This is a genomic window from Azospirillum sp. ST 5-10, assembly GCF_051225715.1.
Classification (GTDB): domain Bacteria; phylum Pseudomonadota; class Alphaproteobacteria; order Azospirillales; family Azospirillaceae; genus Azospirillum.
The window spans coordinates 1-52,850 of sequence record NZ_JBPJSP010000030.1 but is presented as its reverse complement, the minus strand read 5'-3'; the positions used below and the strand labels follow the sequence as shown (position 1 = coordinate 52,850).

Annotated in this window: 59 protein-coding genes, 1 tRNA gene and 1 pseudogene (1 of these 61 running past the window's edge); 34 read left to right on the top strand and 27 right to left on the bottom strand. The window is 71.4% G+C overall.

The window, feature by feature from the left end; all coding sequences use genetic code 11:
- The 4 genes from ACSBPG_RS25565 to ACSBPG_RS25550 all read right to left on the bottom strand — a co-directional run.
- Positions 1–279, bottom strand: the 5' portion of a protein-coding gene (locus ACSBPG_RS25565; protein ID WP_435540062.1) for a DUF4198 domain-containing protein. It extends 504 nt beyond the left edge of the window; 279 of the gene's 783 nt are visible here — the first part of the coding sequence; its start codon is at positions 277–279; its stop codon lies beyond the left edge, outside the window.
- Positions 280–396: 117 nt separating this feature from the next.
- Complete coding sequence (gene nikR, locus ACSBPG_RS25560) at positions 397–930, bottom strand: nickel-responsive transcriptional regulator NikR (protein ID WP_435540061.1); 534 nt, start codon at positions 928–930, stop codon at positions 397–399.
- A 103-nt stretch (positions 931–1,033) separates the two neighbouring features.
- The gene (locus ACSBPG_RS25555) at positions 1,034–1,621 is read right to left on the bottom strand and encodes a DUF2087 domain-containing protein (protein ID WP_435540060.1); all 588 of its coding nucleotides are present in this window, start codon (positions 1,619–1,621) and stop codon (positions 1,034–1,036) included.
- A gap of 226 nt (positions 1,622–1,847) precedes the next feature.
- Positions 1,848–2,744, bottom strand: a complete 897-nt coding sequence (locus ACSBPG_RS25550; RefSeq protein ID WP_435540059.1) for a LysR family transcriptional regulator — start codon at positions 2,742–2,744, stop codon at positions 1,848–1,850.
- Between the two features lie 100 nt (positions 2,745–2,844).
- On the opposite strand from ACSBPG_RS25550, the gene ACSBPG_RS25545 reads away from it, so the two are divergent.
- From ACSBPG_RS25545 to ACSBPG_RS25535, 3 genes are all read left to right on the top strand, one after another.
- Entirely contained in the window at positions 2,845–3,591 is a 747-nt protein-coding gene (locus tag ACSBPG_RS25545) for a sulfite exporter TauE/SafE family protein (RefSeq protein ID WP_435540058.1), read from the top strand.
- 122 nt (positions 3,592–3,713) lie between these two features.
- Positions 3,714–3,887, top strand: coding sequence for a hypothetical protein (locus tag ACSBPG_RS25540; RefSeq protein WP_435540057.1), 174 nt, complete (start codon positions 3,714–3,716; stop codon positions 3,885–3,887).
- Between the two features lie 101 nt (positions 3,888–3,988).
- Complete coding sequence (locus ACSBPG_RS25535) at positions 3,989–4,315, top strand: hypothetical protein (RefSeq protein ID WP_435540056.1); 327 nt, start codon at positions 3,989–3,991, stop codon at positions 4,313–4,315.
- A 1,083-nt stretch (positions 4,316–5,398) separates the two neighbouring features.
- On the opposite strand, the gene ACSBPG_RS25530 is transcribed toward ACSBPG_RS25535, so the two are convergent.
- Positions 5,399–5,490: transfer RNA gene (locus ACSBPG_RS25530), tRNA-Ser, on the bottom strand.
- A gap of 232 nt (positions 5,491–5,722) precedes the next feature.
- Here ACSBPG_RS25530 and ACSBPG_RS25525 point away from each other — a divergent pair.
- Positions 5,723–5,959 (top strand): hypothetical protein, encoded by a 237-nt coding sequence (locus ACSBPG_RS25525; protein WP_435540055.1) that lies wholly within the window; start codon positions 5,723–5,725, stop codon positions 5,957–5,959.
- A gap of 22 nt (positions 5,960–5,981) precedes the next feature.
- On the opposite strand, the gene ACSBPG_RS25520 is transcribed toward ACSBPG_RS25525, so the two are convergent.
- The 5 genes from ACSBPG_RS25520 to gatC form a co-directional block, all read right to left on the bottom strand.
- Complete coding sequence (locus ACSBPG_RS25520; protein ID WP_435540054.1) at positions 5,982–6,596, bottom strand: glutathione S-transferase family protein; 615 nt, start codon at positions 6,594–6,596, stop codon at positions 5,982–5,984.
- 32 nt (positions 6,597–6,628) lie between these two features.
- Positions 6,629–8,677 (bottom strand): PAS domain-containing sensor histidine kinase, encoded by a 2,049-nt coding sequence (locus ACSBPG_RS25515; protein ID WP_435540053.1) that lies wholly within the window; start codon positions 8,675–8,677, stop codon positions 6,629–6,631.
- Positions 8,678–8,788: 111 nt separating this feature from the next.
- Positions 8,789–10,240 (bottom strand): Asp-tRNA(Asn)/Glu-tRNA(Gln) amidotransferase subunit GatB, encoded by a 1,452-nt coding sequence (gene gatB / locus ACSBPG_RS25510; protein ID WP_435540052.1) that lies wholly within the window; start codon positions 10,238–10,240, stop codon positions 8,789–8,791.
- Between the two features lie 22 nt (positions 10,241–10,262).
- Positions 10,263–11,744: an Asp-tRNA(Asn)/Glu-tRNA(Gln) amidotransferase subunit GatA gene (gene gatA / locus ACSBPG_RS25505; RefSeq protein ID WP_435540051.1), complete on the bottom strand. Its 1,482-nt coding sequence runs from the start codon at positions 11,742–11,744 to the stop codon at positions 10,263–10,265.
- The gene (gene gatC, locus ACSBPG_RS25500; protein ID WP_435540050.1) at positions 11,744–12,031 is read right to left on the bottom strand and encodes an Asp-tRNA(Asn)/Glu-tRNA(Gln) amidotransferase subunit GatC; all 288 of its coding nucleotides are present in this window, start codon (positions 12,029–12,031) and stop codon (positions 11,744–11,746) included. Before gatC ends, gatA begins: the two co-directional genes overlap by 1 nt.
- A 123-nt stretch (positions 12,032–12,154) precedes the next feature.
- On the opposite strand from gatC, the gene ruvX reads away from it, so the two are divergent.
- The 3 genes from ruvX (at position 12,155) to ACSBPG_RS25485 (ending at position 14,939) form a co-directional block, all read left to right on the top strand.
- Entirely contained in the window at positions 12,155–12,682 is a 528-nt protein-coding gene (gene ruvX / locus ACSBPG_RS25495) for a Holliday junction resolvase RuvX (RefSeq protein WP_435540049.1), read from the top strand.
- 33 nt (positions 12,683–12,715) lie between these two features.
- Positions 12,716–13,633: an AEC family transporter gene (locus tag ACSBPG_RS25490; protein WP_435540048.1), complete on the top strand. Its 918-nt coding sequence runs from the start codon at positions 12,716–12,718 to the stop codon at positions 13,631–13,633.
- A gap of 121 nt (positions 13,634–13,754) precedes the next feature.
- Positions 13,755–14,939, top strand: a complete 1,185-nt coding sequence (locus ACSBPG_RS25485) for a PQQ-dependent sugar dehydrogenase (protein WP_435540047.1) — start codon at positions 13,755–13,757, stop codon at positions 14,937–14,939.
- A gap of 10 nt (positions 14,940–14,949) precedes the next feature.
- Here ACSBPG_RS25485 and ACSBPG_RS25480 read toward each other — a convergent pair whose 3' ends face one another.
- Both ACSBPG_RS25480 and ACSBPG_RS25475 read right to left on the bottom strand, forming a co-directional pair.
- Entirely contained in the window at positions 14,950–15,390 is a 441-nt protein-coding gene (locus ACSBPG_RS25480; protein ID WP_435540046.1) for a GFA family protein, read from the bottom strand.
- Positions 15,391–15,396: 6 nt separating this feature from the next.
- Positions 15,397–15,621: a DUF1127 domain-containing protein gene (locus ACSBPG_RS25475; protein WP_435540045.1), complete on the bottom strand. Its 225-nt coding sequence runs from the start codon at positions 15,619–15,621 to the stop codon at positions 15,397–15,399.
- Between the two features lie 151 nt (positions 15,622–15,772).
- Between ACSBPG_RS25475 and ACSBPG_RS25470 the strand changes: the two genes are divergently transcribed.
- From ACSBPG_RS25470 to plsY, 5 genes are all read left to right on the top strand, one after another.
- A complete protein-coding gene (locus ACSBPG_RS25470; RefSeq protein ID WP_435540044.1) occupies positions 15,773–16,687 on the top strand; it encodes a transcriptional regulator GcvA in 915 nt (304 codons plus the stop codon).
- A gap of 22 nt (positions 16,688–16,709) precedes the next feature.
- Positions 16,710–17,057: a DUF4326 domain-containing protein gene (locus ACSBPG_RS25465; RefSeq protein ID WP_435540043.1), complete on the top strand. Its 348-nt coding sequence runs from the start codon at positions 16,710–16,712 to the stop codon at positions 17,055–17,057.
- A gap of 64 nt (positions 17,058–17,121) precedes the next feature.
- Complete coding sequence (locus tag ACSBPG_RS25460) at positions 17,122–18,084, top strand: aspartate carbamoyltransferase catalytic subunit (protein ID WP_435540042.1); 963 nt, start codon at positions 17,122–17,124, stop codon at positions 18,082–18,084.
- Positions 18,085–18,111: 27 nt separating this feature from the next.
- Entirely contained in the window at positions 18,112–19,437 is a 1,326-nt protein-coding gene (gene pyrC / locus ACSBPG_RS25455) for a dihydroorotase (protein WP_435540041.1), read from the top strand.
- A 4-nt stretch (positions 19,438–19,441) separates the two neighbouring features.
- Positions 19,442–20,035 (top strand): glycerol-3-phosphate 1-O-acyltransferase PlsY, encoded by a 594-nt coding sequence (plsY, locus tag ACSBPG_RS25450; protein WP_435540040.1) that lies wholly within the window; start codon positions 19,442–19,444, stop codon positions 20,033–20,035.
- Here plsY and ACSBPG_RS25445 read toward each other — a convergent pair.
- A complete protein-coding gene (locus ACSBPG_RS25445; RefSeq protein WP_435540039.1) occupies positions 20,019–20,540 on the bottom strand; it encodes a GNAT family N-acetyltransferase in 522 nt (173 codons plus the stop codon). The genes plsY and ACSBPG_RS25445 overlap by 17 nt on opposite strands.
- Before the next feature lie 122 nt (positions 20,541–20,662).
- Here ACSBPG_RS25445 and cysQ point away from each other — a divergent pair, with 122 nt between their 5' ends.
- On the top strand, positions 20,663–21,445 hold the full coding sequence (cysQ, locus tag ACSBPG_RS25440) for a 3'(2'),5'-bisphosphate nucleotidase CysQ (RefSeq protein WP_435540038.1): 783 nt from the start codon (positions 20,663–20,665) through the stop codon (positions 21,443–21,445).
- Complete coding sequence (locus ACSBPG_RS25435) at positions 21,442–22,254, top strand: ferritin-like domain-containing protein (protein WP_435540037.1); 813 nt, start codon at positions 21,442–21,444, stop codon at positions 22,252–22,254. Before cysQ ends, ACSBPG_RS25435 begins: the two co-directional genes overlap by 4 nt.
- A gap of 20 nt (positions 22,255–22,274) precedes the next feature.
- On the opposite strand, the gene ACSBPG_RS25430 is transcribed toward ACSBPG_RS25435, so the two are convergent.
- From ACSBPG_RS25430 to ACSBPG_RS25420, 3 genes are all read right to left on the bottom strand, one after another.
- On the bottom strand, positions 22,275–22,886 hold the full coding sequence (locus tag ACSBPG_RS25430; protein WP_435540036.1) for a DNA-3-methyladenine glycosylase I: 612 nt from the start codon (positions 22,884–22,886) through the stop codon (positions 22,275–22,277).
- 26 nt (positions 22,887–22,912) lie between these two features.
- Positions 22,913–23,200 (bottom strand): YciI family protein, encoded by a 288-nt coding sequence (locus ACSBPG_RS25425; protein WP_435540035.1) that lies wholly within the window; start codon positions 23,198–23,200, stop codon positions 22,913–22,915.
- A 136-nt stretch (positions 23,201–23,336) separates the two neighbouring features.
- Complete coding sequence (locus ACSBPG_RS25420; protein ID WP_435540034.1) at positions 23,337–24,239, bottom strand: LysR family transcriptional regulator; 903 nt, start codon at positions 24,237–24,239, stop codon at positions 23,337–23,339.
- Between the two features lie 347 nt (positions 24,240–24,586).
- Between ACSBPG_RS25420 and ACSBPG_RS25415 the strand changes: the two genes are divergently transcribed.
- Positions 24,587–24,970, top strand: coding sequence for a hypothetical protein (locus tag ACSBPG_RS25415; protein WP_435540033.1), 384 nt, complete (start codon positions 24,587–24,589; stop codon positions 24,968–24,970).
- Positions 24,971–25,027: 57 nt separating this feature from the next.
- On the opposite strand, the gene ACSBPG_RS25410 is transcribed toward ACSBPG_RS25415, so the two are convergent.
- From ACSBPG_RS25410 to ACSBPG_RS25390, 5 genes are all read right to left on the bottom strand, one after another.
- A complete protein-coding gene (locus ACSBPG_RS25410; RefSeq protein WP_435540032.1) occupies positions 25,028–25,333 on the bottom strand; it encodes a peptidoglycan-binding domain-containing protein in 306 nt (101 codons plus the stop codon).
- A gap of 78 nt (positions 25,334–25,411) precedes the next feature.
- Positions 25,412–26,540 (bottom strand): peptide chain release factor 2 gene (gene prfB / locus ACSBPG_RS25405; protein ID WP_435540031.1). Its coding sequence is split into 2 segments (ribosomal slippage): positions 25,412–26,470 and positions 26,472–26,540, totalling 1,128 coding nucleotides; the frame shifts between segments, so codons are not numbered across the junction.
- Between the two features lie 87 nt (positions 26,541–26,627).
- Positions 26,628–29,171 (bottom strand): penicillin-binding protein 1A, encoded by a 2,544-nt coding sequence (locus tag ACSBPG_RS25400; RefSeq protein WP_435540030.1) that lies wholly within the window; start codon positions 29,169–29,171, stop codon positions 26,628–26,630.
- Positions 29,172–29,395: 224 nt separating this feature from the next.
- Positions 29,396–32,137, bottom strand: a complete 2,742-nt coding sequence (locus ACSBPG_RS25395; protein ID WP_435540029.1) for a M10 family metallopeptidase C-terminal domain-containing protein — start codon at positions 32,135–32,137, stop codon at positions 29,396–29,398.
- A 128-nt stretch (positions 32,138–32,265) separates the two neighbouring features.
- Positions 32,266–33,663, bottom strand: a complete 1,398-nt coding sequence (locus tag ACSBPG_RS25390) for an N-acetylmuramoyl-L-alanine amidase (RefSeq protein WP_435540028.1) — start codon at positions 33,661–33,663, stop codon at positions 32,266–32,268.
- A 293-nt stretch (positions 33,664–33,956) separates the two neighbouring features.
- On the opposite strand from ACSBPG_RS25390, the gene ACSBPG_RS25385 reads away from it, so the two are divergent.
- The 3 genes from ACSBPG_RS25385 to ACSBPG_RS25375 are packed head-to-tail and all read left to right on the top strand — an operon-like array spanning position 33,957 to position 36,364.
- Entirely contained in the window at positions 33,957–34,886 is a 930-nt protein-coding gene (locus ACSBPG_RS25385) for a class I fructose-bisphosphate aldolase (protein WP_435540027.1), read from the top strand.
- Positions 34,887–34,893: 7 nt separating this feature from the next.
- Positions 34,894–35,541 carry a thiamine phosphate synthase gene (thiE, locus tag ACSBPG_RS25380; RefSeq protein WP_435540026.1) on the top strand — a complete coding sequence of 216 codons (648 nt, stop codon included), beginning with the start codon at positions 34,894–34,896 and terminating at the stop codon, positions 35,539–35,541.
- A gap of 16 nt (positions 35,542–35,557) precedes the next feature.
- A complete protein-coding gene (locus ACSBPG_RS25375; protein WP_435540025.1) occupies positions 35,558–36,364 on the top strand; it encodes a TSUP family transporter in 807 nt (268 codons plus the stop codon).
- On the opposite strand, the gene ACSBPG_RS25370 is transcribed toward ACSBPG_RS25375, so the two are convergent.
- Positions 36,357–36,701 carry a hypothetical protein gene (locus ACSBPG_RS25370; RefSeq protein WP_435540024.1) on the bottom strand — a complete coding sequence of 115 codons (345 nt, stop codon included), beginning with the start codon at positions 36,699–36,701 and terminating at the stop codon, positions 36,357–36,359. The two genes, ACSBPG_RS25375 and ACSBPG_RS25370, sit on opposite strands and share 8 nt — an antisense overlap.
- 387 nt (positions 36,702–37,088) lie before the next feature.
- Here ACSBPG_RS25370 and ACSBPG_RS25365 point away from each other — a divergent pair, with 387 nt between their 5' ends.
- Together ACSBPG_RS25365 and ACSBPG_RS25360 are read left to right on the top strand one after the other, a co-directional pair.
- A complete protein-coding gene (locus ACSBPG_RS25365) occupies positions 37,089–38,084 on the top strand; it encodes an MDR family oxidoreductase (RefSeq protein WP_435540023.1) in 996 nt (331 codons plus the stop codon).
- On the top strand, positions 38,081–38,566 hold the full coding sequence (locus ACSBPG_RS25360; RefSeq protein ID WP_435540022.1) for a DUF2061 domain-containing protein: 486 nt from the start codon (positions 38,081–38,083) through the stop codon (positions 38,564–38,566). Before ACSBPG_RS25365 ends, ACSBPG_RS25360 begins: the two co-directional genes overlap by 4 nt.
- Here ACSBPG_RS25360 and epmA read toward each other — a convergent pair.
- Positions 38,526–39,608: an EF-P lysine aminoacylase EpmA gene (gene epmA / locus ACSBPG_RS25355; protein WP_435540021.1), complete on the bottom strand. Its 1,083-nt coding sequence runs from the start codon at positions 39,606–39,608 to the stop codon at positions 38,526–38,528. The genes ACSBPG_RS25360 and epmA overlap by 41 nt on opposite strands.
- A gap of 212 nt (positions 39,609–39,820) precedes the next feature.
- On the opposite strand from epmA, the gene efp reads away from it, so the two are divergent.
- From efp to ACSBPG_RS25325, 6 genes are all read left to right on the top strand, one after another.
- Positions 39,821–40,387: an elongation factor P gene (gene efp / locus ACSBPG_RS25350; protein WP_435540020.1), complete on the top strand. Its 567-nt coding sequence runs from the start codon at positions 39,821–39,823 to the stop codon at positions 40,385–40,387.
- 10 nt (positions 40,388–40,397) lie between these two features.
- A complete protein-coding gene (locus tag ACSBPG_RS25345; RefSeq protein ID WP_435540019.1) occupies positions 40,398–41,243 on the top strand; it encodes an inositol monophosphatase family protein in 846 nt (281 codons plus the stop codon).
- A gap of 148 nt (positions 41,244–41,391) precedes the next feature.
- Positions 41,392–42,204: an OmpA family protein gene (locus ACSBPG_RS25340; RefSeq protein WP_435540018.1), complete on the top strand. Its 813-nt coding sequence runs from the start codon at positions 41,392–41,394 to the stop codon at positions 42,202–42,204.
- 47 nt (positions 42,205–42,251) lie between these two features.
- On the top strand, positions 42,252–43,409 hold the full coding sequence (locus ACSBPG_RS25335; RefSeq protein WP_435540017.1) for a flagellar motor protein MotA: 1,158 nt from the start codon (positions 42,252–42,254) through the stop codon (positions 43,407–43,409).
- Positions 43,410–43,443: 34 nt separating this feature from the next.
- Positions 43,444–44,787, top strand: coding sequence for a peptidoglycan -binding protein (locus ACSBPG_RS25330; protein ID WP_435540016.1), 1,344 nt, complete (start codon positions 43,444–43,446; stop codon positions 44,785–44,787).
- Positions 44,788–44,921: 134 nt separating this feature from the next.
- A complete protein-coding gene (locus ACSBPG_RS25325; RefSeq protein WP_435540015.1) occupies positions 44,922–45,344 on the top strand; it encodes a hypothetical protein in 423 nt (140 codons plus the stop codon).
- A 12-nt stretch (positions 45,345–45,356) separates the two neighbouring features.
- Here ACSBPG_RS25325 and ACSBPG_RS25320 read toward each other — a convergent pair whose 3' ends face one another.
- Positions 45,357–45,710, bottom strand: coding sequence for a carboxymuconolactone decarboxylase family protein (locus tag ACSBPG_RS25320; RefSeq protein WP_435540014.1), 354 nt, complete (start codon positions 45,708–45,710; stop codon positions 45,357–45,359).
- Between the two features lie 137 nt (positions 45,711–45,847).
- Here ACSBPG_RS25320 and ACSBPG_RS25315 point away from each other — a divergent pair, with 137 nt between their 5' ends.
- On the top strand, positions 45,848–46,552 hold the full coding sequence (locus ACSBPG_RS25315) for an endonuclease III domain-containing protein (protein ID WP_435540013.1): 705 nt from the start codon (positions 45,848–45,850) through the stop codon (positions 46,550–46,552).
- A 92-nt stretch (positions 46,553–46,644) separates the two neighbouring features.
- Positions 46,645–46,884 (top strand): DUF1178 family protein, encoded by a 240-nt coding sequence (locus ACSBPG_RS25310; RefSeq protein WP_435540012.1) that lies wholly within the window; start codon positions 46,645–46,647, stop codon positions 46,882–46,884.
- Between the two features lie 4 nt (positions 46,885–46,888).
- On the opposite strand, the gene ACSBPG_RS25305 is transcribed toward ACSBPG_RS25310, so the two are convergent.
- Positions 46,889–47,737, bottom strand: coding sequence for a peptidoglycan-binding domain-containing protein (locus tag ACSBPG_RS25305; protein WP_435540011.1), 849 nt, complete (start codon positions 47,735–47,737; stop codon positions 46,889–46,891).
- A 285-nt stretch (positions 47,738–48,022) separates the two neighbouring features.
- Between ACSBPG_RS25305 and phnF the strand changes: the two genes are divergently transcribed.
- Both phnF and ACSBPG_RS25295 read left to right on the top strand, forming a co-directional pair.
- Positions 48,023–48,793: a phosphonate metabolism transcriptional regulator PhnF gene (gene phnF, locus ACSBPG_RS25300; RefSeq protein WP_435540010.1), complete on the top strand. Its 771-nt coding sequence runs from the start codon at positions 48,023–48,025 to the stop codon at positions 48,791–48,793.
- 63 nt (positions 48,794–48,856) lie between these two features.
- Entirely contained in the window at positions 48,857–49,117 is a 261-nt protein-coding gene (locus tag ACSBPG_RS25295; protein WP_435540009.1) for a hypothetical protein, read from the top strand.
- A 3-nt stretch (positions 49,118–49,120) separates the two neighbouring features.
- Here ACSBPG_RS25295 and ACSBPG_RS25290 read toward each other — a convergent pair whose 3' ends face one another.
- Positions 49,121–49,513: a hypothetical protein gene (locus ACSBPG_RS25290; RefSeq protein WP_435540008.1), complete on the bottom strand. Its 393-nt coding sequence runs from the start codon at positions 49,511–49,513 to the stop codon at positions 49,121–49,123.
- A gap of 98 nt (positions 49,514–49,611) precedes the next feature.
- Between ACSBPG_RS25290 and ACSBPG_RS25285 the strand changes: the two genes are divergently transcribed.
- Positions 49,612–50,247: an NAD(P)H-dependent oxidoreductase gene (locus tag ACSBPG_RS25285; RefSeq protein WP_435540007.1), complete on the top strand. Its 636-nt coding sequence runs from the start codon at positions 49,612–49,614 to the stop codon at positions 50,245–50,247.
- 56 nt (positions 50,248–50,303) lie between these two features.
- Here the strand turns inward: ACSBPG_RS25285 and ACSBPG_RS25280 are convergent, their stop codons facing one another.
- A complete protein-coding gene (locus ACSBPG_RS25280; protein ID WP_435540006.1) occupies positions 50,304–51,722 on the bottom strand; it encodes a GH1 family beta-glucosidase in 1,419 nt (472 codons plus the stop codon).
- A gap of 82 nt (positions 51,723–51,804) precedes the next feature.
- Between ACSBPG_RS25280 and ACSBPG_RS25275 the strand changes: the two genes are divergently transcribed.
- The 3 genes and pseudogenes from ACSBPG_RS25275 to ACSBPG_RS25265 all read left to right on the top strand — a co-directional run.
- Positions 51,805–51,984 carry a twin transmembrane helix small protein gene (locus ACSBPG_RS25275; RefSeq protein ID WP_435540005.1) on the top strand — a complete coding sequence of 60 codons (180 nt, stop codon included), beginning with the start codon at positions 51,805–51,807 and terminating at the stop codon, positions 51,982–51,984.
- A 22-nt stretch (positions 51,985–52,006) separates the two neighbouring features.
- Complete coding sequence (locus ACSBPG_RS25270) at positions 52,007–52,576, top strand: cob(I)yrinic acid a,c-diamide adenosyltransferase (protein WP_435540004.1); 570 nt, start codon at positions 52,007–52,009, stop codon at positions 52,574–52,576.
- Positions 52,577–52,719: 143 nt separating this feature from the next.
- Positions 52,720–52,850, top strand: a pseudogene (locus ACSBPG_RS25265) (electron transfer flavoprotein subunit beta/FixA family protein); the annotation flags it as partial.

Below are 52,850 nucleotides of genomic sequence, written 5' to 3'. Positions count from 1 at the left end.
GCCGTCGACGCTCCGCGGCGCCAGCGCGGCCCGCAGGTCGTGCTGGGTGCCGCCGCTGAGCACGCCGAAGCGGACCGGCGGCGCCAGGTCCATGGTCGGACCGCCTTCCATGGGGTGGGTGAAGACGAGGTCCAGGGTGACGGTGCGTTGCCCTTCCACGGGAACGATCTCGTCCGACGGCAGCAGCTCCAGGAAGTGCGCCTCGGCGGATGCCGCCGCCATCGTCAGGCAAGCGGCGGCGATTCCCGCCAGGGCGGCGGGTGCGGATGCGGTCCCCATGCGATCCCCCGATGGGCTCCGCCGCAGCGGCGGGGCCGGTGTGGTACGACGATTTTTTTATTCTTCATACACGGCCGGCGGCGTCAACCCTCGGCGGGCGTGGGGAATTGCCGCACGTCAGGACCGCCCGGGGGTGTGGGCGTGCGGCCGCACCGGGGCTTCGTCGCCGCCGGCCTCGTGGCCAGGGCCATGCCCATGATCGTGCCCGGCGCCGTGCCCATGCCCGTGCTGGTGCTGGTGCTGGGCGTCGGCGGACACGGGAACCAGGTTGACCTGGCCGTGCCGCACGCCGGTTTCCGACGAGATGGCGTCGGCGAGTTCCTTCACCGCCCCGGTCGGCCCCTCGAGCATGGTCACCTCCAGGCAGGTGTCGTGGTCGAGGTGGACGTGCATGGTGGAACGGACGAGGTCGTGGTGCCGGTGGTGGATCTCGGCGATGCGCCGCGCCAGCTCGCGTTCGTGGTGGTTGTAGACGTAGCTGAGGCTGGCGACGCAGAAGGGGGCGCGGTCCTCGGCGAGGCGGTCCTCCTGCAGCCGGTCGCGGAGCACGTCGCGCACCGCCTCCGAACGGTTCGTGTAGCCCTTGCGGCGGATGAAGTCGTCGAACTGCGCCAGCAGCGCGTCGTCGAGGGAAACCGTCACCCGTTCCATGGCCGGCCACACCGTTCTGAGGACTGCCCCCGGTCGTAGCACACCGGCCGGGCCGGCGCCGAGGCGAATCCGCCGCGGCCCGCCCCGGCGCCGGCCGATGGGCTCACGCGGTCGCCGCCGGACGCGGCGCCGGCCCGGCCCGGCCGCCGTCGCGCCGGCGCACGTGGTGGATCAGCGCGCGGGCATCGGCCGGCGGGCGGCGTTCGACGCGGCGGTACTCCCGGCCGTCGACGGTGCGGGCCACCATGCCGTAGTCGCAGAGCCACCGCCGCAGCAGGGCGTGGTCGCCGAAGCGGTGGCCGGCCTGCAGCAGGCGGTTGACCTGCGGCTCGTCGAGGACGCGGCCGGCCGGCAGCCGCGACCACAGCACCCACAGGCAGGCCTCCTGGTGGCTGGCCTTGGAGGGCCAGCGCTGGAGCTGGCCTTCGGCGTCGAAGTAGCGGGCCAGCCGCATCACCCGCACCGGGTCGGCGGGATCGGGCGGCGGCTCCGCGGGCGCCGCCTCGAGGCGCTCACGGGCGGCCGACTGGGCGCGGAAATGCTGGAAGTTCCGGCAGCCGACGGAGCGGGCGAGCATGTTGAGCAGTTCGACATGGCCGGGAGCGCCCTCGCACGCGGCGAGCTGGTCCTTCAGCGAGCGGGCGAGCGCGGACATGTCGTGGGCCGCGAACGGCAGGGCTGGTTTCGACATCGCTTATCCTCACGATGTGCCGATCCAGGTCTGGAGCGTCGGTGGTCGCCTCTTCCGACTCGGCACGGGATAAGGTGTCGGTCGATCGGTGGACATGGCAGGTTTAGCTTCCCCTCGCGGGGCGGCGACGCCTCGGTGAACTGCCGACCAGGCGCGACTGTACGCCGCCGCCGCTCGCCTTTGCAAGGACGGCGTCCGACGGAACGGCCCGCTCCGCCGACGGCGTCTACGGCGCCGCCGCACCGTCCGACGCGAGATGCGCGACGAGGTCCCGCGCCGGCGGTGCCAGGTCGTCCGCCGCGCGGACGCACACCGACAGCCGGCGCACCGCCCAGTCGTCGACGAGGCGGACCGGGGCGATCCCGGCCGCCCGGCTCCAGCGCCGCGCCGCCGTCGCCGGCAGGATGCCCAGGCCGACGCCGTCGGCCACCATGCGGCAGATGCCCTCGAAGGTGCGCAGCCGCACCCGCGTCTTCAGGCGGGCGCCGACCCTGGCCGCCTGCGCGTCGACGTGGTCCTGCAGCGCGCCGCCCGCCAGCCCGACGAAGGGCTGGTGCAGCACGTCGGCGAAGGCGACCCGCTTCGCCGCCGCCAGCGCGTGCCCGCGGGGAACCACCAGGACCAGCCGATCGACGGCGAAGGGACGCCGCTGCAGCCCGCCGGTGTCGACCGCGTCGGACAGGACGCCGATGTCCACCAGCCCGGCGGCGACGGCCCTGGCGACGTCGACGCTCTGGCGTTCCATCAGCTCGACGTCGATCCGCGGTCGGGCCGCCATCCAGGGCCCGAGCCGCTCCGGCAGGAACTCGGTGAGTGCCGCCGTGTTGGCGGCGAGCCGGACGGTCGCGCGCAGCCCGCCCGCATGTTCGCCGAGCTCGCCGTGCAGCCGCGCCATCTGGCGCTGGATCAGGCGGGCGTGATGCGCCAGCGCCTCGCCGGCCGGCGTCGGCCGGACGCCGCGGCGGCCGCGCTCCAGCAGCGTCACCTCGCCGGCGGCCTCCATGGCGCGCAGCCGTTCGCTGGCGGCCGGCAGGGACAGCCCGACCGCCGCCGCGCCGTGCGTGATGCTGCCGGCGTCGACGACGGCGAGGAACAGGCGCAGGTCGGTCAGGTCGAAGCGCATCCGGCAACGATAGCCGACCTCCAGCCTATGGGCCAGCCGAAGTCTGTCTGCGGATCATCCGCATTGTCCCCGCCGCGGATTCCGGTATGCCGAAGGCATGATGGAACATTCGACAGGCACGATCGCGGCGATCGCCGCGACCTTCTTCGCCGCCGGCGTCGTCAAGGGCGTCACCGGCATGGGACTGCCGACGTTCGCCATGGGCGTGCTCGGCGCGCTGCTCTCGCCGCTGGCGGCGGCCAGCCTGCTGATCGTCCCCTCCTTCGTGACCAACGTCTGGCAGCTCCTCGCCGGGCCGGGGATCGGCGCGCTGGTGCGCCGCCTCCGCGGGATGATGCTGACGATCATGGCGGGGACGGTGGCCGGCTCGTCGCTGCTGGCCGGCGGCGACGCACGGCTGACGACGGCGGCGCTCGGCGGTGCCCTCGTCCTCTACGCCGCCCACGCGCTCGTCGCGCGCCCGCTCCGCGTGCCGGCGCGGCTGGAACCGCGGCTGTCGGCCGCCGTCGGCGCGGCGACCGGCCTCGTCACGGGCGGCACCGGCGTCTTCGTCATCCCCGCCGTGCCCTACCTCCAGGCGCTGGGCCTCGGCAAGGAGGATCTGGTGCAGGCGCTCGGCCTGTCCTTCACCGTCTCCACCGTCGCGCTGGCGGCGGGGCTGGCGGGGCGGGGCGCCGTCCAGGCGGACCATCTCGCCCTGTCGGCCCTGGCGGTCGTGCCGGCCCTCGCCGGCATGGGAGCGGGGCAGATCGTGCGCCGCAGGATCAGCCCGACGGTTTTCCGCCGTTGCTTCCTGATCGCCCTGCTCGCCCTCGGCGTCGACATGCTCGCGCGGCCGTTCCTGTGACGGAGGCGGCCGGCGAGGCGCCTCGGCAGACGCTGCCGCGATTCCGTGGCACCTCCCGAAGCGCCCCTCCGTCGTGTCTTCCCGCAGACGTACACTGCGTCCGTCATGGAAAGGACCACGCGATGCCTGCCGACGAGACGATGATCAAGGTCGCCTGCATCAGAGCCGCAGCGCACCTGCTGGCCACCACCCCGATCGCGCCGAAGAACGCCGACGAGGCCGGCATGCTCGCCGGGCGCATCGCCTGGGCGATGTGGAAGGAGTGGGACCAGCGGGAAAGGGGTGTCGGCCCGTAGCCGTAGCCTTCCGGCCGCCCCCGGGGGGTGACCATGGACGCCTGGACACCACCGTCGTTTGACGTACGATCCGTCCGCCCTTTCACGGACAGGAGTGCGCAATGACGGGCATCGAACGCCTTCAGCACCTTCTCGCGACGAGACCCGACGTGGCCCTGCCCCTCCGCGAGGCCGAAGACATCGACCAGGCATACGCGATGCTCGCCCGCATCGCCGCCGAGCACAACATCGGGACGAGCGCCGCGGACATTCGCGCGCACGTCGACGCGGAATTGGCCGGCGCCCAAAGCGATGGGCCGCTGAGCGACGATCAGCTCGACGGCGTGGCCGGCGGCTTCGGCTTCCTGTCCACCGTCATGAACCCCTTGCCCGTCCTGATCAACGCCTTGTTCAACGTAGGGTTCGGCAACTACGGCAGACGCGCCTAGCGGCTGCGCCGCGGCTGTCCCCGCCGGAGGCGGCGAGTCCTGTGCTCCGCCCGTGCGATCTCGACGGGCGCGATCGTTGGAGGGATGTCGGCCAACGGGAGAATCAGATGGCCGGTCAACGTCCGCCGTCCCCGTCCTCCACTTTGGTCCCGAATCGGCAAACGATGATTCTGCACGACCACCTGCATGCGACGCCGCCCGATCCTCGTCCCTATGTCAGCAGCCGGTGGCAGATCCTCCTGCAGGTTCGAGTTGGCTGACGCAGGCAGTGGATTTGCCCGAGACACGCACACGTGCGCATCTCGCTTCTTGTTTCCCTTCAAATTAGACACGTTCCCTGTCATTTTCTCCGCTGCAGAGATAACACTGAGACGCGACCGACAGATGTAGGTTAGCCGAACTGGAGGGCCCGGATATGCGTTTATTATTGCTTGCGCCGGTAGCTATTGGCTTATCATCGTGCGCGCCAAGCGGACATATCAAATGGATAAGAGTATGGGGAGACACAACACTGCAAAAAGCCTCTGCGCAGTGTCGATATGAAGCAAATGCAGCTTCGCCTGCACTCTGCCGTGGCATTCTTGGATGCGCAGCAGAACAAAATCGTACGGAGAATCTATTCTATCAATGCATGGAGGCGGCAGGCTGGAGATCGCGATTCATTCCGGATCCGTCATCCAGCACAGCTTCAGAGGCAGGCGCGGTTGCCAAATGCACACGCCCCGACGGCAGCACGTTGATTACGTCCGCCCAAGGGTGCAGCAGTTTGGGCGGCACTCTTTCGAATCGATAGGGCACGTCATCTGGGGACAATGTAAGCTGCAGGCCTTCTCGCTGTACCTACTGTGTGGCCTGACGCAGTACCGCCTGTGGAAGGATTGCACCGTGACAGGCCACACCGTCGCCACTCGGAAAATCATCACCGCGTCCGCTCAGCGTTCGCGTCATAGCACCGCGGATTCGCGTGGTCGACGGTGCGCGGCACTGGCCAAACCGGCCGACCCGAGGCGCACGCCAGCCTTGGATCAAGCCCTTCACGGCTTGCTTGCTTGCGGTGGCCGACGGAAATGGAAAAAGCGGAGATGGCGGAGCGGGGGGGATTCGAACCCCCGGTACGGTTTAACCCGTACGACAGTTTAGCAAACTGCTGGTTTAAGCCACTCACCCACCGCTCCACCGGCAGACGCCCTGGGGCGCCGTGGCTGGAGAGGGTTCTAGCGGGCCGCAGGCGCCGTTGTCAACGCCTACAAAGCCCCGGCAAGGCCCCTTTGTCGCACCGCCCCACGCGCGAAGTGGAACAAATATGGGTAAAATTTTATCGACATTTTAGAATGATCGCCTATGATGGGTTGCATCAGCAGTCGATGCCGGGCGGACCGGCTCGTTCGTCGGAGAGGAGGGCAACCCATGACCATGTCGAAGCGCTGCGTCGAAACGCTGATCGACCTCGTCGAGAACAAGCTGAGCTGCCTGGAGATCACCGACCGCGAGGATCTGCGCGAGAAGGAGCTGCTGGAGCGCTGCATCCAGGAGCTGCGCGCCGAGGCGGAGGGCCGCGACGGCCGCAACGCCGCCTTCACCGCGCCCAAGCGGCGCGGCCGGCGTCCCAAGCACCTGCAGTACCACGAGCTGCACGCCGCCTGATCCGCCCGCCGCGCGCGGCGGCTCAGGGCACCGCCATCCCCTTCTGCACCGCCGGGCGGGCGCCCACGGCGTCCATCCAGCGCTTGACGTTGGGGAAGTCGGCAAGGTCGATGCCCTGCCACTCCCAGCGCTGCAGCCACGGATAGATGGCGATGTCGGCGATGCCGTAGTCGCCGGCGAACCAGTCCGCCCTCGCCAGGTGCTTGTCCATGACGCCGTACAGCCGCTTCGCCTCGTCGGAGTAGCGGCGGACGGCGTAGGGGATCTGCTCCGGGGCGAAGCGCCGGAAATGGTGCGCCTGGCCCAGCATCGGCCCCACCCCGCCCATCTGGAACATCAGCCACTGCAGCGCGACGATCCGGTCGCGCGGGTCGGTCGGCAGCAGCCTGCCGGTCTTCTCCGCGAGATAGATGAGGATGGCGCCCGACTCGAACAGCGCGAGCGGCTTGCCGCCCGGCCCGTCGGGGTCGACGATGGCGGGGATCTTGTTGTTGGGGCTGATCGCCAGGAAGGCCGGGTCGAACTGCTCGTCCTTGCCGATGTTGACGGGATGCACCGTGTAGGGCAGCCCGACCTCCTCCAGCATGATGGAGACCTTGCGCCCGTTGGGCGTGCCCCAGGTGTAGAGCTCGATCATCTGCGAAATCCCTCCTCGGACGTGTGCGGCCCTCAGGATGCCGACAGCGCCGGCGCGGGGTCCAGCGCCGCGGGGGCGGTGCATGGCAGGGTCAAGGTGAAGCGCGTGCCCTGCCCCACCGCCGAATCGACCTCCACCCGGCCGCCCAGCACGTCGCTCACCGTGTTGCGCACGATGTGCAGGCCGAGGCCGCTGCCCCCTTCGCCGCGCTTGGTGGTGAAGAACGGCTCGAAGATCTTGGCCAGGGTCGCCTGCTCGATGCCGGCACCGTCGTCGGCGAACTCCACCACCACCTCCGCGGCACCGGCCCGCCGCACGACGACCCGGATGCGCCCCGGCGACCCGTCGGGAAAGGCGTGGACCACCGCGTTGACCGTCAGGTTGGACAGCACCTGAGCCAGGGCCCCGGGATAGCTGTCCATGCGGATGCCCTCGGGGCAGTCCACCTCGACGACCACGCCGGAGCGCTTCAGGCGCGGGCGCAGGCTGAAGAGCACCTCGCCGATGTAGGTCTGCAGGTCGAACACCCGGCGTTCGCCGGAGCTCTGGTCGACCGCCACCTGCTTGAAGCTGTGCACCAGGTCGGCGGCGCGGTTGACGTTGGCCACCAGCAGGCGCGCCGCCTCCTCGACCGCGTCCAGGTAGTGGCCGAGGTCGGAGCGGCGCATGCCGCCGCCGGCGAAACGCTCGCGCAGGCTCCGCGTCTGCTCCAGCAGATGGGTGGCCGCGGTGAGGCCGATGCCGATGGGTGTGTTGATCTCGTGCGCCACCCCGGCGACGAGCTGACCCAGCGAGGCCATGGCCTCCGCCTGGATCAGGCTCTCCTGGGCGACGCGCAGGTCGGCCAGCGCCCCCTCCGCCGCCTCCTTGGCGGCCATGACCTCGGCCTCGCCGGCCTTGCGGTCGGTGATGTCGTAGAGCCAGGTCAGCAGCGCCCGCTCCCCCTCGAACTCGATCTCCCTCCACGACGACAGCACCCAGACGAGCGAGCCGTCGTCGCGCCGGAAGGCGACCTCGGCGTCGCGGAAGGCGCCCTCCCGGTCCAGGCGGTCCATCAGCCGGGTGCGGTCCTCGGGATTGGCGTAGAGCAGCGCCGGCGCGGTCTCCATCAGGTCCTGGCGCGACCGGCCGATCATCTGCGCCGACTGCGCGTTGCAGAACAGCCAGCGGCCGTCCCGCGTCGTGATGTTGCAGGCGATCGGGCTGACCTCGAGGATGCGCAGGAGCTGCTGTTCGCTGCGCCGCAGCGTCTCCTCCTGGCGGCGGCGTTCGGTGACGTCGGCCATGATGCCGACGTAGCGCACCGCCCGCCCGCTGCCGTCGCGCAGCACCCGGCCCTTGGCCTCGATCCAGATCCAGGTGCCGTCCTCGCGCCGCAGCCGGTAGGTGTAGTCGTAGCGGGTCGTCTCGCCGCCGAGATAGGCGGCGATGGTGGCGAGCACCCGCTGCCGGTCGTCGGGATGGAGGCGCCCCTCCCAGAAGTCGGCGGGCATCTCCGGCGGCGTCGTGAAGCCGAGCATGCGCGGGAAGGTGTCGGACCACCAGCACGTCCGCTGCACCAGGTCGGCGTCCCAGGCGGCGGCGTTGGTCGCCTCCAGGGCCATCTCCAGGCGCGCCGCCAGGTCGCGCCGCGCGGCGTCGGCCTCCCGCTGCGGAGTCAGGTCGTGCAGCCAGGTGATGTGCGCCGGCCGGCCGCCGTACTCCAGCACGGCCGAGGTCATGCTGCCGACGTAGGTCTCGCCGTCGCCCTTGCGGAACAGCACCTCCTCCTCGGTGAAGGCGCCGTCGCGGTAGAGGCGGTCGACGTAGCGGGCGCGGTCCTCGGGACGGGCGTACAGCGCCACCACGCCCCCCGTCTCGAACTCGGCGTCGCTGCGGCGGAAGAACGCCCGCGCCCGGGCGTTGCGGTACAGGTTGGCGCCGGCGCGGGTGTTGATGATGACGCCCACCGGTGCGGTGTCGAGGACGGCGCGCAGCCGCGCCTCGCCGTCGCCGGCCGGCCGCCGCCGGCCGATCAGGAAGCCGCCAAGCGCACCGGCCAGCAGCGCCACGCCGGCAACGATCAGGGTGAGTGCACTCATTCCGCCTCCCGCCGGTCCCACTGGACACAGGCAGTGCGGGATTTGCAACCGCCAATTCGCCGCGTCGCCCCGCCGGTCCGCTCGGTTCCGGCGGGGTCGCGCGGCGGCGCCTCAGCCCTTCAGCCTGCGGGTCAGGATCTCGTTGACCAGCGCCGGGTTGGCCTTGCCCTGGGTGGCCTTCATGGTCTGGCCGACGAAGAAGCCGAACAGCTTGTCCTTGCCGCCGCGGAACTCCTCCACCTTGTCGGCGTTGGCGGCCAGCACGGCGTCGATCGCCGCCTCGATGGCGCCGGTGTCGGTCACCTGGCGCAGCCCCTTCTCCTCGACGATGTCGCCGGGCTTGCCGCCGGTTTCGAACATGGTCTCGAAGACGTCCTTGGCGATGCGCCCGGAGATGGTGTTGTCGCTGATCAGGTCGAGCAGCGCGCCGAGGTCGGCGGCCGACACCGGGCTGTCCTCGATGTCCCTGCCGGCCCTGTTGAGGGCGCCGAACAGCTCCACCGTCACCCAGTTGGCCGCCATCTTGGGATCGCGCCCGGCGGCCACCGCCTCGAAGTAGTCGGCCTTGGCCTTCTCGTTCACCAGCACGTTGGCGTCGTAGGGCGACAGCTTGTAGGCGCTGATGAAGCGCGCCTTCTTCTCGTCCGGCAACTCCGGCAGGTCCCGCTTGATCGCCTCGACCCAGGCCGGGTCCAGTTCCAGCGGCAGGAGGTCGGGGTCGGGGAAGTAGCGGTAGTCGTGCGCCTCCTCCTTGGAGCGCATGGAGCGGGTGACGAGGCGGGTGGTGTCCCACAGCCGCGTCTCCTGGGAGATCGTGCCGCCCTCCTCCAGCACCTCGATCTGGCGGCGCGCCTCGAAGTCGATGGCCGCCTGGACGAAGCGGATGGAGTTGACGTTCTTGATCTCGCAGCGCGTGCCCAGCGGTCCGCCCGGCTTGCGCACCGACACGTTGCAGTCGCAGCGCATGGAGCCCTCCTCCATGTTGCCGTCGCAGGTGCCGAGATAGCGCAGGATCGACCGCAGCTTGCGCAGATAGGCGCCGGCCTCCTCGGCCGAGCGCAGGTCGGGCTCCGAGACGATCTCCATCAGCGCCACGCCGGACCGGTTGAGGTCGATGAAGGTCTTCGACGGGTGGAGGTCGTGGATCGACTTGCCGGCGTCCTGCTCCAGGTGCAGGCGGGTGATGCCGACCGTGCGCGACGAGCCGTCGGGCAGGTCGAGCACGAGCTGCCCCTTGCCCACCACCGGCTGGAGATACTGGCTGATCTGGTAGCCCTGCGGCAGGTCGGCGTAGAAGTAGTTCTTGCGGTCGAACACCGAGAACAGGTTGATCTCCGCCTTCAGGCCGAGGCCGGTGCGCACCGCCTGCTCGACGCAGAAGCCGTTGATCACCGGCAGCATGCCGGGGAACGCGGCGTCGACGAAGCTCACCTGGCTGTTGGCGGCCGACCCGAAGTCGGTCGCGGCGCCGGAGAACAGCTTCGCCTTCGAGACGATCTGGGCATGGACCTCCAGCCCGATCACCACTTCCCAATCGCCCGTTTCACCCTGGATGTAGGTCATCGCTTCACTCGTCTTCTCAGGCTCAGGCCGTGAACGGCGGGGTGGCGGTGAACTGCGCCGCCTCTTCCAGGACGCCGCCGACGCGGAACAGGGTCTCCTCGTCGAACGGCCGGCCGATGAGCTGCAGGCCGAGCGGCAGGCCGTCGGCGCCCAGTCCGGCGGGAAGGCTCATGCCGGGCAGGCCGGCGAGGTTGACCGGCACCGTGAAGACGTCGTTCAGGTACATCTGGATCGGGTCGTCCATCTTCTCGCCGACGGCGAAGGCGCCCGACGGCGCGGTCGGCGTGAGGATGACGTCGCAGCTCCGGAACGCCTCGTCGAAGTCCTGCTTGATGCGGCTGCGGACCTTCTGCGCCTTGAGATAGTAGGCGTCGTAGTAGCCGGCCGAGAGCACGTAGGTGCCGATGAGGATGCGCCGCCGCACCTCCTTGCCGAAACCGGCGCCCCGGGTGTTCTCGTACATCTCCTTGAGGTTGCCGCCCTCGACCCGCAGGCCGTAGCGCACGCCGTCGTAGCGCGCTAGGTTGGACGAGGCCTCGGCGGGGGCGACGATGTAATAGGTGGGCAGCGCGTACTTGGTGTGCGGCAGGCTGATCTCCACCGGCTCGGCGCCGGCCGCCTTCAGCCACTCCACGCCCTTCTGCCAGATCTGCTCGATCTCGGCCGGCATGCCGTCGACCCGGTACTCCTTGGGGATGCCGACCCGCAGCCCGCGGACGTCGCCGGTCAGCGCCGTCTCGAAATCGGGCACCGCCATGTCGACGCTGGTGGAATCCTTGGGGTCGAAGCCGGCCATGGAGCGCAGCATGATGGCGCCGTCGCGCACCGTGCGCGTCATCGGCCCGGCCTGGTCCAGCGACGAGGCGAAGGCGACGATGCCCCAGCGCGAGCAGCGCCCGTAGGTCGGCTTGACGCCGACGATGCCGACGAAGGCGGCGGGCTGGCGGATCGAGCCGCCGGTGTCGGTGCCGGTGGCGCCGAGCGCGCAGCGCGCCGCCACGGCCGCCGCCGAGCCGCCCGACGAGCCGCCGGGCACCAGGGTGCGCGTCCAGGCGCCGGGCTCGCCCGGGCTCCAGGGATTCACCACGTTGCCGTAGTAGGAGGTGATGTTGGCCGAGCCCATGGCGAACTCGTCCAGGTTCACCTTGCCCAGCATGACCGCGCCGTCGCGCCACAGGTTGGCGGTGACGGTCGATTCATAGGGCGGCTGGAAGCCGTCGAGGATGTGGCTGGCCGCGGTGGTCAGCACGTCCTTCGTGCAGAACAGGTCCTTCACCGCGATGGGCAGACCGTCCATCGGGCCGGCCTCGCCCTTGGCGCGGCGGGCGTCGGACTCCCGCGCCATCGCCAGCGCCTTGTCCGGCGTCTCGGTGATGAAGGCGTTGAGGGGACGCACCGTCTCCATGGCGCGGACGTGCGCCTCGGTCAGCTCGACCGCGGTGAACTCCTTGGCCGCCAGCCCCTTCAGGGCCTCGGCCATGGTCAGATGGGTCAGCCCGCTCATCACTCGACCACCTTCGGCACGCAGAAATGGCCCTCGGCCGTCTCCGGCCCGTTCTTGAGGATCGCGTCCGCCTGGCCGCCGTCGGTGACCTCGTCCTGGCGCCAGCGCAGCTTCTGCGCGGCGACGCTGGCCATCGGCGGCACGCCGTCCGTGTCCACCTCGCCGAGCTGCTCCACGAAATCCAGGATCCGGCTGAGCTCGCCGGCCAGATGGTCGAGTTCCTCGTCCGGCACCTTGATGCGGGCCAGATGCGCGATCCTGGCCACGGCGGCCTTGTCGAGCGACATCCCTAACTCTCTTCCGCGACGACTGGAGATAAAGCGGCTCGGAAGCTAGCACCCGCGGCGGAGCGCTGCAACGCCGTATGGCGGGCCTTGCCGGCGCCCCGGCGCCGGCCTATGAGTGGACCCATGATCCACGATCTCCGCGACCTCGCCGCCGCCCTGCCCAGGGGGGCCCGCCTGCTGGGCCTCGACGTCGGCACCAAGACCATCGGCATGGCCGTGTCCGATCCCGGCCTCGTCGTCGCCTCGCCCATCGGCACGGTGCGCCGCACCAGGTTCGCCGAGGACGCGCGCGAGCTGGCGCGGGCGATCCGCGACTACGGGATCGGCGGCCTGGTGGTCGGCCTGCCCCTCAACATGGACGGGTCGAGCGGGCCGCGCGCCCAGTCGACGCGGCAGTTCGCCCAGAACCTGCTGGGCCGCACCGACCTGCTCGGCTGGGAGCCGGAGATCGCCTTCTGGGACGAGCGGCTGTCGACCGCCGCGGTGCAGCGCTTCATGACCGGCGAGGCCGACATGACCCGCAAGCGGCGCGGCGAGGTCGTCGACAAGATGGCGGCCGCCTACATCCTGCAGGGCGCCCTGGATTCCCTGGCCCACCAGCGGCGGCTGGCGTCGGACGCCGGAGCCGGCGACGAGAACGACGACGCGTAACCACGCCCCCATCCCCCACCGCCGCGGTCGCGCATGGTCGCCGTCTTCGGGGCGCTCGCCCCCATCTTCCTGCTGATCCTGCTGGGCCACGCCCTGCGCCGCCGGGCCTTCGTGCCGCCGGCGGTGTGGGCGGGGGCCGACCGGCTGACCTACTTCGTCTTCTTCCCGGCGCTCATCGTCGACGAACTGGCGCGCGCCGACCTCGGCCGCGACGACATGGCGCCGATGGCCGCGGCGATGGCCGCCGGCATCCTGGCGGCGGCGGCGCTGATGACGGCCGCGCGCCGTCCGCTGGGCCTCGACGGTCCCGCCTTCGCCTCGGTCTTCCAGGGCTCGATGCGGATGAACACCTACGTCGGCCTGGCCGCCGCGCGCGCCCTCTTCGGCGACGCCGGCCTCACCCTGATCGCCGTCGGCATCGCCCTGATCATCCCGCTGGTCAACGTGCTGGCCGTGCTCGCCCATGCCCGCTGGGGACGCGACGCCCGGGGCGTCACGGCCGGGGCCATCCTGCGCGGGCTCGCCACCAACCCGATCATCCTGGCCGCCCTGTGCGGCGTCGCCCTCAACCTCACCGGCCTCGGCAAGCCGCCGGTGGCCGGCCCGGTCATCGAGATCCTGGCGCGCGCCGCCCTGCCCGTCGGCCTGCTGTCGGTGGGCGCCGGGCTCGACCTGGCGGCGGCGCGCGCCGCCGGGCTGGGGGTCGGCGTCGCCACCGCGACCAAGCTGCTGCTGGTGCCGGCGGCGACCGCGGCGGCCGGCTTCGCGCTCGGCGTCGACGGGCTGGCGCTGACCGTCGCCGTCCTGTTCAACGCCCTGCCCTGTTCGGCGAGCGCCTACGCCCTGGCCCGCCAGATGGGCGGCGACCACGCGCTGATCGCCGCCATCATCACCGTCCAGACCCTGCTGGCGGCGCTGTCCCTGCCGCTGATCCTCGCCGCGTTCGCGTAAGGCGGCGCCCGGGCCCGTCGTCCCGACGGCGATCCCCGGGGTCCGGGCGGATCAATGTCGGAACCGCGCCGGTGCACGCTCGTTGTCAGATCAAACCACCGTCCAGCCGGCCGGGTTGCCCATGGTCCGCCCACCCTCGCCGTCCCGCACGGCCCTGATCGCTCTGCTGCTCGCCACGCCGCCGGCGATCGTCCTGCCGGTCAGCGCCGACCCCATCCTCGGCGGACGCCCCCACAGCGTCGAGGACCGCTATCGCTCCGAGGCGCCCGAGTTCCGGGTCGAGCCCTGGGCCTCCGGACTGGACGTGCCGTGGAGCATCGCCTTCCTTCCCGACGGGCGGGCGCTGGTCAGCGAGCGCCCCGGCCGCATCCGCGTGGTGGCGCGCGACGGCGCGGTGCGGCGCGAACCCTACGCCACGCTGGACGTGCATTCCGGCGGCGAGGGCGGGCTGATGGGCATCGCCCTGCATCCCAACTTCCCGCGCCAGCCCTACGTCTACGCCATGCTCACCGCAACGGCCGGCGACGGCGCCGTCAACCGGGTCGTGCGGCTGGTCGACGAGGGGGGCGCGGCACGGTTCGAGCGGGTGGTGCTCGACGGCATCCCGGCGGCCCGCCACCACAACGGCGGCGGCATCGCCTTCGGCCCCGACGGCATGCTCTATGTCGGCACCGGCGACGCGACCCGGCCGCGGCAGGCCCAGGAGCGCACGTCGCTGGCCGGCAAGATCCTGCGCATCCGGCCCGACGGCGGCATCCCCGCCGACAATCCCTTCGCCGGCTCCCCCGTGTGGTCGCTGGGTCACCGCAACGTGCAGGGGCTGGCGTGGCACCCGCAGACCGGCGACCTCTTCGCCGGCGAGCACGGCCCGACGGGCGAGTTCGGGCTGAGCGCCCACGACGAGGTCAACGTGATCCGCAAGGGCGGCAACTACGGCTGGCCGCTGGTGGTCGGCGCCGCCGGCGTCGAGCCCTTCGTCGATCCGCTGACGGTGTGGCCGGACACCGCGGTGCCGCCGGCCGGCATCGCCTTCCTCGGCGGCGATCTCTACATCGCGACGCTGGAGTCGGAGGCGCTGGTACACCTGGACCTCGACCGCGACGGCGGCTACCGGGTGCGCGGCGTCGACCGGCTGTTCGCCACCGGCGCCACCTCCGGCCGGCACGGGCGCCTGCGCATCGCCGCCCACGGCCCGGACGGCGCGCTCTATGTCGGCACCAGCAACAGCGACGGCCGCGGCACCCCGGCCCGCGGCGACGACCGCATCCTACGCCTGGTGCCGGCCGCCCAGGCGGAACGGCCGTGACCGCCGGGGCTCAGCCCGCGGTGCCGGTCACCTCCGGATCGTCGCTGCGGTAGCGCGGCAGCCCGTCGTCGCCGATCGCATACCAATCGCCCTTGAATTCCACGTAGATGTGCCGGTCCGCCGCAAGCCCGGTCGGCTCGTCGAGGCTGCCGGCGGTGACGTCGATCCGGGATTCCTCCGTCGGATCCCAGAACAGGCCGGCGCCGCACCGGCCGCAGAAGCCCCGCCGGGCGCGCGCCGACGACTGGTACCAGACCAGAGCCCCCGCCGGATCCTCGACGCTCAGCGCGGCGCGGGGAAAGCTGGTGTAGGCGCCGGCGTGACTGTGCTGGCGCCGACACTGGCCGCAGTGGCAGAACGAGACGGCGCTCGGCCGCTCGGCGATGGTGTAGCGGACGGCGCCGCAGAGGCAGCCGCCCGTCCACACATTCCTGTCATCAGCCCCGCTCATGCACCGTCAACCCTGCCAGAACGGCTTGTCGGCTTCGTGTGCGACGTCGGCGCGCGACACGCCGATGTCGTGCAGCAGGTGATCGGGGAGCGACTGGAGGGCGGCGCGCTGGCGCCGGCGGTCGTTCCAGGTGGCCAGCGTGTCGGCCGCCGCGACGACCAGGTTCCCGAAGGTCCGGGCGAGGCCCGTCCTGGTGCGGGTGGTGGTGTCGGCGGTCATCGTGGTGCGCATGGTTTCCGTCTCCATCCCGAAGGGGCGGCCGGAGAGGCGGCCCGTCATCACTCTCGTTGCAAGAGGGAAGATGGACGACCCGCTTCTTGCGGACAAACGATGGTTTCTCATAGAATCGATTAGCGGAACTAATGCGAAGCCCGGCCCCGCCATGACCCGCCGCCTGCCGCCCCTGAACGCGCTGCGCACCTTCGAGGCGGCCGCCCGCCATCTCTCCTTCACCAAGGCGGCGGAGGAGCTGCACGTCACCCAGGCCGCCGTCAGCCACCAGATCAAGGCGCTGGAGGAGTGGCTGGGCATGCCGCTGTTCCGCCGCCTCAACCGGGCGCTGCTCCTGACCGAGGCCGGCCAGGCCTACCTGCCGCCGCTGCGCGACGCCTTCGACGCCATGGCCGACGCGACCGATCGGCTGCACCGCAACGACTCCACCGGGTCGCTCACCATCTCGACGATGCCGTCGTTCGCCGCGAAGTGGCTGGTCATGCGCCTCGGCCGCTTCCAGACGGCGCACCCGGACCTCGAGCTGCGCCTGCTCACGACGTCGCAGATGGTCGACTTCGCGCAGCAGGACGTCGACCTGGCGATCCGCTTCGGCCGCCCGCCCTGGCCCGACGTGCAGGCGGACTGGCTGATGAACGACCCGGTCTTCCCGGTCGGCGCCCCGTCCCTGCTGGCGGGTGGCCGCGCCGTCGCCCGGCCGGCCGACCTCCTGGCGCACACCCTGCTGCACGACGATTACGAGATCACCTGGGGCACGTGGTTCGCCGCGGCCGGCGTCGAAAGCGCCGACACCAAGCGCGGGCCCCGCTTCACCGATTCGGCGCTGCTGCTGCAGGCGGCCATCGAGGGGCAGGGCATCGCCCTGGCGCGCCAGGTGCTGGTCGCCGACGACCTCGCCGCCGGCCGCCTGGTCCGCCTGTTCGACACGGTGCTGCCGGGCACCCACGCCTACTACGTCGTCGCCCCGCCCCACTACTTCACGCGACCCAAGGTGAAGGCGTTCCGCGACTGGCTGTTCGCCGAAGCCGGACGGACGCCCGCCGGACGCCCGGCGGACGCCGCCTGACCGCGTCCGCAGGAGGTGCCCCATGCCCCAGCGAATCCAACTCTCCCGCGCCAAGGGCTGGCGCATGCCGCCCGGCGCCGTGAAGGTCGACCGCACGACGAAGTGGGGGAACCCCTTTCCCGCCGACGGCGATCAGGCCGCCGCCGTCGACCGCTACCGCCGCTGGCTGGCCGGCACCCTGCCGGACGAGGAGTTCGCCGCCCACGCCGGCCGTGTCCGCGTCCGCGCCGCGGCGGACCGCGAGGCCGTCCTCGCCGCCCTGCCCGAGCTCCGCGGGCGCGACCTCGCCTGCTGGTGCAAGCCGGGCACGCCGTGCCACGTCGACGTGCTCCTGGAGCTCGCCAACGCGCCGGCGACGGGCGGCTTCTGATCGGCGCGCCCGGCCCCGGAGCCGCGCTTGCGGCGCCCTGTCGCCGCTCCTATAGTCGCGCCTCATGACCGAGCCCCCGATCACGCCCCGCTTCCCGCACCGCCACCTCCTCGGCATCGAGGGGCTGACCGCCGGGGAGATCTCCCTCGTCCTCGACCTGGCCGACGGCTACGTCGAGCAGAGCCGCCGCCGTGAGCGCAAGTCGCAGGTGCTGAGCGGACGCACCGTCGTCAACCTGTTCTTCGAGAACTCGACCCGCACCCTGACGTCGTTCGAGCTGGCCGCCAAGCGGCTGGGCGCCGACGTCATCAACATGGCGGTGCAGTCCTCCTCGGTGAAGAAGGGCGAGACGCTCATCGACACGGCGGCCACCCTCAACGCCATGCACCTCGACGCGCTGGTCGTCCGCCATTCCGAGTCGGGGGCGGTCAAGCTGCTGTCGGACAAGGTCAACTGCGCCGTGCTCAACGCCGGCGACGGGCACCACGAGCATCCGACGCAGGCGCTGCTCGACGCGCTGGCCATCCGCCGCCGGCTCGGGCGGCTGGAGGGGCTGGTGGTGGCGATCTGCGGCGACATCCTGCACAGCCGGGTGGCGCGCTCCAACATCCACCTGCTGAACGCCATGGGGGCGCACGTGCGGGTCGTCGCCCCGCCGACCCTGCTGCCGTCGGCGGTCGAGCGCCTCGGCGTCGAGGTGCACCACACCATGAAGAGTGGGCTGAAGGACGCCGACATCGTCATGATGCTGCGCCTGCAGACCGAGCGCATGGCCGGCCAGTACGTGCCGTCGACGCGCGAGTACTTCTACTTCTTCGGCCTGGACTACGAGAAGCTGGCGGTGGCCAAGCCCAACGCGCTGATCATGCATCCCGGACCGATGAACCGGGGGGTGGAGATCGATTCGGAAGTGGCCGACGACTTCAAGCGGTCGATGATCCTCGACCAGGTGGAGCTGGGCGTGGCGGTGCGCATGGCCGTCCTCGACCTGCTGACCCGCCAGGCCCGCGAGGCCGATGCCGCCTAAGGCGTGATGGAGACGACACCTGTGCCCATGAACACCCCCATCCCGCCCGCGACACCGGCCGTGCCGGCCCGCGTCGCCTACGTCAACGCCCGCCTCCTCGACCCCGCGACCGGCCTCGACGCCCCGGGCGGCCTGCTGACCGAGGGCACGCGCATCGCCGACGTCGGCCCCGGCCTGTTCGCCGAGGGCGTGCCGGGCGACGCCACGGTGGTGGATGCCGCCGGGCTGTGGCTCGCCCCCGGCCTCGTCGACATCCGCGTCCAGGTCGGCGAACCGGGCGAAGAGCACAAGGAGACGATCAAGAGCGTCGCGCGCGCCGCCGCCGCCGGCGGGATCACGGCGATCGTCCTGCTGCCCAACACCGACCCGGTGATCGACGAGGTCGCCGGCCTGCAGTTCGTCGCCCGCCGCGGCCGCGAGGTCCGCCAGGTCAAGGTGTTCGCCTACGCCGCGGCGACCCGCGGCACCGCCGGCAGCGAGATCACCGAGATGGGCCTGCTGGCCAACGCCGGTGCCGTCGCCTTCACCGACGGCACCCGGGCGATCGCCGACCCGCTGACGATGCGCCGCGCGCTGAGCTACGCCCACGCCTTCGGCAAGCTGATCGTGCAGCACCCGCTGGAGCCGCGGCTCGCCACCGGCGTGATGAACGCCGGCGAGCTGGCGACCCGCCTCGGCCTGCCCGGCATCCCGCGCGAGGCCGAGATCATCATGATCGAACGCGACCTCCGCCTCGCCGAGCTGACCGGCGGCCACGTCCACTTCGCCCACATCTCCACCGGCGAATCCGTCGACGTCATCCGCCGCGCCAAGGCGCGTGGGCTGAAGATCACCTGCGACACCGCCCCCCACTACTTCGCCCTGACCGAGACGGACGTCGGCGAATACCGCACCTTCGCCAAGGTGTCGCCGCCGCTGCGCGGCGAGATGGACCGCCGCGCCATCGTCGAAGGACTGGCCGACGGCACCATCGACGTGATCGCCTCCGACCACTGGCCGCAGGACCAGGACCACAAGCGCCTGCCGTTCGCCCAGGCCGCCTGCGGGGTCGTCGGGCTGGAGACGCTGCTGCCCCTGGTCCTGGAGCTGGCCCACAAGCGCAAGCTCACCCTGCTCCAGGCCCTCGCCAAGGTGACCTGCAAGCCGGCGGCCCTGCTCGGCCTGCCGGGCGGCCGGCTGACGGCCGGCGGTCCGGCCGACCTCGTGCTGTTCGACGCCGACGTTCCCTGGACGGTCGACGTCCGCCGCTTCAAATCGAAGAGCAAGAACTCCGCCTTCGAGGACCGGCCGGTGCAGGGCCGGCCGCTGCGCACCGTGGTCGACGGCCGCACCGTCTGGCAAGCGACGGAGTGAGCCGGTGACGACGATCGCGATCGCCGCCCTGGTCGGCTATCTCCTGGGCTCCATCCCGTTCGGACTGGTGCTGACGCGTCTGGCCGGCTACGGCGACGTCCGCACCATCGGCTCCGGCAACATCGGCGCCACCAACGTGCTGCGCACCGGCAACAAGCCGCTGGCGGCGGCGACCCTCCTGCTGGACAGCGGCAAGGGGGCCATCGCCGCACTGCTCGCCCTGGCGGTGGCCGGGCCGGCGGCGGCGTTGTGGGCCGGCGGCGGCGCCATGCTCGGGCACACCTTCCCGGTGTGGCTGGGATTCAAAGGCGGCAAGGGCGTGGCGACGGCCCTGGGCGTGCTGCTGGCGGTCGCCTGGCCGGTCGGCGTGGTCGCCTGCCTGACCTGGCTGGCGGTGGCCTTCCTGTTCAAGATCTCGTCGCTGTCGGCGCTCACCGCGCTGGCCCTGGCGCCGGTCGTCGCCTGGTTCGTCGCCGGCCCCCCGGTCGCCGCGCTGGCCCTGTTCATCGCCGTGCTGGTCGCCGTCCGCCACGACGCCAACATCCGCCGCCTGCTCAAGGGCGAGGAGCCGCGCATCAACTTCAGGAAGTCGGCGTGAGCGGCACCGGCGCGACCAGGTAGGCCATGCCGTCACCGTAGGAGGCCAGCTTCGCCGCCAGCGCCGTGTCCGCCGCGGCGAACGGGCCGAAGCCGGCGCGCCGCCAGTAGCCGGCCGCGGCGGGCGTCGAGGTCAGGGCCAGCCAGGCGAGACGCCGCTCCCCGGCCAGTCGGCGGGCGTACGCCACCACCGCCTCGCCGAGGCCGAGCCCGCGGGCCGACGCCAGCAGGGCCACATCGTGCAGGTAGAGGCAGTCGGCGGAGTCGGGCAGGCGCCCCAACGGCGCGTCGAGGGCCGGTGGGCGGCCGAGCACGCCGGGATGCAGGACGGCGTAGCCCAGCACCGCCCCGGCAGTGTCGGCGGCGATGCGGCACCCTGCCGGAAACAGCCGCAATCTCTCGGCGAAGATCTCCGGGCGCTCCGGATAGTCCCGGTGGACTTCCCCGGCGACCGACAGAACCGCCGCGAGATCCGATTCGACCATTGCACGCCATGCCGCGTTCATGCTTCTTCCCTTCTCCCGCGCCGTCTATCCGGAAAGCGCTCCCCCGGCCGACCGCTGGAGGACTTCCGGGGAATCCTCCGGCGCGTTATCGTTTCATGACACCCCGCACCCGGAGGAGACCCATGACCGACATCACCGTGGCCAAGCTGCTGCCGACGGTCCGCACCATCGCGCACGAGGCCGGTCAGGTCATCCTGCGCTTTTACAACGACGGCACGACGGTGACCACCAAGGGTGACGGCAGCCCGGTCACCAACGCCGACCACGCCGCCGAAGCGGTCATCCTACCCGCCCTCCACCATCTCACGCCCGACATCCCGGTGGTGGCCGAGGAGGAGGTGGCGGCCGGCCGGGTGCCCGACGTCTCCGGCGGGCGGTTCTGGCTGGTCGACCCGCTGGACGGCACCAAGGAGTTCATCAACCGCAACGGCGAGTTCACCGTCAACATCGCGCTGATCGACCGGGGGGTTCCGGTGCTGGGCGTGGTCTACGCCCCCGCCGTCGGCGATCTCTACGCCGCCGCCGGCGCCGGCACCGCGATCCTGTGGGTGGAGGGCCGCGGCGAGCACGCCATCGCCGTGCGCCGCCATCCGCCGGAGGGGCTGACGGTGGTGGCCAGCCGGTCCCACGGCGACGCGGACGAGACCGACCGCTTCCTCGCCGGCTTTTCGGTGAAGGAGCGCATCTCCTGCGGCTCGTCGCTGAAATTCTGCGCGCTGGCCTGCGGCAAGGCCGACCTCTATCCCCGCTTCGGGCCGACCTGCGAGTGGGACACGGCGGCCGGCCACGCGGTGCTGCTGGCCGCCGGCGGGCGGGTCTGCGTGGCCGACGGCAGCGACGCGCTGCGCTACGGCAAGCGCGCCGACTTCAAGAACCCCTCCTTCGTCGCCTACGCCTGGCAGTGACCGCCGCTCTCCCCTCCACCCTCGCCGAGGCGGCGCGTGCGGTCCTCGAGACGCCGGCGCCGGACGGCAAGGTGCGCCTGACCCACGCCGTCGCCGCGGCGTGGCGGGACGGCCGCATCGCCGCGCCGGGCAGCACCACCCTGCCCGACCGCCCGGCCCGGCCGGACCGGCCGGAGCTGAAGCGGCCCCGCGACATGCCCAAGCGCGGCCGCGGCGGCAGCGACGCCAACCGGATCGCGCTCCTGCACGCGCTGGCCCACATCGAGCTGAACGCCGTCGACCTCGCCTGGGACCTCGTCGCCCGCTTCCCCGACGAGGGCATGCCCCGCGGCTTTCTCGACGACTGGGTCGGAGTCGCCGACGACGAGGCGCGCCACTTCGCGATGCTCGAGCGGCGGCTGAACGAACTGGGGTCGTCCTACGGCGCCCTCCCGGCGCATGACGGCCTGTGGCAGTCGGCACAGGAGACCGCCGGCGACATCGCCGCCCGGCTGGCGGTGGTGCCCATGGTGCTGGAGGCCCGCGGCATCGACGTGACACCCGAAACGGTGGCCCGGCTCGAAGGCTTCGGCGATGCCGAGAGCGCGTCGCTGTTGCGGACCATCTGCGACGACGAGATCGTCCACGTCGCCGCCGGCCGGCGGTGGTTCGGATACGTCTGCGACCGGCGCGGCGTCGATCCCGTCGCCACGTGGCAGGAGCTCGTGCGCCGGCATTTCCGCGGCGCGCTGAAGCGCCCCTTCAACACGGCCGGCCGCCTCGCCGCCGGATTCGGACCGGAGTTCTACGAGCCGGTGGCGGAGGGATAGGCGCCGGGCGGGAACGGGCGTCAGCGCCCCGGCGGGATGAAGCTCGCCCGCGCCCGCTCGACCTCGCCGCGGACGACGCACCCCTCGGCGTGATCGTTGACCAGCCCCATCGCCTGCATGAAGGCGTAGGCCGTCGTCGGGCCGACGAACGCCCAGCCCCGCTTCTTCAAGTCCTTGGAGAGCGCCACCGATTCCGGTGAGACCGACGCCGCCTGCGGCGCCTCCCGGCGGGCCGCATCCGCCTCGTAGCGCCACAGGAAGGCCGCAAGCGAGCCTTCCGTCTCGACCAGGTCCACCGCCCGGCGGGCGTTGTGGATGACCGCCTCGATCTTGCCGCGGTGGCGGACGATGCCGGCGTCCGCCAGAAGGCGCGCCACGTCGCCCTCGTCGAAACGGGCGATCCGCGCGAAGTCGAAGCCGCAGAAGGCGGCGCGGAAGTTCTCCCGCTTGGCGAGGATGGTGCGCCAGCTCAGGCCGGACTGGAACGCCTCCAGGCTCAGCTTCTCGAACAGCCGCCAGTCGTCGGCGACCGGGAAGCCCCACTCCGTGTCGTGGTAGTGGAAGAACTCCGGCGCCGCACCGCACCAACGGCAACGCGGCCTCCCGTCCGGCCCGGGGATCGTGGCGCTCATGGTTCCCTTCCTCCGTGATCGGGCCTTCAGGCGAGCAGGGCCTTGAGCCGCGGGTCGGTCATCGACGGGGTGATCGTCAGGATCTCCGGCTGCACGAGGCGCTCCACGACGAAGGGATCGGCGTTCACCCGCTCCGACAATTCGGCGAGGCTCAAGCCATGCGCCAGGATGGCGCCTCCGCGGCCGCCGGGCAAGCTGCCGGCCAGCAAAAACACGCCATCGTCAAACCCGCGCCGCAACCATTCCCTGTGCCCGTCCAGGAACGCCCCGGCCTTGGCGCGGTCGTCCGAAACGTTGAGCAGCACGATATGCATCGGGTCTCTCCCTGTGGATTGCCGGGACACCCTAACCGCTCCGCTCCGCCGCCCGACCGGCCGTTTGCGCACAGCGGGCTGAAAGAACTTTTCATCGCGTCGGCTCAGCCGGGCTGTGATCCTCCCCCACGTGGGGTCACGGCGTTTCGCCGGCCAGCAGCGGCGCCGCCGCCTTCAGTTTCCGGGCCAGAGCGTCGCGCGCCGCACGCATCCGAGGAACCTCGGCAATCTCCGGATGGACCAGAAGCCACAGGCTCACCGCCAGCGAGGGGATCGGCTCCCCCAGGCGCACGAGGTCCGGAAGACTGCCGCCGACGAAGCAGGGCAGCAGTCCGCAGCCGATGCCGGAGCCGATGGCGCGCGCCGCGCCCAACACCGTGTTGGCCCGGAAACGGACGCAAGCGTCCGGCACCCTGGCCGCGACCCACGCCGCCGGCCCGGTGCACGCCAGGGCGTCGTCGTAGCCGATCCAGGGGCGGTCACCGCCGTCCTCCGGCAGCCCCGCCGCCAACGACCGTGCGGCGTAGACGGCCATCGCCACCGTGCCGACCCGCCGCCCGAGCAGGGCGGGGTCCGGCGACTCGGTGACGCGCAGGGCCAGGTCGGCGCTGCGCTGCGCCAGTGAGAGGACCTGGTTGGACACTACCAGTTCGATGGTCAGTTCCGGCGCCTCCCGACAGAGATCGGCCAGCATGCCGGGAAGGAGATACTCAGACACGGCGTCAGGTGCCGTCAGGCGGACGGAGCCACGCAGGCTGCGGTCACGCCCGGCGATGCGCGCTTCCAGTGCGGCGATCTCGTCGCGCAGGCGGCGCGCCAGCGCCTTCATCTCCTCGCCCGCCGCCGTGACACGCCACGACGACGGCGTGCGCTCGAACAACCGCACACCCAGGCGCTGCTCGATTCGCCGAAGCCGGCGCGACAGCGTCGGATGGCTGACGCGCAACACCGTCGCCGCTGCCGAGAGGGTGCCGCTTTCCGCCACCGCCAGCACGATGCGCAGGTCGTCCCAGTCGAGCTGTGTGGTTTGCGATGCCATGCCGAGAATGGCCCATTGCTGATCGAGGCCCCGCCGGCAGACAGCCTATCGCACCGCCCGCCGCCGGCAAGCACCATTCCCGCCGGCGCCCTGTGCCTCGGCGTCGCCGATGGCGGCGAACCCCGACACTGGTGCCAGGTCGCGGAACGACCAGACAATATCGACCTTCTGGACTAAAGTCGTTACGGCACAGGATAAGAGTCGGTGTTCGTCCTTGCGCGGGACGGTGACGAGAGCTGGAGACATCGCACGTTGACCGACATCGATGCGGTTCTGGCAATCCCGCCCTTGTCGCTGTCCATTCCCTTGGAAGAGATCGATCATGGCGTGGCCTATGGAGGGGGGTTGTGAACCTTGCGCGGGGCCTGCGGCGGCTGGCGACGGCGGCCGCGCTTTTGTGGATCGTCGCGGTCGGCGCCATCCATTGGGATGCGTTGCGCGACGACCTCGCCGTCGTGCAGTCGCGCCTGGAGATGGAGTGGCGGTCCGACGACGGGGCGCCGACGTTGGACACGCCGCTCGGCCGGTTCACGCCGAGCGGCGAACTGGCGGAGTTCCTCCGGAGCGTACGCACGCTGACCCAGGCGGAGGCCGAGCGGCGGCTCGCCTTGCGCTACCAAGCGGCCGTCGCACGGCTGCGCGACACGGCGCTGCTGATGGTCGGACCACCGTTGGGCCTTGCCGTGCTGCTTCTGGCGGTCGGCTGGGTGGCCCGCGGCTTCAGGGCCTAGCGCAAGATCGCTTTCGGCCGATCCGGCCAAAAGCGATCCTGCTCTAAACATCCCGCTCTAGCGCCGGCCCGGCGCATAGACCTTGGGAACCGCGAACTGCAGGTGGTCGGCGAGCGCCTTGCTGACGCAGCCGTCGACCGGCAGGCCGGCCGCCTTCTGGTACGCGCGCACGGCCGCGCGGGTGCGCGGGCCGGCCTTGCCGTCCGCCGGGCCGGGACGGAAGCCGTGCTCGGCCAGCGCCTCCTGGACGCCCACCACATAGGCGGTGTGCATCTGCGGCGGCATGCCGTCGGCTTCGCAGGCGGCGAAGGCGGGAGCGGACAGGAGAGTCAGCACCACGGCGCTGACGGCGACACGGAACATGATCGGGCCTCGTGCCGATGGGGGAAGGGCGCCGTGCCGGGCCCGCCGGAGCGGGCGCGGCACGGCCTCCACAGTCTACTAGGCCGACATCGCCTCGTCGTCGCCCAGTCCCTTGATGCGGGCGGCCAGCGCCGCCTCGAGGAAGGCGTCGAGGTCGCCGTTGAGGACGGCGTCGGTCTGCGACGTCTCGACGCCGGTGCGCAGGTCCTTCACCATCTGGTAGGGGTGCAGGACGTAGCTGCGGATCTGGTGGCCCCAGCCGATGTCGGTCTTCTGGGCCTCCAGGGCGGCGGCGGCGTCCTCGCGCTTCTTCAGCTCCATCTCGTAGAGGCGGGCGCGCAGCATGTCCCACGCCTTGGCCCGGTTCTTGTGCTGCGAGCGCTCCTGCTGGCAGGCCACCACGATGCCGGTCGGCAGGTGGGTGATGCGCACCGCCGAGTCGGTCTTGTTGATGTGCTGGCCGCCGGCGCCCGACGCCCGGAAGGTGTCGATGCGGCAGTCCTTCTCGTTGACCTCGATGTCGATCTTGTCGTCGATCACCGGGGACACCGAGACGGCGGCGAAGCTGGTCTGGCGCCGCGCCTGGCTGTCGAACGGGCTGATGCGCACCAGCCGGTGCACGCCGGCTTCCGTCTTCAGCCAGCCATAGGCGTTGTGGCCCTTGACCTGGATGGTCGCCGACTTGATCCCCGCCTCTTCTCCGGGGCTCTCGTCCAGCCACTCGACCTTGAACTCGTGCTGCTCGGCCCAGCGCTGGTACATGCGCGCCAGCATCAGCGCCCAGTCCTGGGCCTCGGTGCCGCCGGCGCCCGCGTTCACTTCGAGGAAGCAGTCGTTGGCATCGGCCTCGCCCGACAGCAGACTCTCGAGCTGCAGCTTGGCCGCCCGGTCGCGCAACGCGTAGAGCTGGGACTCGGCGTCGGCGACCACCGTCGCGTCCTCCTCATCCTCGCCCATCTCGATCAGCTCCAGGCTGTCGGACAGGTCGCGCTCGAGGGAGCGGTAGCCGGTGACGGAGGTCTCCAGCTGGGTGCGCTCGCGCATGATCTTCTGCGCCTTGTCGGGATCGTCCCACAGCTTGGGGTCCTCCGACAGGGCGTTCAGTTCATCGAGACGACGGAGTGCGTTGTCCCAGTCAAAGATGCCTCCTCAGCAGCGCCAGCGATTCGCGAATCTCGCTGGCGGCCGCTTCGATCTCGGCTCGCATCGCGTGCCTCCTCGTCAGCCAGGGTTTCGGAAAAGTCGGGGCGTTATGTAGCGGTTCCCGGCGGCCGATGCGACCCTCTTGTCGCCGTCAGTAGAGACCGCCGGTGCCGAGCGTCGCCGCCGGCGGCGGCCCTCCCGGGCCGGACGGCGGCACCATGCCGGGCGCCGCCACCGTGCCGTAGGGGGCGCCCGGCGCCGGCGAGCCGTAGGAATCGCCGGGCACCCCGCCCTGCCAGGACCAGGCGCCGCCGCTCTGGCCGGACCCGTCGAGGACGGCGACGGGCTGGTCGAGCTGCGGTTCGGTGCCGGGCAGGAACGCCTCCCAGATGGCACGGCTGCCGGGTTCGGCGAGCCGGCCCGTGGCCGGGTCGACGCGCACCAGCCGCAGCCCGGGCGGCACGCGGAACGGCGTCGCCGGCTCGTCCTTCAGGGCCTCCTCCATGACCTCCTTGAAGATCGGCACGGCCGCGGAGCCGCCCGTCTCGCGCGATCCCAGCGAGCGCGGCTGGTCGAAGCCGATGTAGGTGCCGACCACCAGATCGGGCGAGAAGCCCATGAACCAGGCGTCCATGGAATCGTTGGTGGTGCCGGTCTTGCCGGCCAGCGGCCGGCCGAGCGCCGCCAGCTTGGCCGCCGTGCCGCGCTGCACCACGCCCTCCAGCATGGAGACGATCTGGTAGGCGGTGCGCGGGTCGGCCACCTGCTCGCGGGTGTCCGGCACCTTCGGCGCCTCCAGCCCCTCCTGCCAGCCGACGTTGCGGCAGACCTCGCAGGGCCGGTCGTCATGGCGGAAGATGGTGCGCCCTTGGCGGTCCTGGATGCGGTCGATGAAGGTCGGGACGATCTTCTTGCCGCCGTTGGCCAGCATCCCGTAAGCCGCCGTCATCCGCAGCACCGTGGTCTCGCCGGCGCCCAGCGCCATCGGCAGATAGGGCTGGAAGTTGTCGACGATCCCGAGCCGCTCCACCGTCGCCTTGACCTTGTCCATGCCGACGTGCTGCGCCAGGCGGACGGTCATCACGTTGCGCGACTTCTCGATGCCGACGCGCAGCGGGGTCGGCCCGTAGAATTCGTGGCTGTAGTTCTCCGGCCGCCAGATCGGCTGGCCATGGCCGGGGTCGTACTCGAAGGGCGCGTCCATCACCAGCGACGCCGGCGTGAAGCCGTTGTCGAGCGCGGTCAGGTAGACGAAGGGCTTGAACGAGGAGCCGGGCTGGCGGAACGCCTGGGTGGCGCGGTTGAACACGCTCATGTGCGGCGAGAAGCCGCCGACCATGGCGAGCACGCGCCCGGTGTGCGGATCGAGCGCCACCAGCCCGCCCTGCACCGCCGGGATCTGCCGCAGGCCGTAGGTGGCGGGCGGGTACGCCTTGCCCTTGTCGTCCTTCTCGACGGCCTCGACCAGCACCACGTCGCCCAGCGTGACGGCGTCCGCGGCCTTGCGGATCTCCGGCCCGAGCCGTTCGCCCTCCTTCCATGCGCGCGCCCAGCGCAGCTCGGCCAGCGGGATGCGCCCGCGCGAGCCGTCGGCCAGCCCGATGTCGACGGAGGCCGGGTCCTCGTCCTTCAGGACCACCGCCAGCCGCCACGCCTCGCCGCCCGGCGGCATCGCGATGCCGGCCAGGGTCTTCGCCCAGCCGTCGAAATTCTCGATGCGGGCGACCGGGCCGCGCCAGCCGTGGCGGCGGTCGTAGGCGATCAGCCCGTCGCGCAGCGCCCTGGTGGCGATGGTCTGGAGCTTGGGGTCGACCGAGGCGCGCACGGACAGGCCGCCCTCGTAGAGCGCCTGCTCGCCGTACAGCTTGACGATCTCGCGGCGCACCTCCTCGGCGAAGTACTCGGCCGTGAAGACCTCGGTGTCGTCGCGCCGCCGCACCACGAGCGGCTCGGCCTGGGCGGCGCTCGCCTCCTCCGGCGTGATGTTGCCGTCTTCCAGCATGCGGCCGATCACCCAGTTGCGGCGGGCGACGGCGGCGTCGTGGTTGCGCTCGGGATGGTAGTTGTTGGGCGCCTTCGGCAGCGCCGCGAGGTAGGCGGCCTCGGCGATGGTCAGGTCGTCCAGCGCCTTGTTGAAGTAGTTCATGGCCGCCGCCGCCACGCCGTAGGAGCGGAAGCCCAGGAAGATCTCGTTCAGGTACAGCTCGAGGATGCGGTCCTTGGTGAAGGTGCGCTCGATGCGGATCGCCAGGATGGCTTCCTTGATCTTGCGGGCGAACGAGACCTCGTTGGTCAGCAGCATGTTCTTGGCGACCTGCTGCGTGATCGTCGAGGCGCCGACCATGCGGCGGTCGGAGCCGAAATTCTCCAGGTTGGTGAGCACCGCGCGGATGATGCCGATGGGATCGATGCCCTTGTGCTCGTAGAAGTTCTTGTCCTCGGCCGCCAGGAAGGCGGCGATCACCGGCCGCGGAATCGACTCGAAGGGGACGAAGACGCGCTTCTCCGACGCGAACTCGGCCATCAGCCGGCCGTCGCCGGCGTAGACCCGCGTCGTCACCGGCGGTTCGTAGTTGGCGAGCTTGGTGTAGTCCGGCAGGTCGCGGTCGTAATAGTCGATGACGTACACCACGCCCCCGGCACCCGCCAGCACCAGCAGCACCAGACCCATCAGCAACGACAGAAGCACACGCATGTCCGAGCCCATCCCACACCGGAATCCGTCCCGCCGCACCGGCCGGCCGGCACCCCGGCGGGACCCGCGGAGCGGCGCATCCTACACCCGCCCGCGTCACATGCAACGCCGGCGCGCGCGGGCCGCCGCTTCGCCCGACGCTGGCGATTCTCGGGACAAATGTGACGCCGGGAAGGCGGGCGCAACCCGTGTCCGGCCGCCGGCCCGCAGGTGTGGTCTGCGGGTCACGAGGCGAGGACGGTGATGTCCCCGTGGCCGAGCGTGCGGACGTCCAGCGTCGCCACCGTCACGGCCGCGCCGCCCCCGCTGCCGTCGGCGTCGAACGACAGCGTCCCGGTGCGCGTGTCGAAGACGAACCAGTCGTCGCCGTCCGCCGGGCTGCCGAGCGCGAAATGCTGCGCCGCCAGAACACCCGTCGGGACCGTGCCGAAATTGGGCCCGACCACGGCGATGCGGTCGACACCCGCCTCGAAGTCGAGGACGACGTCGCCGGCCTCGGCCGGCGCGGCGATGCGGAACAGGTCGGCGCCGGCGCCGCCGTGCAGCGTGTCGCTCCCCTGCCCGCCGTCCAGCGTGTCGTCGCCGAGGTTGCCGTACAGCGCATCGCCGTCGCGGTTGCCGTAGACCAGGTCCCCGCCCTGGCCGCCGAACAGCACGTCCGTGCCCTGGCCGCCGAACAGGGTGTCGTCGGCGATCTGGCCGTACACCACATCGTCGGCGATCTGGCCGTAGAGCGCGTCGCCGTCCTGGCCGCCGAACAGCATGTCGGCGCCCTGCCCGCCGAACAGCGAGTCGGACCCGAGATTGCCGTAGAGCTGGTCGTCGTCGGTGTTGCCGTACAGAGCATCGTCGCCGACGCCGCCGGTCAGCGTGTCGTTGCCGGCGTCGCCGTACAGCACGTCGTTTCCTTCCCGCGAGCCGACGAAGTCGTCGCCGCCGCCGCCGCGCAGGGTGTCGTCATCGGCGCCCAGCACCATGATCTGGGCCGCGTCGTCGCCGACCGCCACCTGGGAGCCGGCGCCGCCGGAGATCCGGGCGTTGCCGACCACGGCGACGAAGCCGACATCGTCCACCTGGATCTCGGTCCCCGCCGGCAGCCCGCGGGCGTCGAGCACCAGCGCCTCGCCGGCGCCGCCACCGGTGACGACGATCGGGCCGGCGGGGGCGGTGCCCTCCGTGACGGCCGGGGTCAGGGTGCGAAGGGTGACGCTGGCCGTCGCCGCGAGGCCGGCGACGAAGGTGTCGATGGCGGCGGCCAGGCTCGTCCCCGAGGTTCCGCCGAGGCTTTCGACCGCCCCGTCGAGCGCCGCGCCGGCCTGCGTGGCCGTGAGCCCCGCGGTCTCGCCGGCGGCCGTGACGGTGACGCCGCCGGGCAGTTGGACCGTCACGCCGCCAACCACCGTCGTCGTCGTCGGTGCCGCCGGAGCGCTGCCCCCGGCCGGCGCGCCCGTGCCGGAGCCGCCCCCGGAAGAGGAGCCGCCGCCGGAAGACCCTCCCCCGGAGGAGCCGCCGGAGGAACCGCCACCCGAAGAGCCGCCGCCGCCGACGGGCGCGGTGTAGGACACCTGGAGGGCCCCGCCGGATTCCTGCGTGGAGAAACCGGAACTCGCGTAGCCCGTCCCCTGCAGCGAGAACGTCAGCGACGTGGTGCCTTCGCTCAGGGTCAGCGCCGTGTTCGCCCCGGACGCGCCGATGGACAGCACCGTCGCCGCCGTGAAGGCACCGGCGACGAGGAGGTCGCCGCTCGCGAAGTCCGTGACGAGATCGCCGCTGCCGACGAGGAACCGGTCGTTGCCGGTGCCGCCCGTCAGGGTGTCGGCTCCGCCGCCGCCGTCGAGCGTGTCATCGCCGGCGCCGCCCGCCAGCACGTCGGTGCCGCCGCCCCCGCTCAGCCGGTTGGCCGCGTCGTTCCCGGTCAGGGTGTCGGCACCGTTGCCCGCGGAAGCGTTCTCCACGGTGACGCCGTTGGCGATGGTGAAGCCGCCGTAGACGCCGGCGACCTTGCTGATGTAGCCGCCGGCGTTGGCGCCGGTCAGCGGCGCCGCGCGGAGGTCTATGGTGACGTCGCCGGTGCCGGCGTAGGCGATGCTGTCGGTGCCCCCGGTGTCCCAGATGGACTGGTAGAAGGTTCCGGCGGTGTTCGCGTCGGGCAGGGTGTAGGTGTCGTCACCCCCGGCGGTGGTCGTGTTCGCGCCGTAGATGTACTGGACCGCGGCGATGTCGAACGCCATGGGGGTGCCCTGGTACCCGTACCCGAGAGCGTGGTCGGCGTCGGACGCCAGCCCTCTGTTGTAGGACATCGTCGAATAGACGCCCTGGTTCTGCCCGTTGGTGCCGAGCGACGACGAACTGCTGACGCCGGGAAACACCGTCGAATTGCCGCCGTCGTCGTGCGTGTGGGCCAGGCCAATGCCGTGTCCCAACTCGTGGATCAGGGTGACGAAGCCGTAGCCGCCCTGCACCAGGTCGCTGGTCGACCAGCCGCTGCCGTCGTGATTGAACCAAGCCTCGCCCTGGCTGTCGGAGCCATCCGGACCATAGTGGCGGCCGAGGGTGGTGCTGTTGCCGAAATAGGCGGTGTCGACGAGATTGAACGTCAGGTTGCCGTTCCCCGACGTGTCCTCGGTGAACACGATGTTGGCGACCGACGACCATGTGGCCAGGGCCGCCACCATCGCCGCCTTCTCGTCGGTCGACCAGCTGTAGGTGCTGTCGCCGCTGCCGGCGTCGAGGAAGCTGTAGGTGACCTCCACGGCGCCGCTGCCGCCGCCGCCCCACTTGTTCCCCCAGACCAGGGCGTCGACGTAGGCGTTGCCCGTCCGCGCGACCGTGCCGACTTGGCTGACGGCGTCGCTGCTCCCGCCGCCGCTCCCGAGTTCGACGGTGACCAGGCCGCTGCACTGCGCGCAGCCACACGTCCAACCCGCGGCAACCGCGTTTTCGCCGTTCGCAACAACGCCGCTCATACCTGCACTCCGCGTCGCCGCCCGCGGCGTGCGCAGACGGATGGATTACCCCGATCGTTAGGGCCGGGATATTGATCACGTCGAACGGAAAGAGGAAGCGACAAAAAACGACAAGTTGTCGGGCCAGTTCAGCGGACGCTGTCGAGCCACCTGAAATACCCGTCGATGGAGCGGGTCATCGCACGAGCGAATGCTTCCTGGTGCTTGGCCGACGTCAGCAGGTTCGCGTCCTGCGGGCTGGAGAGGAACCCCATCTCGACCAGGACAGACGGCACGTCGGGCGCCGTCAGGACGGCGAAGCCGGCTTGGCGGTGCGGCTTGGACGGCAGCAGCTTGACCTCCTTGCCCAGATGGTCCAGCGCCATTTTGGCGAAGCGCTTGGACTGGTTCATGGTGTCACGCTGCGCCAGGTCGATGAGGATGCTGACGACCAGATCGTTTTCGGCCGTCAGGTCGAGGCCGCCGATGGCGTCGGCCCGGTTCTCCTTGGCGGCGAGCATCTCCGCCTCGCGGTCGGAGGCCTTGTCGGACAGGGTGTAGACCGACAGGCCGCGGATAGCGTTGCTGCCGATGCTGTCGGCGTGGAGCGACACGAAGAGGTCGGCGCCGGCCTCGCGGCCGATCGCCACGCGCTCGCGCAGCCGCACGAAGACGTCCTTGTCGCGCGTCATGATCACCCGGTAGCGGCCGGTCGCCTCGAGCGCCTTCTTCAGGGCCCGCCCGGTCGCCAGGGTGATGTCCTTCTCGAAGACGCCGCCGACGCCGAGGGCGCCGGGATCGACCCCGCCGTGGCCGGGATCGATGACGATCGTCGGCCTCGCCGCCGGCGCCCGCTCCGGCTTCACCGCCGGGCGCGGCGGCATCGGCGGCGGCAGGGGGGCGGCCACCGTGATCGCCTGCACCGGCGGCTCGATCGCCACGGTGCCGACGGACACCACCTCCTGGACCACGGCAGCCTTGTCGCTCTTCCCGTCCTCGGACCTTCCGGCGGCCCCCGCCGCGACCTCCTTCCCCGCGTCCTCCTTCTGGAGCCGGGCGAAGGTCGCGGGGTCCACCCGCTCCAGGTCGAGCACGAGGCGGGTGAGATGGCCGTCGCGCGGCGGGATGAGGAAGGCGCTGGCGACCCGGACCGGGCCGCTGGTGTCGAAGACGACGCGCAGCGTGCCGGCGGCGAAGTGGCCGTAGCGGTAGCGCTCCACCAACCCCTTGCCGGGCAGCGTCTCGGCACCGCCGGGCCAGTGCAGTTCGGGCAGGTCCAGCACGACCCGGAAGGGGTCGGCCAGCGTTCCGACGGTGTACGGCACCGGCTCGCTCAATTCGAGCACGAACCGCGTCTTGTCGGGATGGACGCCGAGCCGCGCGTCGATCACCGAGGGCGGAGTCTCCGGGGGCGTCAGCAGGGCGGTCGTGGTCTTCGACGACGCGGCGAGCGCCGGCACGCCCGGCAGCCCGAGGGCCAGCACCGCCCCAAGAAACGTCGCCGCGGCCACCGCCAGCGCAGCGACCCGCGCGGGAATGCGAGGCATACCAACCACCCAGACCGGACCAGAACGAGCCAAGCCCTACCTGTAGCTTAGAAAAATCAATGCGTTCAACGAAAAAGACGAGACGTTACTTTATCCCGGCCGACTGTGGGAGATCGGCAACGATACCGACGCCCGGGGCCGCCGGCGGTCGCGTCGGCGCCGCAAACGGCGTCCCGGCGTGCGGAGCCGCGGTTCTATGCCCCGGTTATATCCCCTGCGGGCGTTGCAATGCCGACCCTGCTGGGCTATGAGGGCGCCACTTTGCCCAAGAATGCCCCACGGGAGTCGTGACCATGAAGATCACCCGCAAAGTCAAAGACATTCTCGCCAATTACGAGAGCGACAATCCCGGCGTCAAGGCCAACCTTGCCCGCATTCTCATGGAAGGCAAGCTCGGCGGCACCGGCAAGCTGGTGATCCTGCCCGTCGACCAGGGCTTCGAGCACGGCCCGGCGCGCAGCTTCGCGCCGAACCCGGCGGGCTACGATCCGCACTACCATTACCAGCTCGCCGTCGACGCCGGCTGCAACGCCTACGCAGCGCCGCTTGGCCCGCTGGAGGCCGGGGCCGACACCTTCGCCGGCGCCATCCCGACCATCCTCAAGATGAACAGCGCCAACAGCCTGTCGACCCAGAAGGAAGCGGCGGACCAGGCGGTCACCGCCTCGATCGACGACGCGCTGCGCCTGGGCTGCTCGGCCATCGGCTTCACGATCTATCCCGGCTCCGACGCCATGTACGACCAGTACGAGGAGATCCGCGAGCTGTCGGCCGAGGCCAAGTCGGTCGGCATCGCCACGGTGATCTGGTCCTACCCGCGCGGCGGCACGATCTCCAAGTCGGGCGAGCTGGCGGTCGACATCATCGGCTACGCGGCCCACATGGCGGCCCTGCTCGGCGCCCACGTCATCAAGGTCAAGCTGCCGACCGCCGACCTCGAGAACGCCGAGGCGAAGAAGGTGTACCAGTCGACGGGCATCGCCATCGACAGCCAGGCCGACCGGGTGCGCCACATCATGCAGTGCGCCTTCAACGGGCGCCGCATCGTCGTGTTCTCCGGCGGCGCCACCAAGGGCGAGGACGCGGTGTACGACGACGCCCGGGCCATCCGCGACGGCGGCGGCAACGGCTCGATCATCGGCCGCAACGCCTTCCAGCGGCCGCGCGAGGAGGCGCTCGCCCTGCTCGACCGCATCATGAAGATCTACCAGAACAAGGAGTGAGCCCTCGTTGGCTGACTGCCGCCTCTACCTGGTGACGCCGCCGGCCCTGGAGCCGGCGGCGTTCGCCGTCCGGCTGGCCGAGGCGCTGGACGCCGGCGACGTCGCCTGCGTCCAGCTCCGGCTCAAGGATTGCGACGACGACACGGTGCGCCGCGCCGTCGATGCGCTGCGCCCGGTCGCCCAGGACCGCGGCGTCGCCTTCATCCTGAACGACCATCCCGGCCTCGCCCGCGAGACCGGTTGCGACGGCGTCCACGTCGGCCAGACCGACACGCCCTACCGCAAGGCGCGGCAGATCGTCGGCGCCGACGCCATCGTCGGCGTGACCTGCCACGACAGCCGCCATCTCGCCATGGTGGCCGCCGAGGACGGCGCCGACTACGTCGCCTTCGGTTCCTTCTTCCCGACGCTCACCAAGGACGTCGAGCACCATGCCGCGCCCGACCTGCTGTCCTGGTGGACGGAACTGATGGAGGTGCCGTGCGTCGCCATCGGCGGCATCACCCCGGAGAACTGCGGCCCGCTGGTGCGGGCGGGCGCGGACTTCCTGGCCGTGGTCGGCGCCGTGTGGAACCATCCCCAGGGCCCTGGCGCCGCCGTCGCCGCCTTCGCCCGCGCCATCGAGCGGGCGGCAGAGGAAGCCGACGCCGGCTGACCCCGGCGGCCCCGCCATGGATCTCCTTCCCCTCGACGTCATGGGCGCCCTGCTGGCCGTCGGGCTGGTGGCCGGCATCGTCGATTCCGTCGCCGGCGGCGGCGGTCTGCTGACCGTGCCGGCGCTGCTGTGGGCCGGCCTGACCCCGGCCCAGGCGCTGGCCACCAACAAACTGCAATCGAGCTTCGGCTCGTTCTCGGCGACGCTGCGCTTCGTGCGCGGCGGCGAGGTCGATCCGCGGCGGATGGGCCGCATGATCGTCTGCACCTTCGTCGGCGCCGCCGCCGGCGCGACGGCGGTGCAGTTGCTGGACGCCGACTTCCTGCGCGACGTCATTCCGCTGCTGCTCGCGGGCATCGCCGTCTATCTGCTGGTGTCGCCCAAGGCCGGCGACCTCGATGCCCATCGCCGGGTGTCGGAGACCCTGTTCGCCCTGGTCGTCGGCACCGGGATCGGCTTCTACGACGGCTTCTTCGGGCCGGGAACCGGCACCTTCTTCGCCATCGGCTTCGTCTCCCTGCTCGGCTTCAACCTGCGCAAGGCGACGGCGCACACCAAGGTGCTCAACTTCACCAGCAACGTCGCGGCCCTGCTGTTCTTCCTGCTGGGCGGGCACCTTCACTGGGTGGTGGGGCTCACCATGGGGATCGGCCAGTACCTCGGCGCGCAGATCGGCGCCCATCTGGTGATCCGCAACGGTGCGCGCATCGTCCGCCCCATGCTGGTCGTCGCCTCCCTGGCGATCACCGCCAAGCTGGTGGCGACGGACGACGACAACCTGCTGCGTCAGGCGGCGCTGTACGTCGCCGGCCTGTTCACCTGAACAGGCCACGATCGCGCAGCCGGCGCAGGGTCAGCGGCGTCCCGGTGAGCGGGTCGCGCAGCTCCGCCGTGTCCGCATCGATCATCCGCACCTCCAATGTCGGGCCGAAGGTCTCGGGGATCACGGTGACCCGGTCGCCGGCCACCGCGTAGTCGACGCCGGTCTCGACGCCCAGCACCTCCATGCTGTCGCGCCGGAACTCGTAGCTGCCCAGCGCGAATCCCGTCCCCATCACCGGAGCCGTCAGGGTCCAGCGCCCCTGCAGCGGGTTGCCCGGATCGTAGGTGGCGCAGGCGGCCACGGCGATCAGCGCGAAGGCAGCGACACTCCGTCGCATGGCGTTCCTGAGGGGGTGTCGGCGCATCGAGCGGCATCTCCCGGCTGTGTGAGGGCATCGGCCAGAGCCCTGGCTCCCGGGGGTAACGGCGGGGACGCCCGCGAAGGTCCCGGCCCCGCCCCGGCGGACCGGTCGGCCGGCCCACCGTTCGCATCGAGCGCATCTCCACCGGGGCAGCGTCATCGCCATGACCGCTCGTCCGCCGGTCTGCGACGTGTGCCGGACGCCGTGCGGTCGCGGCGATCCGTCCGACACCCGTGAGAACCGCATGGACCTGTTCGGGGTGCAGGCGTGCATCACCTTCCGAGCGGTGTCCGCGGCCTTTTTTGCGCCGTCGCCGGCGTGCCATACTGCGGACGGACGAACATCCGGGAGGACAACCGCACCATGGCCGACACCTTCACCGCCTTCGTGATCGAGGACGTCGACGGCAAGCCCAAGGGGACCTTCCGGGATCTCGCCCGCGACGCCCTGCCGGATCACGACGTGCTCGTCGAGATCGCCTACTCCACGGTCAACTACAAGGACGGCCTGGCGGTCACCGGCAAGGGGCGGATCGCCCGCAAGCTGCCCATGGTCGCCGGCATCGACCTCGCCGGCACCGTCGTGGAATCGCGCTCTCCCGCCTGGAAGGCCGGGGACCTGGTGGTCGTCAACGGCTGGGGGCTGTCGGAGACGGCGTGGGGCGGCTACAGCCGTTACCAGCGCCTGAAGCCGGAGTGGCTCACCCGCCTGCCCGACGCCTTCTCCCTGGAGGAGGCCATGGGCATCGGCACCGCCGGCTACACCGCGGCGCTCTGCGTCGAGGCGCTGGAAGCCTGGGGCACCGTCGCGCCCGGCGGGAAGGAGGTGCTCGTCACCGGTGCCGCGGGCGGCGTCGGCTCGGTCGCGGTGGCTCTGCTCGCCAAGCGCGGCTACGCCGTCACCGCCTCGACCGGACGGCCGGAGACCCACGACTACCTCGCCGGGCTGGGGGCGACCGGCTTCCTCGACCGCGCCGCGCTGCTGGAGAAGGGCCCGCCGCTGCAGAAGGAGCGCTGGGCCGGCGGCGTCGATTCCGTCGGCGGCCAGACCCTCGTCAGCGCGCTGTCGCAGACCGTCTGGGGCGGCGCCGTCGCCGCCTGCGGGCTCGCCGGCTCGGTCGATCTGCCGGCGACGGTGCTGCCGTTCATCCTGCGCTCGGTGTCGCTGCTCGGCATCGATTCCGTGATGGCGCCGCAGCCGCGGCGCGACGCGGCATGGGCGCGCCTGGCCCGCGACCTCGATCGCGACGCCCTCAGGGCCATGTACCGGGTCGAGCCCTTCGCCAAGCTGCCGGACCTCGCCGCCGACATCCTGGCCGGCCGCATCCGCGGCCGCGTCGTGCTGGACATGGCGGGATGACCGTCGCCCACGCGGCGGCCGGCGTGCTGCTGGCCGTCGCCGCGGTCACGGCGCCCGGGCCGGCGCGGGCGGAGGCCTCCGCCGCGCCGCCGGCCGTCGACCGCACCCTGGCCAAGACGCTGACCTATCTCGGCCTGTCGGCGCTCAACAACTTCGCGTTCGGCGCCCTGCGGTACGGCGACCTCGCCTCGGGCGGCGTCTTCGCGCTCGTCTCCATCACCACGGAGCCGGTGGTCTATTACGTCCACGAAGCGGCGTGGGCCGCCCTCCTTCCGCACACCGGCCTGTCCGAGCGCGACGCCGTCCCCGCCAAGACGGCCAGCTACACCGTGGTCAACGCCGCCCGCGTGCTGGCGAACGGCTGGGTGCTGACGGGCAGCGCCACGGCGGCGGTCGGATTCCTCGTCTTCAACGTGATCGGCGACTCCGTCTCCTACGCCGTCAACGATCTCGCCTGGGCCCATCTGTTCCCGGCGCCGTGATCACGGGCGCCCACAGAACGTCCTCGAGGCGCTCGGCACCGGCGCACAGCATGGCCAGCCGGTCGAAGCCGAGCGCGATCCCGGCGCTCTCCGGCATGCCGTGCTCCAGCGCGGCCAGGAAGTCCTCGTCCACCGGAAAGCGCTCGCCGTAGAGCCTCTCCTTCAGCGCCATGTCGGCCGCGAAGCGGGCGCGTTGGGTGGCGGCGTCCGTCAACTCGCCGAAGGCGTTCGCCAGCTCCAGGCCGCAGGCGTACAGCTCGAACCGCTCGGCCAGACGCGGGTCCCCGGGCTTGGGGCGCGACAGGGCGGCCATGCACAGGGGATAGTCGGTCAGCACGCAGGGCACCCCCTCCCCGAGGTGGGGCTCGATGCGGTCGAACATGACGCGGAAGAACACGTCCTCCCAGCGGTCGCCGGCGTGCGGCGCCACCCCCGCCCGCGCCGCCGCCGCGGCGAGCGGCCCCGGGTCCGGCTCGTGGGAGCCGTCGTAGGCGGCCATCAGGTCGATGCCGGCGTATTCGGCGAAGGCGTCGGCCACCGTCAACACCCGCCATGGGCGGAAGGGATCGCAGGTCAGGCCGCGGAACGCGAAGCCGGTCCGCCCGGCCGCGGCGGCGGCGGCGCGCACCAGGCCGACGCAGTCGTCCACCAGCGCCGCGTAGCTCTCCCCCGCCCGGTACCATTCCAGCATGGAGAACTCGGGGTGATGGGTGGCCGAGCGCTCGCCGTTGCGGAAGACGTGGGCGATCTGGAACAGCCGCGGCACGCCAGCCACCAGCAGCTTCTTCATCGCGAACTCGGGGCTGGTGTGCAGGTGCATCCGCCACCGATCCTCGGGGTTCGGCCCCGCCAGCTCGGTGGCGAAGGCCTGGAGGTGCGGCTCCATGCCCGGCGACACCTGCAGGGCCGGCGTGTCCACCTCGACGAAGCCGCGCTCCTCGAAGAAGCGGCGGGTGGCGGCCAGCACCCGTCCGCGCGCGGCGAGATGCGGGGCGCGGACGGCGAAGGCGGCGGGATGCCAGAAGGGAAGCGCGGAGGTCATGGAACGCACCGGGATCGGGCTGGGGTGGCGTCACCCCTACACCAGCCCCCGTCCGCCTTCAACGCGCGCCGCCGGCGGGCGCCGGGGCCACCTCGGGAAACTGTTGCAAGGGCCGCCGCGAGGGGGCATATCCGGAGCCTCGCGGCGTTGCCTCGGTCCGGCCAAGCTGGTAGGGTCCGCGCCGCTTGTCTCTTGGAAATACGGATCGTGCCATGAAGGTCAACGCCAACACGATGCGCCCCGGCCACGTGCTGGAGCACAACGGAAAGCTCTGGGTCATTCAGAAGACCGCCATCGTCCAACCCGGCAAGGGCGGCGCCTTCATCCAGCTCGAGATGAAGGACGTGCGGACCGGCACGAAGAGCATCGAACGCTTCCGCACCCAGGAGACGGTGGAGCGCGCGCGCCTCGACGAGCACGAGATGACCTATCTCTTCTCCGATGGCGACATGCACACCTTCATGGACAAGGAATCCTACGAGCAGATCGGCATCCCCGGCGACATCGTCGGCGAGCAGGCCGTCTTCCTGCAGGACGGCATGGAGGTGACGGTGCAGAGCTTCGAGGGCGCGCCGCTGTCGGTGGAGCTGCCGCCCAAGGTGACCTTGCAGATCGTCGAGGCCGACCCGGTCGTGAAGGGGCAGACGGCCTCCTCCTCCTACAAGCCGGCCAAGCTGGAGAACGGCGTGTCGATCCTGGTGCCGCCGCACATCGAGGCGGGCACCCGCGTCGTCGTCGACACCTCGACCGGCGAATACGTCGAGCGCGCGAAGGACTGACCCCCCACTCATGGCGACCCGTTCGGCACTCATCAACGTCATGGCCCGCGCCGCCGAGAAGGCGGCGCGCGGCCTCGTGCGCGACTTCGGCGAGGTCGAGCAGCTCCAGGTCTCGCGCAAGGGGCCGGCCGACTTCGTCTCGGCGGCCGACCACCGCGCCGAGAAGACCCTGCGCGAGGAGCTGCAGAAGGCGCGCCCCGACTTCGGCTTCCTGATGGAGGAGTCCGGCGGCAGCGCCGGTCGCGACAAGACGACGCGGTGGATCGTCGACCCGCTCGACGGCACCAGCAATTTCCTGCACGGCCTGCCCCACTTCGCCATCTCCATCGCGCTCGAGAAGAGCGGCGAGATCGTCGCCGGCGTGGTCTACGAGCCGGTGCACGACGAGATGTTCTGGGCGGAGAAGGGCCAGGGTGCCTTCCTCAACCACAAGCGCCTGCGCGTCTCGGAACGCCGTGCCCTCGCCGACTCGCTGATCGCCACCGGCATCCCGTTCAAGGGACGCGGCGACCACGCCGGCTTCCTCGGCGAGGCCGAGGCGATCATGGCCGAGGTGGCCGGCATCCGCCGGTTCGGCGCGGCGTCCCTCGACCTCGCCTACGTCGCCGCCGGCCGCTACGACGGCTACTGGGAGCGCGGCCTGGCGCCCTGGGACTGCGCCGCCGGCATCCTGCTGATCACCGAGGCCGGCGGATTCGTCAGCGAGATCGGCGGCGGCCGCAACCCGGTCTTCGGCGGCTCGATTCTCGCCGCCAACGCCCATCTCCACCTGCCCTTGGCGACGATTCTGCGCGGCGTGGAGCGCAAAAAGGCGGCGGTACCGGGCAATCCGCCGGGAAACCCGGCCTCCGCCTGACCATCGCGGCAGCGGAAGCACGCCGGAGGAGGCTCCACCTCCTCCGCGCCAAGGGAAATTGTACCTACGCCCATCGATGGGCTATGGTGCGGCCAGGTTTCCGCGTAAAAGGAATTCCGCGCTGCTCACCAAGGGTATTCTCGGAGGCATGATCCGGCAATCGAAGGCGCCCGCAGGACGGTCGCCGGTGCTGTGCGCGCTCGCCGTCGGCGTGGTCCTTGCCGGGACCGCGGCGCCGGCGTGGCCGCAGGCCCGGACGAGTTCCACCCGGCCCGCCGCGGCGCTGTCGGGACCGTTGTCGTTGGAAACGGCGACGCCCCTCGCCGTGCCGCCGCCGCCGCGGCTGAATGCCCCGCGGACGATCGCCGCTCCACCCCGTTTCGTCGCCCCGCAGCCGTTGGAGGCGCCGCCACCGCCGGACGTGGCCGCGCTCGACCCGGTGCCGCCGCCGGCGCTTCCCGCCGGCGCTCCGCCGATTCCCCAGCCGGCGCGCCCGGCTCCGGCCGAGACCGCCGCCGCCCCGCCGCCTGCCGGCGAGCCGGCGCCGGCCCTCGATCAGTCGGCCCACCAACCGCCCGGGCGGCCGGCCGAGACGCGCACCGAAACGGCGGCGCTGCCGCCGCCGCCGGACGTGACGGCGCTGCCGCCGCCGGAGGACTACAGCATCGCCTTCGCCGGTTCCGCCACCGTTCTGCCGGAGGAAGCCGAGCGGCAGGTGGAGGCGACCGCCCTGCGCCTGCGCGCCGACGAGCGGCTCCGCCTGCAGTTGCGGTCCTACGCCAGCGGCACCGCCGAAACGGAACGCGAGGCCCGGCGCCTCTCGCTGCAGCGGGCCCTGGCCCTGCGCGAACGGCTGGCGGCGCTCGGCGTCCGCAGCACCCGGGTCGACATCCGCGCCCTCGGCACGGGCACCGGGGACGGTGCGACCGACCGGATCGAGGTGGAGTACCTGAACGATTGAGCACGCTCGCCCCCGACCGCTCCGACGACACCAGGAGGTCCCTTCCGATGACGCGCCCTGAGCGCTTTCTGACCCGGATGATCGTCTTCCTGGTGATCGTGCTGGTGGTGGCAGCCCTGCTCTTCCCGGCGCTGGAGAACGCCTTCGTCACCAATCCGGCGCTCAACGGCATGATCCTGGCGACCCTGCTGGTCGGCATCGTCTACATCTTCCGCCAGGTCTGGACCCTGCGGCGCGAGGTGGCGTGGCTGGAGCACTTCCGCCAGGAGGCGCGGCCCGGCGCCGCCGAGGTGTCGGAGCCGGTGCTGCTGGCGCCGATGGGGCGCATGCTCGGCGAACGCAAGGGCCGGCTGATGCTGTCGGCGCTGTCGATGCGCTCGGTGCTGGACGGCATCGCCGCGCGCCTGGACGAGTCGCGCGAGCTGTCGCGCTACCTGATCGGCCTGCTGATCTTTCTCGGCCTGCTCGGCACCTTCTGGGGGCTGCTGCACACGGTCCGTTCCGTCGGGTCGGTGATCGGCAGCCTGTCGGTGCAGGGCGGCGACGTCGCCAACATGTTCAGCAACCTGCAGTCGGGCCTGGAGGCGCCGCTGACCGGCATGGGCACGGCCTTCAGCTCCTCGCTGTTCGGCCTCGCCGGCTCGCTCGTCCTGGGCTTCCTGGAACTGCAGGCGACCCAGGCCCAGCACCGTTTCTTCCAGGACGTGGAGGACTGGCTGTCCGGCGCGACCCGGCTGTCGTCGGGCGCCGGCGGGCTGGAGAGCGGCGACCAGTCGGTGCCGGTCTATGTGCAGGCGCTGCTGGAGCAGACGGCGGAAAACCTGGAGGCGCTGCAGCGGACGGTCGCCAACGCCGAGGAGGGGCGCCGGGCCGCCAACGCCCAGGTGCTGGCGCTGACCGAGCGGCTGGCGACGCTGACCGACCAGATGCGGGCGGAGCAGCAGCTCCTGCTCAAGCTGGGCGAGAGCCAAGTGCAGATGAAGCATCTGCTGACCCGCCTGTCGGAGGCGGCGACCACCGGCTTCGGCATGGACGAGGCGTCGCGCCAGCACCTGCGCAACATCGACATCTATCTGGCGCGGCTGGTCGAGGAGTCGGCCAGCGGCCGCACCCAGTCGGTGCAGGAGATCCGCAGCGAGATCAAGGTGCTCACGCGCACCATCGCGGCGCTGGCGGAAGAGGCGGAACGCGCCGACGGGCGATGAACGACGGACGGGAACGGGCAGCGGGTAAGGGTTCATGGCAAGCTTGAGCCGCCGCAACGGCTACCGCGAGGTGAACGCATGGCCCGGCTGGGTCGATGCGCTCTCGTCGCTCATCATGGTCGTCATGTTCCTGCTGATGGTGTTCGTCGTGACCCAGTTCTATCTGGCGAACGTCATCACCGGCCGGGACGAGCAGCTCCACCGGCTCAACGCCAAGGTCGCCGAGCTCAACGACCTCCTGCGTCTGGAGCGTGACGCCAACGCCGACCTGCGCCTCAACATCACCCAGCTGTCCGACGAGCTGCAGGCCTCCATCGCCGCGCGCGAGGACATGTCGACGCAGATGCTCCAGCTGCAGGACGACCGCGACCGGCTGGAACGGGCGGCGGCCGAGCTGGAGCGGACGGTGCGCGCCGACCGCGAGACGATCGAGATGAAGCTGCGCGAGGTCGCCAGCCTGGAGGACGACCTCAGGGCCCTGCGCGAGGCCCGCCAGAAGCTGGAGGGCGAGCTGGCGGAGATGGGCACTTCGCTGCGCCTGACCGAGGAGGAGCGGGCCCAGCTGCTGGCCGAACTCGGCTCGGTGCGCGACCGGGCGCAGGCGCTGGAGAGCACGCTGGCCGACGCCAACGAGAAGACCATGCTGGCCCAGCGCGAGATCCAGCAGCGTGACATCCGCATCGAGGAGCTGCTGACGGCCCTGGACACGGCCAAGGCCTCGCTCGACGAGGAGACGGCGCTGACCGAGCAGAGCCAGCAGCAGGTCGCCGCCCTCAATCGGCAGATGGCCGCGCTGCGGGAGGAGCTGGCGCGCCTGAACGCGGCGCTCGAGGCGTCGGAGCAGAAGGCCGAGGAGCAGCAGGTGCAGATCGCCGACCTCGGCAATCGCCTCAACCAGGCGCTCGCCAGCAAGGTGCAGGAGCTGGCCCGCTACCGGTCGGAGTTCTTCGGCCGGGTGCGCGAGGCGCTCGGCAACCGGCCCGACGTGCGCATCGTCGGCGACCGCTTCGTCTTCCAGTCGGAGCTGCTGTTCCCCTCGGGCTCGGCGACCCTGCAGGAGACCGGCAAGGAGCGCCTGGCGGAGCTGGCGGAGACGCTGATCGAGATCGGCCGGCAGATTCCGCCGGAGATCAATTGGGTGCTGCGGGTCGACGGCCACACCGACGCGCGCCCCATCGCCACCTTCCAGTTCCCGTCGAACTGGGAGCTGTCGGCGGCGCGCGCGATCTCCGTGGTCAAGTTCCTGACCGAACAGGGCATCCCCGCCGACCGCCTGGTCGCCGCCGGCTTCGGCGAGTACCAGCCGCTCGACGCCAGCGGCACCGAGGAGGCCATGGCGCGCAACCGACGCATCGAGATCAAGCTGGACCAGCGGTAGGGACGCGTCGGCCCGATATCCCGCATGGCGGAATTCACCGCGCCACGCCGGATGCCGATCCTGCGCCGCCGCGGTTGGTCGTGGTAGGCTTGCCGGAAGCGCAGCCGCGTCAGCATTCGCGACGGGAGACCGGAATGGAAAGCAGGGCCAACGTCAACGACCGCAAGAGCGTCGAAGCGATCTATCCCAAGAGCGCCTTCGACGAGGACGCCCACCAGAACACCCGCGACCGCGCCACGGTCCACCATGGCCTGGCCGTGCTCTCGGCCCCCGATGCGGAGGGCAACTTCACGATCGCCCGCGAGCACCGTCACGTCGCCGAGACGCAGGAAGGATCGCACTCCTATTTCCTGTTCCCGTTGCTGGACCCGTCGGAGTACGGGGCGACGCTGCGCACCGCCAACGGCTATGACGGCCCGTTCAAGCCGATCATGCCGCCGGCCGATCCCGAGGCGCACTACCACCACTTCATCGAGGACGTCATCGCCACCGCCCGGAAGGCCCAGTTCCCGCCGTCGTTCCCGGCGCAGACCCTGAAGGACTTCCTGGGCGGCTGACCCGGCGGCTCTTCAGCCCTGCTTGAGCGCCGCGAACTGGTCGAAGGCCTCCAGCGCCTGGGCGGCGTACATGACCGACGGGCCGGCGCCCATGTAGATCGCCATGCCCATGGTCTCCATGACCTCCTCGCGGCTGGCGCCGTGCTCGACGGCGGCCTTGGCGTGGAACGCCACGCAGCCGTCGCAGCGCGTCGCGACGGCGATGGCGAGGGCGATCAGCTCCTTCGTCTTGGTGTCCAAGGCCTGGCTCGCCGTCGCCTGCCGGGCCATTTCCGAGAAGGCCTTCATCACGTCGGGCGTGCCGCCGCGCAGCTCCTTCATCGCCGCGACCAGATCCTTGGTCATCTGCGACCAGTCGTGAACCATCACCGTCTCCTCGCGGGCTCAACTTTAGAGAACCCTAAATTAAAAGGACCGCGGCCGCCGCGGAACCCTCACGCCGCGCAACCCTGCCCTGCCGCCTGCTGTTGGGGGAGGAACCGCCGCAGGGAGATCCGCCGCCCATGCCCGTCCCCGCCACACAAGCGACCGCGCCGAGCCGCCGCGGCAAGGAGCCGTTCGATATCGACGCCGTGTTCGAGCGGCTGCGCGCGGCGACGGCGGGCCTGCCCAAGGCCGCCATGTTCGCGCTGCGCGACGAGGGATTCGACAGCCCGTTCGAGCAGCTCGTCGGCAGCCTGATCTCCGCCCGCACCCGCGACGAGACGACGGTGGCGGTGTGCCACCGCCTGTTCGCCGTCGCCCGGACACCGGATGCCATGGCCGGACTCGGCGAGGCCGAGCTGGCGCGCCTGCTCGACGGCGCCAGCTTTCCCGAACCAAAGGCGCGCGACCTCGTGGCGCTGTCGCGCCGCATCGTCGCCGAGCACGGCGGCCGGGTGCCGGACACCGCGGAGGGGCTGATGGCCATGCGCGGCGTCGGCCCGAAGATCGCCGCCCTGACCCTGGCGGTCGGATTCGGCCGGCCGGCGGTCGCGGTCGACGTCCACGTGCACCGCGTCGCCAACCGCTGGGGCTACGTGGCGACGACGTCGCCGGAACGCACCATGGCGGCGCTCGAAGCCAAGCTTCCCGAGCGCTACTGGATCGAGATCAACGAGCGTCTGGTGCCCTTCGGCAAATGGCTGTGCACCGGGGTGCGGCCGAAATGCTCCAGCTGCCCGCTGCTGTCCCAGTGCCGGCAGGTCGGCGTGACCGACCACCGCTGAACCGCCTGCGGCACCGCTGCGCTTGGCGTCCCCGCCGTGCGTCGGCTAGAAGACCGCCGACGGGCGTCCTCTCAGCGGAACGGGAACGGGCCATGATTCTGTATGCGCTGCGGTGCGAGTGCGGGCACGAGTTCGACGAGTGGTTCGACAACATGGCGGATTACGACGCCAGGACGGGCCGCATCCCCTGCCCGTCCTGCGGCGGCACCCAGGTCGCCAAGGCGATCATGGCGCCCAGCGTCGGCACGGCCAAGGGGGCGGCGACGCCGGCTCCGGCCTGCAGCCCCGGCGGCTGCGCCGGTGCCGGCTGCCCCATGGCGCATATGATGTAGCGGGTCAGCGCGCCCGGCCGCCGCGCGGCTGGGCGGACAGCGGCGGCAGGCGCCCGGCGACCAGGTCGTCGCGGTGCGGCGTGAAGGTGGGTTCGCGCCGTTCGGTGAAGCCGGGCTCGGCGCGCATCGCGCGTGCCGGTGCGGCGGCAATGGGCTTGGCGCGGCCGCTGCGCCACCAGCCGACACCGAGCGCCCCGACGGTGGCGGCGAGGAGCGCCATCACCGCGTAGCGCATCCAGTTGGCCGGGACGAAGCCGTCGTCGCCGGTCGACAGGGCGTTGGCGGGGACCTCGCGGCCGGCCGTCGTGGCGGCGGTGACGCCGGCGCTGGGCGCCGCCCGCGGCACCGCATCCTGGGCGCCACCCGTGCCCGGGCTGCGCACCACCGGCCCGAGCAGCACCTCGCCGTCGCCGCCGGTCGCCTCGACGTCGCCGACGCGGGTGGCGGCGCGCGGCGTCACCTCGCGCTCGGGCGTGCGGGAGGCCTGGCCGGGGCCGCCGCCGCCCGGCTTCTGGGCCGCCAGGTTGCCGACCGTGCTGGGCGTCTTGGCCGCCCGGCCGGCCATCATCTTGTCGACGGTCGCCTGGTCGAGCTGGCCGGTCGCCGGCAGCCCCACCGACTTCTGGTAGGCGCTCAGGGCCGCGCGGGTCTCCGGCGTCATCTGGCCGTTGGGCCGGCCGAGCTTGAACCCCTTGTCCTTGAGGATCGACTGCGCCCACTGGATATCGGCGGCCGTCGGCTGCTGCGCGCCCGCCGGTCCGACCGGCGCCGCGACCAGCCAGACCGTGGCCAGAAGACCCGCCGCCACCGCCGGAACCGTTGCCCGGCCGTGCCGGGCGGATCCGTCCGCCATCGTTCCCCTCCGTCCCTGTGCCCCCGTGCGGGATGCGTACGGTGGGTTTAGTTACCAGATTGCGGCACTTTTACGGGCGAGATTTTCGAACGGCTGACCTGCCGAAGCGGAAATGCACCGCACCGCAGCGTGTCGCTGCGCCCCCCGTCACCCCGCCCACGGCGGGCCGGCAAAAGATGCTGCGCCGAAGGTGGACGGGGCGTAAGGTCCGCTGCACCGCCGGGCCCGGCCGACCCCGCCCGGAACGCCCGTGTTGCCGCTCCCCGCCGGAAGAAGAGGGACGCCATGACGCCGCGTGGCGCAGGGCCGCCGTTGTGGCGGCGGATCGCCGACAGCCTGTCGCAGGAGATCGAAGCCGGCACCCACGGCGCCGAGGAGCGGCTTCCCTCCGAGGGCATGCTGGCGGCCCGCTTCGGCGTCAACCGCCACACCGTCCGCCGCGCCATGGCGGCGCTGGCCGAGGACGGTGTGGTGCGGGTCGAGCACGGGCGCGGCACCTTCGTGCAGCCGCACCGGGTGGAATACGCGGTGGGCCGGCGCACCCGGTTCTCCGCGAACGTCCGGGGGCAGAACCGGCGTCCGGCATGGGAGCTGCTGCGGGCGGACATCGTGCCGGCCGGCCCGGCCCTGGCCGAAGCCCTGGCCCTGGCGTCGCAGACCCCGGTGATCGTCCTCGAGACGCTCGGCCGTATCGACGGCCGGCCGGTCGCCCTGTCCGACCACCGCTCCCCGGCCGAGCGGTTTCCCCGCCTGATCGACGCCTTCCGCAGCGAGGGCTCCATCACCGCGGCGCTGCGGCGTCACGGCGTCGGCGACTACACCCGGCGCACCACCCGCCTTACCGCCCGCATGCCCGACGCCCGCGAGGCGGATCTGCTCCGCCTGCCGCGCGGCGTGCCGGTCCTGGTCAGCGAGGCCGTCAACGTCGACGCCGACGGCGTGCCGATCCAGTGGAGCCACACCCGCTTCGCCGCCAACCAGATCGAGATTGTCGTGGAAGCGGAGGACCCCACCCTCGCTACCGCCGATGCCCCCGGCGGCCTCGCCTCCCGTTAACGGACTTTCGATAAAATGCGTGGTATTCTCGCGTCCTCTCCCGCGTGCGGAAGGAGTGGCGCCATGGTGCACGGTGCGAGACTGGCCCCCGTCGTCCTTTGCGGCGCCGCCCTGCTGGCCGGCTGCAGCAATCCCAACTACCGGGACTACACGGCGACGGACGACAGCGCCGTCCTCGCCTTCGACTCCTGCGACTACGAGATCGACACCGTCATGCGCCTGCGCGGCTACCCGCCGAACCCGCTGCCCGAGACACCCCAGGCCGAATACCGCCGGGTCGTCTTCGACCAATGCATGCGCCGCAAGGGGTACGACGCGGACTGACCGTCAGGGCCCCGCCCGTCCCCAGGCCAGGTAGAGCGCCACGCCGATCAGCGCCCCCGCCAGCACGACGCCGAGATAGAAGCGCAGCGGCAGCCGGACCTTGTCCCGGGAGCGGCGCCGGGCCGGCCGGCGGCCCGGCGACGGCGGCGCAGTCGTCCGGCTGGGGTCGTGCAGCAGCAGGAGCTTCCAGTTGAACTCCATCCCCTCGTAGGCGGAGTCGGGGTTGAGTTCCAGCTCGATCAGCCGGAAATAGGCCCGCGGGTTGACCCGGACCATGAGCGCGAAGCGGGCCTCGGCCTGGGCCCGTTCCTCGCCGACCTCCAGCGTGGTCCACCCCTTTCCGCGCGCCTTCTGGATCGCGAAGCGGGTGGGTTGCGGCGGCTTGGCGGGAGGCATCGCGGACGGCGGCGCTCGGGATCGGACCGACGGCCACTGTAGCACGGCGCCGCCGCCGGCGCGTCATGCTACAGTGGCCGCCCGCTTCCGGAGGTGCCATGCGCGTCCAGGCCGTGCTCGCCCATCCCCTGCCCGACAGCTTCACCGCCGCCGTCCATCGGACCGCCGTCGCCGCCCTGCGCACCGCCGGCCACGAGGTGGTGGAGACCGACCTCTACGCCGAGGGGTTCGAGCCGGCGCTGACCGCGGCGGAGCGCGGCGGCTACTTCGCCGATCCCTACGAGGCCTCGGCCGTGCGGCCGCTGGTCGATCGCCTGCTGCGCAGCCAGGCGCTGGTGCTGAGCTACCCGCACTGGTGGTTCGACCAGCCGGCCATCCTCAAGGGCTGGTTCGATCGCGTCTGGGGGCCGGGGATCGCCTTCCGGCACGACCGCGCCGGCGGCCGCATCGTGCCGCTGCTCGACGGGCTGGAGACGGTGGCGGTGCTCACCTCGTTCGGCTCCCCCTGGTGGCTGGCCGAGTTGTACCTGCGCAACCCGGCCCGCCGCATCCTGCGCAAGGGAACGCTCGCCGCCTGCGCACCGCGGGCGCGCCTGCGCTACCTCGCCCTCTACGACATGGACCGGACGACCGCCCGCCGGCGGGCCGCCCATCTCGCCCGCGTCGAGGCGGCCATGGGGCGCCTGGAGCAAGCTCGCTTCTGGCCGATCCGGCCAAAAGCGAGCTTGCTCTAAACATGTGAATTTGGAGCGGGATCACTCCCGGTGATTCCACCGGGAGTGATCCCGCTCTACAACGCCAGCCCGTTGCGCCGGACCACCTCGGCGAACCAGTGGTAGCTGGCCTTGGGACGCCGCTCCAAGGTCTCCCGGTCGACCTGGACGAGGCCGAAGTGGCGGGAGTAGCCGTCGGCCCATTCGAAGTTGTCGAGCAGGGTCCACACCAGCCAGCCCCGCAGGTTGGCGCCCCGGGCAAGCGCCGCGTGGCCAGCCAGCAGATGGGCGCGCAGGAAGGCGATGCGCTCGCCGTCCTCGGCCCGACCGTCCGGACCGGCCGGATCGGGGTAGTCGGCGCCGTTCTCGGCGATCACCACCGGCGGGTTGCCGTAGCGGTCGCGCAGGTCGAGCAGCACCTCGGTCAGCCCGTCCGGCTCGACCGGCCAGCCCATGGCGGTGGCCGGCGTGCCCGGCGGCGACGGGCCGAAGCCGGTGCCGAACAGCCCGCCCGGGTCCGGCTGCTGGTGCATGCGGCTGTAGTAGTTGATCCCCAGCCAGTCGACCGGCTGGCGGATCGCCTCGAGGTCGCCGGCCCGCAGCAGGGGCGCCACGTCGGCCTCCAGGCGTTCGGGATAGCGGCCGTGGAACAGAGGGTCGAGGCAGGAGCGGTTCCACACCGCGTCCCACATGGCGGCCGCCTCGGCGTTTTCCGGACGCCCGCCGACCGGCAGCGACGGCTGCACCGAGAGCACCGTGCCGAGCCGCCAGCGCCCGCCGCCGGCGGCGCGCAGCGCCCGCAGCGCCGTGCCCTGGGCGAGGTTCTGGTGGTGGAGTGCGGCCACGCAGTTCGCCCGCCCGGTCACGCCCGGCGCATGGCCGCCGGTGCCGTGGCCGAAGATGGCGACGACCGACGGCTCGTTCAGCATGGCCCAGCGCACCACCCGATCGCCGAGGCGTCCCGCCATCACCTCGGCGTAATCGGCGAACCATCCGGCGATGTCCCGGTTGCCCCAGCCGCCGGCGTCCTGGAGGGCCTGCGGCAGGTCCCAGTGGTAGAGGCACGGCCAGGGTTCGATCCCCCGCTCCAGCAGCGCGTCGACCAGACGGTCGTAGAAGTCGAGCCCCGGAGCGTTGACCTCTCCCCGCCCCTGCGGCAGCACCCGCGGCCAGGCCACCGAGAAGCGGTAGGCGCCCATGCCGGCGCGCCCCATCAGGTCGACGTCCTCGCGGTAGCGGTGATAGTGGTCGCAGGCGACGTCCCCGGTGTCGCCGTTCCGGACCTTGCCCGGCGTCCGGCTGAAGCTGTCCCAGACGCTGGTGCCCCGGCCGTCCGCGGCAGCCGCCCCTTCGATCTGGTAGGCCGAGGTCGAACAGCCCCAGACGAAGCCGTCGGGAAAGCGCGCCTCGCCTTGGGCCGCCGCGGCGGGGCGACCTCCCCGCCCGGCCAGAGCACCGCCCAGGACCGCCGCCTTGAGAAACGTCCGTCGTCGCATGATGACTCCCCTGCCATGGGCGCGAAACAGGCTGGTTCCGCCGCCGCATCCGCCCTATATCGGACGAATGAGCGGTTTCTTCATGATCCTTCTGATGCTGTCCATGCTGGCGGTGCTGGCATCGCTTTTGGCCGGCGTCTTTCTCATGGCGCGCGGCGGCGAAGCGAACCAGCGCCATTCCAACCGGCTGATGCGCCTGCGGGTGACGCTGCAGGGGGTGGCGATCGTCCTGTTCCTGCTCGCCGTGCTGACGGCGTCCTGACGGCCAACCGGAGTGCGGCGCCATGGTCAAGCTCACGCGAATCTACACCCGTGGCGGCGACAAGGGGCAGACCTCGCTGGGAAACGGCGAACGCGTCGCCAAGCACGCCCTCAGGGTCGAGGCCTTCGGCACCGTCGACGAGGCCAACGCGGTCCTCGGCATGGCCCGGCTCTCCACCGCCGCCCTGGCGGACGAGGACGCGATGCTGGCGCGCATCCAGAACGACCTGTTCGACCTGGGCGCCGACCTCTGCACGCCGGAGGAGGAGAACCCCAAGTATCCGCCGTTGCGAATCGTCGAGTCCCAGGTCGAGCGGCTGGAGCGCGAGATCGATGCGATGAACGCCGAACTGGCGCCCTTGAACTCCTTCATCCTTCCCGGCGGCTCGCCGGGCGCCGCCCACGTCCACCTCGCGCGCACCGTGGTCCGCCGGGCCGAGCGGCTGATGACGGCGCTGGCCGAGCACGAGGCGGTCGGGACCGCCGCCCTCCAGTACGTGAACCGGCTGTCCGACCACCTCTTCGTCCTGGCGCGCCGGCTGAACGGCAACGGCGCCGCCGACGTGCTGTGGGTGCCCGGCGGCAACCGCTGAGCGGAGCTGCCCACGGTCCAGGCAGCGACGCTGCACACGGTCCAGGCAGCGACGCTGCCCACGGTCCAGGCAACGTTGACAGTCCTTTCGGCAAATCCTATGGTCCGTCGCACTGCACAATGCGCTGCTGACAAGGGTCGGACATGAAAATCCTCGTCCCGGTGAAGCGGGTGGTCGACTACAACGTGAAGGTCCGTGTGAAGGCGGACGGTTCCGGTGTCGAGACGGCGAACGTGAAGATGTCGATGAACCCGTTCGACGAGATCGCGGTGGA

Bases quoted from the DNA above. Each gene is read 5' to 3' on its own strand.
- nikR (WP_435540061.1), bottom strand. From the start codon at position 930: ATGGAACGGGTGACGGTTTCCCTCGACGACGCGCTGCTGGCGCAGTTC.
- ACSBPG_RS25555 (WP_435540060.1), bottom strand. From the start codon at position 1,621: ATGTCGAAACCAGCCCTGCCGTTCGCGGCCCACGACATGTCCGCGCTC.
- ACSBPG_RS25550 (WP_435540059.1), bottom strand. From the start codon at position 2,744: ATGCGCTTCGACCTGACCGACCTGCGCCTGTTCCTCGCCGTCGTCGAC.
- ACSBPG_RS25545 (WP_435540058.1), top strand. From the start codon at position 2,845: ATGGAACATTCGACAGGCACGATCGCGGCGATCGCCGCGACCTTCTTC.
- ACSBPG_RS25540 (WP_435540057.1), top strand. From the start codon at position 3,714: ATGCCTGCCGACGAGACGATGATCAAGGTCGCCTGCATCAGAGCCGCA.
- ACSBPG_RS25535 (WP_435540056.1), top strand. From the start codon at position 3,989: ATGACGGGCATCGAACGCCTTCAGCACCTTCTCGCGACGAGACCCGAC.
- ACSBPG_RS25525 (WP_435540055.1), top strand. From the start codon at position 5,723: ATGACCATGTCGAAGCGCTGCGTCGAAACGCTGATCGACCTCGTCGAG.
- ACSBPG_RS25520 (WP_435540054.1), bottom strand. From the start codon at position 6,596: ATGATCGAGCTCTACACCTGGGGCACGCCCAACGGGCGCAAGGTCTCC.
- ACSBPG_RS25515 (WP_435540053.1), bottom strand. From the start codon at position 8,677: ATGAGTGCACTCACCCTGATCGTTGCCGGCGTGGCGCTGCTGGCCGGT.
- gatB (WP_435540052.1), bottom strand. From the start codon at position 10,240: ATGACCTACATCCAGGGTGAAACGGGCGATTGGGAAGTGGTGATCGGG.
- gatA (WP_435540051.1), bottom strand. From the start codon at position 11,744: ATGAGCGGGCTGACCCATCTGACCATGGCCGAGGCCCTGAAGGGGCTG.
- gatC (WP_435540050.1), bottom strand. From the start codon at position 12,031: ATGTCGCTCGACAAGGCCGCCGTGGCCAGGATCGCGCATCTGGCCCGC.
- ruvX (WP_435540049.1), top strand. From the start codon at position 12,155: ATGATCCACGATCTCCGCGACCTCGCCGCCGCCCTGCCCAGGGGGGCC.
- ACSBPG_RS25490 (WP_435540048.1), top strand. From the start codon at position 12,716: ATGGTCGCCGTCTTCGGGGCGCTCGCCCCCATCTTCCTGCTGATCCTG.
- ACSBPG_RS25485 (WP_435540047.1), top strand. From the start codon at position 13,755: ATGGTCCGCCCACCCTCGCCGTCCCGCACGGCCCTGATCGCTCTGCTG.
- ACSBPG_RS25480 (WP_435540046.1), bottom strand. From the start codon at position 15,390: ATGAGCGGGGCTGATGACAGGAATGTGTGGACGGGCGGCTGCCTCTGC.
- ACSBPG_RS25475 (WP_435540045.1), bottom strand. From the start codon at position 15,621: ATGCGCACCACGATGACCGCCGACACCACCACCCGCACCAGGACGGGC.
- ACSBPG_RS25470 (WP_435540044.1), top strand. From the start codon at position 15,773: ATGACCCGCCGCCTGCCGCCCCTGAACGCGCTGCGCACCTTCGAGGCG.
- ACSBPG_RS25465 (WP_435540043.1), top strand. From the start codon at position 16,710: ATGCCCCAGCGAATCCAACTCTCCCGCGCCAAGGGCTGGCGCATGCCG.
- ACSBPG_RS25460 (WP_435540042.1), top strand. From the start codon at position 17,122: ATGACCGAGCCCCCGATCACGCCCCGCTTCCCGCACCGCCACCTCCTC.
- pyrC (WP_435540041.1), top strand. From the start codon at position 18,112: ATGAACACCCCCATCCCGCCCGCGACACCGGCCGTGCCGGCCCGCGTC.
- ACSBPG_RS25445 (WP_435540039.1), bottom strand. From the start codon at position 20,540: ATGAACGCGGCATGGCGTGCAATGGTCGAATCGGATCTCGCGGCGGTT.
- cysQ (WP_435540038.1), top strand. From the start codon at position 20,663: ATGACCGACATCACCGTGGCCAAGCTGCTGCCGACGGTCCGCACCATC.
- ACSBPG_RS25430 (WP_435540036.1), bottom strand. From the start codon at position 22,886: ATGAGCGCCACGATCCCCGGGCCGGACGGGAGGCCGCGTTGCCGTTGG.
- ACSBPG_RS25425 (WP_435540035.1), bottom strand. From the start codon at position 23,200: ATGCATATCGTGCTGCTCAACGTTTCGGACGACCGCGCCAAGGCCGGG.
- ACSBPG_RS25420 (WP_435540034.1), bottom strand. From the start codon at position 24,239: ATGGCATCGCAAACCACACAGCTCGACTGGGACGACCTGCGCATCGTG.
- ACSBPG_RS25410 (WP_435540032.1), bottom strand. From the start codon at position 25,333: ATGTTCCGTGTCGCCGTCAGCGCCGTGGTGCTGACTCTCCTGTCCGCT.
- ACSBPG_RS25400 (WP_435540030.1), bottom strand. From the start codon at position 29,171: ATGCGTGTGCTTCTGTCGTTGCTGATGGGTCTGGTGCTGCTGGTGCTG.
- ACSBPG_RS25395 (WP_435540029.1), bottom strand. From the start codon at position 32,137: ATGAGCGGCGTTGTTGCGAACGGCGAAAACGCGGTTGCCGCGGGTTGG.
- ACSBPG_RS25390 (WP_435540028.1), bottom strand. From the start codon at position 33,663: ATGCCTCGCATTCCCGCGCGGGTCGCTGCGCTGGCGGTGGCCGCGGCG.
- ACSBPG_RS25385 (WP_435540027.1), top strand. From the start codon at position 33,957: ATGAAGATCACCCGCAAAGTCAAAGACATTCTCGCCAATTACGAGAGC.
- ACSBPG_RS25375 (WP_435540025.1), top strand. From the start codon at position 35,558: ATGGATCTCCTTCCCCTCGACGTCATGGGCGCCCTGCTGGCCGTCGGG.
- ACSBPG_RS25370 (WP_435540024.1), bottom strand. From the start codon at position 36,701: ATGCGACGGAGTGTCGCTGCCTTCGCGCTGATCGCCGTGGCCGCCTGC.
- ACSBPG_RS25365 (WP_435540023.1), top strand. From the start codon at position 37,089: ATGGCCGACACCTTCACCGCCTTCGTGATCGAGGACGTCGACGGCAAG.
- ACSBPG_RS25360 (WP_435540022.1), top strand. From the start codon at position 38,081: ATGACCGTCGCCCACGCGGCGGCCGGCGTGCTGCTGGCCGTCGCCGCG.
- epmA (WP_435540021.1), bottom strand. From the start codon at position 39,608: ATGACCTCCGCGCTTCCCTTCTGGCATCCCGCCGCCTTCGCCGTCCGC.
- efp (WP_435540020.1), top strand. From the start codon at position 39,821: ATGAAGGTCAACGCCAACACGATGCGCCCCGGCCACGTGCTGGAGCAC.
- ACSBPG_RS25345 (WP_435540019.1), top strand. From the start codon at position 40,398: ATGGCGACCCGTTCGGCACTCATCAACGTCATGGCCCGCGCCGCCGAG.
- ACSBPG_RS25340 (WP_435540018.1), top strand. From the start codon at position 41,392: ATGATCCGGCAATCGAAGGCGCCCGCAGGACGGTCGCCGGTGCTGTGC.
- ACSBPG_RS25335 (WP_435540017.1), top strand. From the start codon at position 42,252: ATGACGCGCCCTGAGCGCTTTCTGACCCGGATGATCGTCTTCCTGGTG.
- ACSBPG_RS25330 (WP_435540016.1), top strand. From the start codon at position 43,444: ATGGCAAGCTTGAGCCGCCGCAACGGCTACCGCGAGGTGAACGCATGG.
- ACSBPG_RS25325 (WP_435540015.1), top strand. From the start codon at position 44,922: ATGGAAAGCAGGGCCAACGTCAACGACCGCAAGAGCGTCGAAGCGATC.
- ACSBPG_RS25320 (WP_435540014.1), bottom strand. From the start codon at position 45,710: ATGGTTCACGACTGGTCGCAGATGACCAAGGATCTGGTCGCGGCGATG.
- ACSBPG_RS25315 (WP_435540013.1), top strand. From the start codon at position 45,848: ATGCCCGTCCCCGCCACACAAGCGACCGCGCCGAGCCGCCGCGGCAAG.
- ACSBPG_RS25310 (WP_435540012.1), top strand. From the start codon at position 46,645: ATGATTCTGTATGCGCTGCGGTGCGAGTGCGGGCACGAGTTCGACGAG.
- ACSBPG_RS25305 (WP_435540011.1), bottom strand. From the start codon at position 47,737: ATGGCGGACGGATCCGCCCGGCACGGCCGGGCAACGGTTCCGGCGGTG.
- phnF (WP_435540010.1), top strand. From the start codon at position 48,023: ATGACGCCGCGTGGCGCAGGGCCGCCGTTGTGGCGGCGGATCGCCGAC.
- ACSBPG_RS25295 (WP_435540009.1), top strand. From the start codon at position 48,857: ATGGTGCACGGTGCGAGACTGGCCCCCGTCGTCCTTTGCGGCGCCGCC.
- ACSBPG_RS25290 (WP_435540008.1), bottom strand. From the start codon at position 49,513: ATGCCTCCCGCCAAGCCGCCGCAACCCACCCGCTTCGCGATCCAGAAG.
- ACSBPG_RS25285 (WP_435540007.1), top strand. From the start codon at position 49,612: ATGCGCGTCCAGGCCGTGCTCGCCCATCCCCTGCCCGACAGCTTCACC.
- ACSBPG_RS25280 (WP_435540006.1), bottom strand. From the start codon at position 51,722: ATGCGACGACGGACGTTTCTCAAGGCGGCGGTCCTGGGCGGTGCTCTG.
- ACSBPG_RS25275 (WP_435540005.1), top strand. From the start codon at position 51,805: ATGATCCTTCTGATGCTGTCCATGCTGGCGGTGCTGGCATCGCTTTTG.
- ACSBPG_RS25270 (WP_435540004.1), top strand. From the start codon at position 52,007: ATGGTCAAGCTCACGCGAATCTACACCCGTGGCGGCGACAAGGGGCAG.